We start from the raw sequence: 57671 nt of genomic DNA on the forward strand, positions 1-57671 counted from the left end.
CAAAGCTTTAGTAGCGATAGGATACCGTGGCAAAGAAATAGCGCGGATTGTTGGTGCTGGCAAAGTGTCCGCCGGAGGCCAGGATGGCATCACCGCTCCATAATTTAATCAGCTCGTCGCTTAGGTTTTTGCCGTGAACTTCAACGCGCCATGTGTCTAGCTGACTTTTAATACCAACACGGGCGTTGTAAAGCCAATGGGCTTCCTGGCTGTCTAGCGGATCAAGGTCAGAGTCGAATAGCTCGTCGTCCTTAAAGGTTGCGTCAACACCGGCGAAGAAATCGACACCCCAGTTGAACGGTTCGAATACATAGTCGAGACGGATACTGCCGTTCCACTTGGGCGCACGATGTAAGTCTCGGCCGCTGAGGTCACACACCGCATTGCTGTTGGTGGCGCTACCAAGCAAAGCACCGGGATCTTGTGAAACCGGTTTTGTTGGGCAGCCGCCATTGGTGTGCTTGATATATTTCGCGTCGTTGTAGCCGATGTTGCCGTTTAAAATCAGGCCGGGTAAAAGCATGATGGTACCATCTGCCTCGACACCTCTGGATTCAACTTCCTCGGCATTAGACGTTATATAACCTAAACCAATAAAGGTACTTATTTGGTAATCCTGGTAATTGGTTTGGAACAAGCCGACATTCAGTCTTGCGGCCCCACCTAGGAATTCGGTTTTGACACCAAGTTCGTAAGTATCAGAAGATTCCGCGTCGAATAGCACTTTGTCTGGGTAGGTTGCGCCGTTATTGAAGCTACCCGCCCGAAAACCCTGTGCATAGGTAGCGTAAAAGGTCGCCTCTTCAAATGGTTCCCAGCTTAGTGACACCTTTGGGGAGAAGTCCGTGTCAATCACTTTGGCTGTTACTTCAAAATCCACACCGGTTATCAGCGGAAAGATTGGTGCCGGCCCCGTGGAGTAGGCACCGTAGAAGCCGTCTTTGACATCGCGAGAGTATCGACCACCGACTATCAGGGCTAGCTCATCAAACATTTGCCATTTGGCTTGGCCAAATATCGCGGCAGACGTTGTATCGATATCATTAAGTTGAAGTAGTGCGTCGATTTGATCTCCAGAGCTTCCTGTAGGAACAAGTGGAGATATTAGTCCTAAAATATCACCGACAATGGGGAGGGAGTCGCCTAGTAGGTTATCCCGAAGGTATGTGAATACTGTGTTAGCACCCAAATAAAGTGGCAAGGTAAGTTCTGTGTTTTGCTGAGCCTTGAAGTAATAAAGTCCCGCAATATACTCGAAGTCGCCGGGTGCTGAAGTGAAGCGCAGTTCCTGGCTGATTTGACTGTTTTTCATATGCACCGGAAGTGCCGCGATATCGGCTGCGGTATTGTCGACGTCGCCACCCTGATTGTCTTCCAGTTGTGCAATTGCCGTTATTGAGGTTAGGGTGCTGTCTCCAATATCAACGTTAATGGTCAGCGGGATCATATAACCGTTGCCGTCATACTGATTGTCATTGGGTGCGCTGGTGCGGCGATCAAGATTTGTCTCTAGCTTAGGGTCAAGCGTACCAACCACCAAACCTAAGTCAGAGGGATATTCGTGATACTCATTGCCAAGCCAGGTTTCTATGCGGTAGTCGAATATCGTTGCGCCTAGGGTAATATCGAAGTTAGATTCTGGGTTGTAGCGCAGAATGAGCCGTGTTTGCTCAAGGTCGCGATCGCCGAGGGTTTCATTGTCAGTAACGCTGTAGGTACTGCCATCCTCAGTGCGGCGCTTTGCCGCAAAGCGGAAAGAAAAATCATCCGATATTGGGCCGGAAATCATTACTTCACCTTCCTGAATATTTCGCTCACCGCCTGTTGCGGTGATTGAGCCTATCCATTCATCTTCTGACGGTTGGCCGTTGGTAATGTTAATAACACCACCTGATGCGTTGCGACCGAAAAGTGTTCCCTGCGGACCTTTGAGCACTTCAATGCGCTCCAGGTCCATAAAGCCTGGTTTGAGATAATCGCCACGTGGCAAATACACGCCGTCAAGAATAAAGGCGATAGCTTGTTCGCCCACCGGGTTTAATTCCGGCGAGCCTATGCCTCGTACATAAAGAGAGCTAGAGCTGTCGTTTAAAGAAATATTTGGCATGAAGCGCGCCATATCGTTGAAACTTTTAATGCCGGCGTCGCGCATGTCGTCACCGCTCATTACTGCTAAGGATATTGGCACATCGCGGACATTTTCAGAGCGCTTTTGGGCGGTAACAAGCACCTCTTCGAGTCGCATTGACTGGGGTTTTTTCCCTTCATCAGTCTGCGCATAGCTTGCGTTAGATAGAATCATGCAACTTTGTGCTGCGATAGCAAGCATTCCGATACGTCTTTTAGATATTGCGGGATTATGTATAGTCATCTCGGTTCCAGCGATGTTGATTTTGTTATTTTAATAACTCAGAGAACCCAGTTTGACATCATGCTTTACGCTAGCCTCCCCCCGCGATGGGGGGCATGTTTGACCAAGGATTTGGCTACAATAACCATTCTTTCAGAGGGTGTGGCTCTTTATTATTGTCGGCAATATTGTATCTATAGCCCGCGCACGGTATTCATCTAGTTGTGGTTAGTCAGAGGTCGTATGACATACTTGATTCAAAGGCATTTTTTAAAGTCGGCCTCATTTTCCTTGGCGTTACTTCTATACTTTGTCGCTGCTGGGTACGCCTACGGCGATGAGTGGACTCTTGCACGCGAAAAGAATGATATTCGAGTGTATACCAAACCTGTGGCTGGCTCGGAGCTTAATGCGGTAAGGGGTGTAACGACAGTAAAAAGTAGTTTAGGTAAGCTTGTTACGTTATTACGCGATCCATCATTGAGGCCGCGTTGGGACAGTTTTTGCGGAGACTCATATCTCTTTAAGCAGGTTTCGGCAGAGGAAGAGTTGGTCTATCTTCACAGTAAGATGCCTTGGCCCGTTTCCGATCGTGACATGGTAAATAGGGTGACTTGGCAGCAGGATCCGGAATCTCTGGTTGTCACGATGCACAGTGTTGCCACTCGAGATTTGTTAGGGCCTGTGAGGGGCCGTGTGCGGGTTACCCAGGCGGTCAATGACTGGCGGTTGACGCCTCTTGCGGGGGGCTTGGTAGAAATTTCAACCACAGTGCATCTCGATCCCGCGGGTCCACTACCATCTTGGCTGATTAATTCGCTCTCTATTGAGTCGCCGTATGATGTTTTAAAGCAACTTAAGGCCTTGGTGAGCGACGAAAAAATAAAAAATCAAAAGTCGGAATTTATTCAAGAGCGTGATGGAGAGCGCTCATGAGTCTAGACAAAGTCGGGTGTAGCATTGTGGCTTTAGTCGCCACCATGTTGATGTTAATTGGTCTTGCCTACTTATTGGTTCCGGTCGAAGTTTTATCGATAACGGGGCAGTTTAACCTAGACGGCGATGCGTTGATTGATGTTCGCGCGACCTACGGTGGGTTTCAGGTGGGGTTGGGGCTGTTTTTGTTTGTGCAGATTTTTAGACGAGAGAATATTGCGTTTTCGCTGCTGCTATTGGCGATAATATTTATATCGGTTGGCAGTGTTCGCTTTGTAACTTCTTTTGTTGAGGTGCACGTGTCATATCCTCATCTGATTGCAGGGGGCGTCGAGATCGCTAGCGCGGCAGCTTGTTTGTTTTTATCAATAAGCATCGCAAACGAACGTCGTTAGCCTTGGATATAAATCATAAGACTCCCCATTTAAGGGGGCGTATCTCTCTATCTTCCCCATTATTTTATTCAATTGAATTTTATTTCGTCGACCTTGCAGTACGCTCTTGCAATGTCGAGGTGTTCGGAGATAGTTATGTCCTGGAGTGAGTTAATCCCCTATTTAGTTATTGCCCCCATCACCGCAGGTGTGGGTTGGTTGACGAATTTGCTCGGCATAAAAATGATGTTTTACCCTGTTAACTTTGTTGGGATCGGTCAATATTTTGGCTGGCAGGGGATTATTCCCCGGCTGCGTATTCGCCTCACGCGAAATTTGGTGAACATTTCGATCGCAAAAATATGTTCTCCCAGGGAGGTTGTCGCAGCCCTTGACGATGGTGACGCCATCGAAAAGATACAAACGTTAATCTCGCCGTATATTAATGATTGGATTGACGAAATACTAATAGACCAAAACATCCAGGCGTGGCAGTACACACCGGAAATGGTAAAGAAGATGATTTTTAACCGGGTACAGGAAAAGCTGCCCGGAGTAGCAAAAGGCATATTGGCAGAGTTTGCCGGTCGAGCCGATCAGCTAGTTGATTTTGCGCAGATTGCTGAAAATCAAGTACGAGATAATCCTGAACTACTCAATGAGCTGTTTCTTCGCTGTGCCGGTAGTGAGTTGCGCTTTGTGATTCGTTCCGGCTTGCTCTTTGGTTTTCCATTAGGGTGTGTGCAGGCACTGATATGGTATTTCTACCCGTATGTATGGGTACTGCCAGTTTTCGGCGTATTTGTTGGTGCCGGCACCAATTGGATCGCGCTCAAAATGATCGCGCATCCCGCCGACCCCATCATGATTGGCCCATTTAAGCTGCAAGGTTTGTACTTGCGTAGGCAGCCTGTCGTCAGCAGGGAATTCGCCGAGATTTTTACCAGTAGCTTCATGAGCCCCAAGGCATTTATGGACTATTTATGGGAAGGGCCAAAGAGCATGGAGGTTCACCGAATTGTGCATCGCCATGTTAGAAAAGCCTTAGATAAGAATATGCTGGGGAAAGTCGCCGCGCAAATGGCGGTAACCGTAGATGGATTTGAAAAGCTGAAACAGAAATCAGTTGAGTACACCGCTGATCGCATTATCCTAACCATAGACAATCCCGATGCAAATCGTAAATTGGCACAACCAATAGTCGACCTTATTGCTAATCGTATGGCTGCTTTGAAGCCAAAGGATTTCCAGCAATTGTTATTGCCTGCTTTTGAACAGGACCAGCTGTTAATCGTATTATTGGGCGGTATTCTCGGCGGTTTAGTAGGGTTTGCGCAGCTTTTGTGGTTATTTGGCGCGCCAATATAAGTGTCACTTTACCGCAGGCTGTATGACCAAGCATTTGTTCGATGTGACCATTCATCTAAATGCTAGCAGGTGACATTATTTAGATAAGAAAATAATTCACAAATTTATTGGAGTTCAGGCCGATGAAACATACTGATCCGAAAAATACCTCAAGTCTATCGCAGACGCCCTTTGAGATCCCGATTCGCAGAGATCTACGCTGGGATTTTTCAGATGTTCCGGCAGATTTCGTCAAGGGTGGGAATCCGCTGATTAGCTATTTGTGGGCGGCCCTATCGGCAGGTGCGACGCCGATAGAAAGTTTTTTTATTAAAGCGCTACTACCCACGCTTGAAACGATAGAAGCCGATGAAAAGTTGTTGAAAGATGTTCGGGACATGATTGCCCAGGAAGCTTTGCATTCTTCTGTGCATAATAAGTTGAATAAACGTTTGGAATCTCAAGGTTATAATATTAAGGCCGTTCAAGAAAATTTTGCTGAAGTTCTCGGCAAGATGACCAAAGGTTTAGACGCTGTGGGTATGCTTGGTGTCGTGGCGGCGGGGGAGCATTCACTCTATTCATTTGCCAAAATTTGGTTCCAGTGTCCTGAAATGCGCCATGATATGCATGAGCAGGCTGCCCGAGTTTTCCATTGGCACTTTTTGGAAGAGGCCGAGCATGGTGCGGTAAGCCACGATCAGTACCGCTACTTCGCACATAACAACTATTGGCACCGTCTGAAAACGGCCTATCAGGCTAGGTATGTCTTTTCTATGATTACCGATGCGATGGATATCATGGCTGAAGGTTTCGGCTACAAGCCTACCCTGAAGGATCGTCTCGGTTTGTTTTACTATAAGTGGTTTAAGCCGGGCTTGTTTCGTCTGATGGCATTCAGAATGATGGAATACCTGTCACCTTGGTATGCACTTACTTTCGAGCATGATGACATCGAGCTTATGCGGAAGTGGAGCGAGGATGTCTATGCTGATCAGCCCGCTGCGTGAGTCTTAGGCGGCTATTTAGTTTGCGGCGCTTATTGCAAACTAAACGGCAATCTATCACGGGCGTTATTGATAGTGACCGAAAGTCGGTCGAAACCGCTGGTGTATGTTGAAAGGGAATATTGAGCTTGGCTAATACCATGAATATTGATGTTCGCGGACTCAAACTAATGAGAAGTAGCGAGCTGGAAAGCTGCTTTGAATCTGCGCCCGCTGCGGAAATGGTTTCCGGCGTTTATCGTGGTGGCGCGTTAGTTCTCGCGGGAACTAGAGTCGGGCAAGCTGTGAACGCACTGCTACAGCTGATTTGGCGAGGAAAGAATATCCACCTTGAGTCGTCTTGTATCTACAACCGAGTCACGCCCTTTGACTTTTCAATGCTACGTGGCGCCTTATCACACGGACTTGGCGTAGATGGGAGGCCGAGCGCCATAATCACCTATCCAATTTTGGGCGCTGGCGATGAAGTTCGGCAAGTTGGAGAAAAAACGTTTTTGGGTCGTGGAACGCGAAATGGCCACTACATTGTCTTTTTTTACCTTGGCTACGAGGCGTAGCTCGGCAGTGACTAATTTATCTAGTAGCTATTAAAAGGAGGCGCAGAGAAGCATAGGTATTGCACATGTTAGAAAGTAGAATTTCGACCCTGTGGCGAATTCGTCAATGTCCGACGAAATAGACTCGATTATGTGATTTCGTATTGCGATCGCTATAGCCGCATCCGAATATAAAGCGCGCTTGCTGGCTATACTCCGCATGTTTTTATAAGGTCTGCTTGCATAAGCAAAGGCGGTTGGAGACGCTAACGAATTAATTGCATGGCGGGTAGTCACAAAAAGTTGGCGCGAAATAACAAGTTCAAAATCCTTCCTATCCGTATCGTTCGCCATACCAGATTATTCTTTCCTATGGTGTGCCTAATGACCTCAAAAATAAAAAAAGCTTTCAGCCTTGACCGGCTTTTCGTTACTAGCTCTGCCTTGAATCTAGTACTGCTTTCAAGCGCAGTATCGGCCGCTCCCATGCTGGAAGAGGTGGTTGTTACGGCTCAAAAACGTACACAAAGTATGCAGGACGTGCCTGTCGCCGTCACTGCAGTCGGCGCGCAAGAGCTGCAAGATGCCGGTATCAACGACATGACAGATCTGTCGATGCAGGTGCCTTCATTAGTTGTGTCGACTAATACCAGCCCTTTTAACACCAGCTACCGTATTCGCGGTATAGGTAATGAGGGCAATATCCCCACCTTTGAACCCGCAACCGGCTTGTTTGTTGACGGCGCATTTAAGTCCCGTTCCGGTCTCGGGCTGGGTGAGCTTGTGGATGTCGAGTCGATTGAAATTCTTAAAGGGCCGCAGAGCACGCTGTACGGCAAGAACGTGACCGCTGGGGTAATCAGTGTGAATACCAAGCGGCCGGGGCCAGACCTTGAGGGCTCGCTGGAATTAACCGCCGGCACTGATAACCTTCGTCAGTTTAAAGGCGGGATCAATATTCCAATTACCGATTCGCTGTATACCCGTTGGGGCGTGTCTGGCACCCAGCGCGATCCTGTTCAGAAAAATATCAGCGGAGAAGATGGTCGGGAGCTAGATCAGATCGCCATTCGTGGCCAGCTTCAGTGGGATTACAGTGCCGTTGGCAGCATTCGCTTAATCGGCAGTTTTGCCGATCGCGATATGAATACCACCATGGGTGATATTCACTATAGTCAGACCCACTTAAATATCTTAAACAATATGCGCAGCAAGCTGGGCCGAGGCGACATGGCGCCGAACGACGCCTACGACAATACCGTTAATCAGGTTGAGCCGACCCATTTCCTGCAAGACTCCAGTGATTTCACTCTGTCGCTTGAGCACGAGTTCGACAATATTACATTAAATTTGTTGGGCACTTACGAAGAGTACCAAGCGAATTTGGATTACAACACGGTCTCGCAAACGCCCTACAATATTTTGCGATTCCTCGATTCGCAGCAAGGCGAATCAAATTCATTTGAGATACGAATCAGCAATAACGATGCGGATAAGTTTAGCTGGATTGCCGGTGCGTTCTATTTTAATAGTGACTATACCCGTGGCGATTCCGATGAGGGTGAGTTCGAGCTGCTGGACGATGCCGATGAGTATGGTACCGCAGTGGGTGCGGAGCTGGCGCGTAATTTAACCGGTAACCCGGACGCGGCGGTTCCGATTTTTGATGCGCTGGGTAATTTGCTCACCACCTTACTGCCTGGTATTCCGCTGGTAGGATCGCCTGGCGATAAAGGCTATTTCACCGGTACGCAGAACACCGAGTCTTTAGGTGTCTTCTTGCACAGCACTTATTCGGTAGCTTCAAATCTGGAGTTGATAACGGGGATTCGCTACTCCTATGAGGAGAAGAGCGCCACCTTCGATAATGAGCGGGAAATGACGCTGGATACCTGCTTGCCGCCACACGAAATTGATTTGGATCCATTGTTGGGCCTGCCCAGCCTCAACACTAATTTTATTTGTTTGTTAACACCGCTCAATAATAACTATGCCGGCGATGACTCGTGGAGCGACCTAACCGGTACGCTATCGCTAAGCTGGTTTCCGGTAGAAGACACGCTGCTGTATGCAACCGTATCGACGGGCTTTAAAGCGGGTGGATTCAACCTTGAGTTTGGCGAGTTCGACGGCGACTCCGAGCGTAAATACGATCAGGAAAAGGTTTCTCATTTCGAAATTGGCGGTAAGTCCGAGCTGTTCGATCGCCGTATGCGTTTGAATGCCGCGCTGTTCTCCACTAGTTATGAGAACTATCAGAACGCGACGTTTGTTGGCCTGCAGTTTATTGTTAACAACGCAGAAGAGGTTGTCGTCGATGGCCTTGAGTTAGAAACAACCTTCCTAGCCACCGAAAATCTTACTCTCACCGCCGCCGCAACGTATCTTGATGCGCGTTACGAGAGCTACAGTGCTGGGCCATGCCACTACTCCGCTGAGCCCGACAATGGCCAGTTTTGCAGTGCTGATGGCGAGGCAATTCCATTTGCGCCGGAGTTTTCAGGCAGCCTGATTGCGCAGTGGACTCAGCCGCTTTTCGAGGGTGATTTCTACGCTCGTATGTCCTACCAGTACACCGGCGATAACCTGCCCAGCTCCGATCGCGACCCACGCCATATGCAAGACCCCTACTTCTTGCTTGACGGCCGACTCGGTTGGCGCAATGACAGCTTCGACATCGTTCTGTGGGGTAAAAACCTGACGGATGAAACCTACCTTGTGCAGGCTGGACCCGGAAATACCACTGCCACGGTGGATGCTTATACCAATGCGTCAGAAGGCAGCTATCAGACCTTCATCGGCGAGCCGCGCACGGCTGGGGTTACTTTGCGCTTGTTCTATTAAGCAAATTTTACGGCGGGCGCCTGCCAAAATCGGGCGCTCCTTACTACGATAACATCAATAATCTAGGTGACAATAATGAACGGATTTCGACTAAGCGCTATCGCCGCAACCATACTGGTATCGTCGCTCTCCCATGCGGAAAAGCTCGTGCTCGAAGAGGTGGTGGTGACCGCCCAGAAAAGAACTGAAAGTATGCAGGATGTGCCGGTGTCGGTCAGCGCCATTTCCGGCGATGATCTTTCTAATACCGGTTTTAGAGACGTGGGTGATATCGCCGCACAGGTGCCTTCCTTGATGGTGACAACCAATGCTTCGCCGCTAAATACGAGTTTCCGTATTCGTCGTATTGGTAACGAAGGCAATATTCCAACCTTTGAACCCGACACTGCGCTGATTATCGACGGTGCGTTCCGGTCTCGCTCAGGACTGGGGCTGGGGGACTTGGTTGATGTGAAATCGGTTGAAGTTCTCAAGGGGCCGCAAAGTACGCTCTATGGCAAGAATGCCGGTGCGGGTGTTGTCAGCATTACGACTCAGGGGCCGACTCAGGATCTAGAAGGGTCGGTAGAGGGCAGCCTGGGTTCCGATAATTTTCAGGCGGTGAAAGCGGCGATTAATGTGCCGGTCTCAGACCGGTTGAGCACGCGTTTTAGTGTGTCCGCGACACGTCGCGATTCATTAGTAGAAAATCGTCTTGGCGAAGATTTCGACAACCTCGACGGCAAGGCGTTGCGCGGTCAATTGCAATTCGACGCGACCGAAAATTTAACCGCCCGTTTGATCATTGGTCATGTGAAACGAGACATGAACCCGATGATGGGTGATACCTATTCAAGCCCTTCCCAGGTCGCTATTGTCCAGCAGGCCGGCGCGCAAATCCGCAACAATAATCCGGAAGACCGTATTGTTGAGCAATCGGATCGCTCGGTATTCGACCAGACTGCCGACGACGGCGTATTGACGCTGGAGTACGCGGGTGCAGGTTTCAACCTCACGTCGATCAGTTCCTTTGAAGATTATGAAGTGGACGTTCGCTTGAATGGTGTTGAGCAATTGCCACTGAATCTGGTGAAGTTTAACGATTTACAAAAGGGAGACTCTTTCTCCCAAGAGTTTCGCCTCGCCTCAGAAGATGGCGCCACTGTTTCGTGGTTAGCGGGAATGTTTTACCTCGATAATACGCTAGAGCGCGGTGATAGGAGCCGGCCCGAGTTCCTGCTCGAATCTGACATAGAAGAGTATGGCGACGCGGTGGCCGAGGTGGTGTTGGGTGTGCCGACCCCAATGGATCTTCCTGTGTTTGGGGTTGAGGGCGATCGCGGTGATTTTTATGCCGTTCAAGATACTAGCAGTCTCGGCTTGTTCGGTCAGGCAACAATTCCGCTTAGCGAAACCCTCGAGTTTACTACCGGTCTGCGCTACTCCTATGAAGAAAAAGATGCGCGCATTGCGCAGAGTAATGTGACGTCCGCGGCGGGATGTGTACCCCCGCTGAATCGCAATCTAGTCTGCTCGCTCACCCCAGATGGTAATAATTTTGCTGACGATGATAGCTGGTCCGCTGTCACCGGCAATATGAATATCAGCTACTTTATGAACGACGAGACCATGCTTTATGGTTTGATCTCCAAGGGCTTTAAAGCAGGCGGTTACAGTTTGCAGAACGGCGGTGCGACTGCAGATATCCGCCGCTTCGACGAGGAAGATATCACCAATCTTGAATTTGGTTGGAAGACTGAAGTGCTGGATCGCCGCGGCCGAATCAACGGTGCGATTTTCCATACTGAGTATGAAGATTTCCAAAATGCGAGTTATGTTGGTTTGGTATTTGCGGTAAACAATGCCGAGAAAGTCGTGGTTGATGGCATTGAGATTGATTCAACATGGTTGCTCAGCGAGTCTTTGACCATGAACCTGAATCTCGCCTATATCGACGCCAAATATGATAAATACACCGGCGGTCAGTGCTTCTATGGTCGCACTCCCGACAACGCGCTGGGCCAGTGTGATCTGAGTGGTGAAAATCTGCCTTTCGCGCCGAAGTTAACGGGAAATGTTGCGCTAACCTGGGAGCAACCCCTCGCATCGGGCGACCTCTATGCGCGCTTGGACTACCGCTACATGGACAAAGCCAACTACAGCTCTGAGCTGGATCCGCGTCACGAGAAAAGTGCGTACGGCGTCGGCAATGCCCGTCTTGGTTGGCGCAATGCAAGTTACGATGTGTCAGCGTGGGTGAAGAATATCAACGATGAAACTTACTATGCGCAAATTACGCCGGCCAATATCGCGACGTCGGTCGACGGCGCGGTGGGCTCTGCCGAGGGCTCATTTCAGACCTTCGTGGGCGAGCCGAGAACCTTTGGTGCGACCGTGCGTTACTTCTTTTAATTCCCAGTTTGGGCGCCGCTTGGCGCCCTTTTTTCTCTGGGCTAAGCGCTTTTGAGTATCAGTATCACGCCACCGCCTAATCTATTTTCCGGTTAACGGAATAAGGTTCGAAATAATATATTGCAGGATCAGATAATGAAGAAATTTCTCAATCCCGTCGATGCGTCCTTCCTCCACATTGAAGATCACGACTCACCCGCGCACGTCGCCGGTTTGCAAATATTTTCATTACCCGCCAATGCTAATGCCGACTTTGTGACAAGGCTTGTTGCGCGCCTCCGCGAGACTACCGATGTTTCAGAGCCGTGGAATCTACGTTTGGGGCGAGGCTCCCTCGCCAAGTTCATTCCGAGCTGGGTCGTTGATAGCGACGTCGATCTCGATTACCACGTGCGCCACTTGGCTTTACCGCATCCGGGAGGTGAGCGCGAGCTGGGAATGTTAATCTCCAGGTTGCACAGTCATCGCCTGGATCGTCGGCGTCCACTTTGGGAGTGCAATGTGATCGAGGGCTTGGAGAACAATCGCTTCGCTATTTTTATTAAAATGCACCACGCTTTGGTGGATGGCATTAGCGCAGTGTCGTTAATGTTGAACCCGCTGTCAGTCGATGCCGATGCCGACACCCCTGCGCCGTGGTCATCTGCGGCAATGGCAAGTCTTAAATCCGCGACTGGGGCAAGCACGCGAGCTAGTAATTCAATGGTTGCGCGTATCAGCTCTTATGCCAAGACCGCTAAGGCGTTTGCGCAGCTGCGAGCTGACGCCAATGGCGCTGAGGGAACGCCGCTGATGCCAATGCGTGCGCCCAACTCTGTTCTCAATAAACGTATTGTCGGGCAACGTCGGTTTGCCACCCAACAGATCGAGCTTGGGCGGCTGAAAACATTGGCCAAAACCAGTGAGACTAGTTTGAATGATGTGGTATTGGCAATATGCAGCGGTGCGCTCAGACAATTTTTGAAGGAGTCCAATGCGCTGCCAGAGAAATCGTTAACCGCGCTTGTGCCGGTTTCGCTGCGCAAACCGGGCGATGAAATGGGCGGTAATAATGTCGGCGGTATCGTAACGCGCCTAGGCACCGATATTTCAGACCCTAAGCGTCGTTTAGCGCTTATTCATAATGATGCCTCTGCGGGTGTCGCACATCTTAAAAACCTGCCCAGCGATGTTGCAGCCCGCTATTCCAGCTTGTTTATGTTGCCCGTTCTGCTGCAGCTAACGACAGGCCTGAGCGGACATGTGTCGCCTTACTTCAATGTTGTTATTTCCAATGTGCCCGGCCCGAGAGAAAGTCTTTATATGATGGGGGCGAAGTTGGAAGGAATTTTTCCCGTTTCCGCACCTACCCAGGGGCAGTGTCTTAATATCACCTGTTTGAGTTATGCAGGTACGTTGAATTTTGGTTTTACTGCCTGTCGTGATGCGGTGCCGGGTACTCAGAAGCTGTCTCTTTATATTATTGATGCGCTGCTAGAGCTGGAGAATGAGTTTTCTGAAAGTATGGCATGACGAGTGAATTTAGCTCGCCGCTTGAACGAGTTGGTCTCGCATACTATTGGGCGCTTTGCCAAACCAGCGCTTACATGCATGACATAGAGAGCTTTGTTCTTGATAGCCAAGCATCGCTGCAACGCGGGACATGGGCATGCTTTTTTCCGAAATATAAACTAAGAACAATTCGCGTCGAACTTCGTCGAGTAGCACATTGAACTTTATGTTTTCGTCTTCTAACTTTCTCTGCATTGTGCGCAGGCTGACCGCGTACTTGTCGGCAATCACCTTCAGTTTACAGCGGCCTGTGGGCAGTAGTGATCGAATAGAGGCGCGCAGTTGCGCCTCCAAATTACCGTCGATATCCGAGGTCATTCGCTCAATGTAGTCCGCCAGTATTTTCTTTGTTTTTGGATCGCTTAGTGTGAGCTCTTTATTTAAATCACTAATACGGATGTCCAGGCTAGTGAACTCTTGACCGAAGTACACTGGGCAGCCAAAAAAGCGTCGATAGAAATTAATCGGCAACAAAGGGCTGTGGCTGAAATGGATAGAGTAGGGCCGCGCATTGCTGCCGATCAGTAGTTGCAGGTGGCGAACACCGACACCAATACCCCATTCCATAAGTTGTCTTGCTGCTCCCGCCTGGGTTTCCTGTAACTCATACACTAGTGAATACGCATCTTGATTCAGAGGCTGAGAAACAAACTGCAATGAGGGCAAGAAGCTGTGCATATATTTTACTATTGCGTGTATCGCTTCTTGTCCATCTTTACAGTGCTTGGCGATCAGTGCGACGGGCCCCATGCTTTCCGGGCCAATTTCATAACCCAGCTTTAGGCCAAAATCTCTCGAGTTGAGCTGTTCTGCACAGGCTTCCAGTAGCTTGATAAAAGTGAGCGAAGGTAGCGTTGCGTCGTCGCTGTAAAGCTGGCGGTGGGAGATATGGAATTGCTGCAACATTGATCGGGAGTCGCCGCCTAATTTGTCCACCAGCTCTGGAAGGCCATGCAGTGTCCACGCGCGCATATTGCTCATGGTTAGATCTCACTCTGTCGTTAATTTTATTATTTTCATTGGCATTGTATAGCAAGCATGCGGCAGGAGAGTGCAATTTTTGGTTTAGCCCGCTATGCCTGTTTGGCATCTTATAACAAATACATGGCGGGAAAAAGCAAGTTGATATCCCTGTGAATCCTTAGTGTAGAGCCTACAGCTTACGACGTGTTGAAAATACGGCTGTGGCAATTTGCCTATCAGCGTTTTCAGGAATGTCGGAAACATAACTAATCCAAAAACTGCAAATCAGGAGTAAATAAAATGGCTAACTATCCCGTAGTAGTATATGGCGCCAGTGGTTATACCGGCATGTTGATAATGGACTGGTTGATAGATCAGAACATTGGTTTCACAGCGGTTGGCCGCAGTGCCGCGCGTATCAAAGAGATGATGGCTCAGCGTGTTGTTCGTCTTGAGTCGGCGAAGTATGAAATTATTGAAGCTGAGCACGATGTCGATAGCTTGGTTAATGCGTTTAAAGGCGCGAAGGTCGTCTGTAATACGGTCGGCCCATTTATTAAGTTCGGGCTTGTGGCAGTTGAGGCCGCGTTGAAAGCGGGTTGCCATCACCTCGATACTACTGGCGAGCAGGAATATATCCGCAATGTGCGCGATCAGTTTGGTGAGCAGTACCGTCAGGCTGGTCTGCTGGTGTCACCGTCTTTGTCGTATATGTACACCTTCGTTGAAATCGCCGCTGAGCTGGCATTGGAAACCCATGGCATCGATACCCTTGAAACCGTGACTTTGGCGCGCGGGCCCAGGGGAGTAGGCGCAGGCGTCACAGTCGGTTCAACCGCGTCTATTTTTGAAATGTACCGCAGCGAAGCCTGCTATCTATGGGAAAACGAACTTGTTCCTCACGCACCAGATGCGTCATTTAATTTTACCTCGCCAGACTTTATGGAGCCGGTCTTTGGGCTGCCATGGGGCGGCACATCCCTGCCAATCTATTTTGAAAAAGATTCAAGGGTGCGTGCCTGTGTTTCGGGTGTTGGCTTCTACGACAACCCGGTCATGAAAACGGTCCACGCCTTGGGGCAAAAATGGGAAGCTGAATACAAGGATCTTCCTGCTGAGCAACAGGACGAAGTGATAAAGCAAATTGTGGATTCTACGACGCCAGCGATGCCTCCTCGTGAGCGCACAACCATTCAGCGCAGCGTTGATTTTGCAATTGGTCGTGGCCAACTGGCAGCCGTTCGCGCAACCGTGCGTGGTGTGACGCCTTATATTTCCACCGGCGCTCTTCAGGTCGCAGGCGTGATGAAGTTGTTAGACAACGATATAAACTGCGTCGGCTTCGCTTCCGGTAGTAAGGCTTTCGGCCACCGCTACTTGTTGGGATTCCTTGAGCAGCGTGGTCTCGCTACCGCGACTGTTGAAACACTATAAGCAGGGAGGTATTTAACGATGGCAATTATTGATTTCTTCGATCGAGGCTGGCGGATTAATCCTACGGGCACTGCTTATAGTCAGGGTGATCGCGACTGGAGCTTTAACGAGGTTGGCGAGTTGTCTTGTCAAATCGCTAATGCCCTGTTGGCTGCGGGCTTTCCCGCAGGCACCAAAGGCGCGGTATGGGCGGGTAACGATGTGGAGTCCTGGGCGTGTACCTTGGGCTTGTGGCGGGCCAATATGACCTGGCTGCCGGTGAATGCCCGCAGCTCGGTGGAGGGCAACGCTCAGATTCTCGATAACTTCGACTGCGATATTATTTTTTTCCAGGAGCAGTTTTTAGAAGAAATCAATTCGGTGCGCGACCAGCTTGGCAAGGTCAAACTGTGGATTTGTATCGATGGCAATGTCGAGGGTACAAGCTACTTGCGGGCCTGGTGTCAGTCGCAGCCGGTGACGCGTCCCGATGTTCAGGTGGATATGGACGATGTGGTGATGTTGTCACCTACTGGCGGTACCACCGGGGCGCCCAAAGGCGTGATGAACACCCACCGCAGTACCCAGACGTTTGTCGCACATTTTATGATCAGCTGTAGTTATCACGCCGATGAAATGCCGGTAAACCTAGCTGCTGCACCTATGACCCACACCGCCGGTCTGCTGTCTCTGCCCTGCACCGCTCGCGGCGGTGAAGTAGTCGTGCTCGCTAAGCCCGACGGTGGTCCACTACTGGAAGCGATTGTTAAAAAACGGGTGACGGAATTCTTTTTGCCGCCAACGGTGATCTATCGTCTGCTGGATGTGCCGGGTATTGAAAATCTGGATTTCTCATCGCTGCGTTATTTCATGTACGGCGCCGCGCCGATGTCGGTGGAGAAACTGAAAAAAGCCATCGAGGTATTTGGCCCGGTGATGACAGGTGGTTATGGCCAGACGGAAGCGCCGGCATCAATTGCCTTTCTACCGCCCGATGAGCATTTTATTAATCAGCGCTTGGCAAATGATGAGCGCCTGTCATCGGTCGGGCGACCTAATCCGCTGGTTCGAGTGGAAATCATGGATGAAAACAACGCCATCCTTGCTGCGGGTGAGAGCGGTGAGATCTGTGTGCGCGGCGACCTGTTGATGAAGGGCTATTACAAAGCGCCTGAGAAGACGGCGGAAACGATTGTTAATGGTTGGCTACACACCGGCGACATTGGCCATATCGATAGCAATGGTTATCTGCATATTACCGACCGCAAGAAAGACATGATTATCACCGGTGGTTTTAACGTCTACCCCAGTGATGTAGAACAAGTGTTGTGGAGCCACCCGGCCGTGCAGGACTGTGCGGTAATTGGGGTGCCGGATGCCGATTGGGGAGAAGCGGTAAAAGCCGTTGTCGAGTTGAGCAAAGGCGGTCAGGTTAGCAGCGAAGAGTTGATCGCATTGTGCAAAGAAAAGCTCGGCAGTGTTAAAGCACCTAAGACAGTCGATTTTGTCGAGTCTCTGCCACGCAGCCCTGTTGGTAAAGTGTTGAAGAAAGATTTGCGTGAGCTGTATTGGACTGATGCGGAACGTCGTATTTAAGATTACGAACAAAAAAAATAAATAAGAGGACATTTGATGTCGATATATTCTGGAAAAGTCGCAGTAATAACCGGCGCCGGTTCAGGGATTGGTCGCGCGCTGGCGCAGCAATTGGCCACAGAGGGGGCGCGGTTGGCGCTGTCGGATATTAGTGAACAGGGCTTGGCGGAAACCTGCGCGACTCTGCCAGCAAACTGCGATCATCGCTCTTATGTGGTAGACGCGTCCTCCAAGGACGCTGTTTACTCGCATGCGGCGGATGTTGAACGGGACTTCGGTGCCGCGCATTTCGTATTTAATAATGCCGGAGCTACCGTGGTGGGCACCATCGAACACCTCGATATCGATGAAATTGAATGGCAGTTGGGTATCAACTTGTGGGGCGTGATTTACGGTTGCAAGGCCTTTTTACCAATAATGCGCCGTCAAAATGAGGGATGCTTAGTCAATATCAGTAGCGTGTTTGGTTTGGTTGGCTTTCCCGCTCAGGGTGCTTACAACATCTCAAAATTTGGTGTGCGCGGTTTAACTGAGTGCCTGTGGCAGGAGCTGGAGGGAAGTGGAATTCGCGCAGTTTGTGTTCACCCCGGCGGTATCAAAACCAATATTGAAAAGGCGGGTCGGCGATCGCGCAACGCAAGTGAAAAAGAGGCAGTTTTTTCCGCGGCTGCCGACGCCATGTTGCGAACGCCACCAGAGACCTGTGCGGCTGACATCCTAAATGGTATTCGCCGAGGTAAGCGCCGGATTCTCACTGGCTACTTGTCGAGAACCTTGTTCTGCTTGTCGCGGATTTTGCCAAACCACTATCCTCGCGTGATCGCTCTGCTATCACCCTGATGCTTCAATTCGTATCGAGAGGAATACATTATGAGTGATATCTACATAGCGGGTATCGCGATGACGGTGTTTGGTCGTCATCCAAACCGCAGTCTTGAAGATTTAGCTGGCGAAGCGCTTAACGGCGCGCTTAAAGACGCCGGTTGCAGCGTGAAAGATCTGGGTGTGGCGTATTACGCTGGAATGACTAACGGCCCATTGCAGGGGCAGATTTCTATCCCTGGGCAGGTGGTATTCAGCAAGATTGGCGTCGAATCAATTCCGGTATACAACATTGAGAACGCGTGCGCATCGGGAAGCTCCGCTGTCAATTTAGCGGTGCAGAGCCTGCGCGCTGGCAGCTGTGATGTCGCTCTTGCCCTAGGCGTAGAAAAAATGAATATCCCTGACAAGGTCAAGGCGATGTCCATTTTCGAGGCCGGATGGGACGTCTCTCGCGCTGATGAAAATTTTGAGAATTTGCGCCGTATGGGCGAGGGCGTCGAGATACCGCCCGGCAGCGAATCCGACAAACCTTACAGCCGCTTTATGTCAATCTACGCCGGCTTGTGTCGCTACCATATGAAAACCTGGGGCACCACTCAGCGCCAAATTGCAGCGGTATGTGCAAAGAATCACCAGCACTCAGTGCACAATCCCTACTCGCAGTTTCGCAAGCCCTTTACGATTGAAGAAGTATTGGCGGCGCCACCGATTACCTATCCCATTACGTTGCCGATGTGCGCACCGCTGAGCGATGGTTCAGCTGCTGCGGTACTTTGTACCGAAGACGGTTTAAAGCGTATCGGTGCAGATCGCTCTCGCTGCATTAAAGTAGCGGCCAGTGTGATTCGCAGTTTCAGTCATCGCAGTCTTGAGGAGTACGATAAAAACGTCGGCCACCTCGCTGCCAAGCAGGCCTACGAACAAGCAGGTGTTGGCCCCGAGGACATGGATGTGGCAGAAGTGCACGACGCCTCGGCGATGGGCGAAATCATTCAATCTGAGAATCTCGGTTTTGTACCCTTTGGCGGCGGTGGTCCAGCGGCGGAAGCCGGCGAATTTACCTTGGGTGGTCGCATTCCCATCAACACCTCAGGGGGGCTGGAGTCCAAAGGTCACCCACTGGGTGCAACCGGCATCGGTCAGCTATACGAATTGGTGACTCAGTTACGTGGTGAGGCGGGCGATCGTCAAGTGCAGGGTGCACGATTTGCCATTCAAGAAAACGGCGGCGGCTTACAAGGTATAGAAGAGGCGGCCGTCGCCATTCATATTTTACAAAAATAAGGAGTGTAAAGCATGACTGATAGTCAGATTCGTCTACTTTTTAAAGTGAGCGCCATTTTCAACTGGGCAGCGGCAGTAATTTTATTTTGGGCCTCAGGCATTGCGGCGGGCTTAGGTATTGAGCCAGTTCCAAATGGCAATGCCTATGAATTGATTGGTGTTCTCGCTATTGCGATGTTCGGCCTCGGCTACTGGTGGGTTTCGCAAAACCCTAAAGCCAATTTAAGTATTGTGAAGCTAGGGCTGATATCCAAGCTGCTGGTTGTTTTCGTGGTCTACTCTTGTTTATTTGCTGGTACAGCGAACCTGAATCTGGCGATCCTGGTTTCTGGCGATCTTATTTTTGCGGGATTGTTCGGTAAGGCTCTTGCCGATCTAAAGCGATCTTAATACTGAATTTTAATGCCGCGATTTTCGTGGGTTTCAGAATGTGTATACAAGGCAGAATTACTGCTTGTTGTCTTGTATACACCATAAGTGAGAAACGTATTGTGAAGAATAAATTCAACAAAATAATACAACTAGTGAGTTCCGCGTTCGTTGCGCTAACAGTGACGATGAGCTATTCCATTCCTGCTTTCGCTGAAATAAGCCCTGGCTACAACCACGAAATTCCCAGTCAATTAATGACCCAGGATAAAGTCAAAACGAGCATCGGTACACTACGCTTTTTTGATGGTTTACCCAGCGCCGATACGGTCGATAAGCTTTACGATAATCTCGATCTGTTGCGTGGCATTGAGACCTTTCTTAGCGGCATTCCCGCCGCGTCGGTCGAAAGTTTAAGGCGCGGTATTACGGGTATGGGTGCAGACACCTCAAACAAGACTATTATCTTTGATGAGTTAATGGATTCTAATCCGCTATTTCTTACTGCGAATACAGACACCGTCTATTGCACATCTTTTTTGGATTTACAAAAAGACGGCCCCACTGTTATTGAAATTCCAGCAAAGTCTGGTCCCGGCACCTTAAACGATGCCTACTTTCGGTTTGTTGTCGATATGGGTCTACCTGGACCTGATAGAGGGCGAGGCGGTAAGTATCTGATCCTACCACCGGATTATGAGGGTGAACTAAATCCAACAGCTGCTGGTGTTGAAGCGGAAATAAATGGCCAAAAATATTTTATTGTCAAATCTACCAGCTATGTAAATCTTCTTATTCTCCGCGGATTTTTGGTAGACGGTAAACCAGATGCCGCTACCGCTATGTTTAAAAATGGCCTTAAAGTGTATCCGCTCTCACTGGCTGAAAATCCACCAAAAATGGAATTTATAAGCGGCTCTAAGAAAAGTTGGAATACGATTCACGCCAATAACTTCGAATTCTATGAAGAGCTACACACGGTCATTGAACGTGAACCGGTGTCGATGCTGGATCCGGAGTTGCGCGGACTATTCTCGGCAGTAGGAATTCAAAAGGGCCAGGCCTTCAATCCTGATACAAGAATGAAAAAAATTCTGACCGAAGCCGCTGTCATTGGCAGCGCAACAGCCCGCGCTATCGTATTTCGTCCACGCATGGAGGAGTTTGCATACTACCCTGGCAGTGCATGGGGAACGGGATTTGTCGGTGGTGATTATCGCTGGCTAAAAGACGGCGGAGAAGGCGGCCGCTACTTAGATGCTCGCACCATGTTTTTCTATCAAGCTACCGTTAATACCCCGGCAATGGTTTGGAAGATGGTAGGGGTAGGTTCACAGTATGCCTTGGCCGCCTTAGATAAAGAGGGAAATTATCTTGATGGTAGTAAAAATTATCGCTTAAACATTCCAGGTAATGTGCCGGTAAAGGACTTCTGGTCAATGGTGGTTTACGATCCGCAAACACGCTCAGAGCTTCAAACAACGCAGCCGTTTCCAAGCAAAAATAGCAAGCGAGATATGTTGCTTAGCAATGCGGATGGTTCGGTAGATCTATATTTTGGTCCGAAGCCGCCGAAGGGTAAGGAGGCCAACTGGATCGCAACGGTTCCCGGTAAGGGCTGGTATACGATCCTTCGCCTATACGGACCGTTGGAGTCGTGGTTCGACAAATCCTGGCGTCCGGGTGAAATTGAGTTGCTGAAGTAAATGTGGCGTGAGTATCATTATTTTGTGTGAGAGCGCCTAATTTAAACTGTATTTCAAACGCAGCTTAAATTAGGCGCGGCAAGCTAGCGCTTGATGCTCAATACTGGCTTGATCACTTTGCCACTCAGGGTGTCAGCCACCGCCTGGTTAATGTCTTCAAAGGCATAGCGCGTGACGAGTTTTTCCAGCGGCAGTTGACCGGCGCGATAAAATTCAATCATGCGGGGGATAAAGTCGCGGGGTACTGCATCGCCTTCTATGGCACCGCGTATTTGTTTTCCGGTAGCCATTAACAAGCCCATATCAATACTGAGTTGTGCGCCAGGTTTACCCACGCCCACACAGACCAAACAACCCCGCGGTTTTAGGGTTTGAAACGCCGCGTCGGCAACGGCGGGTACGCCGGTGGTGTCGAGGGCGTAATCGATACCGCCGAGTTGTTGCAGTGCCTTTAACAGAGATCCCTGGTCGCCTCGTATGCAGTGCGTTGCACCTAGTTCGCGGGCCATCTCGAGTCTGCTATCCATAATATCCACAGCAATAATAGGACTGCAGCCCGCTATTTTTGCCGCGGCGATGGCAGACAGGCCCACAGTGCCGCAGCCGAGAATGCATATGCTGCTGCCGCTTTCCGCGGCCATGCTAAGCAGTACTGATCCCATGCCGGTCTGCACACCACAGGCCAGTGGTGCCATTAAAATTGGGTCTAAATCGTTGGCGAGTGGCACCATGTTTTGGGTGGCGGCAATGGCGTGACTGGCAAATGACGATTGTGCAAAGAAGTGGCCGGTGATGGCGTTGCCGTGTTGGCTTATGGGTGAGCTGCCATCGGTGCGGCTGCCAAGTACCTGATACACCAAACCTTGATCGCAGTATCCCGGTGCTGCGCGGAGGCAGTTCTTGCACTGGCCGCAACTGCCAAAGCTCATTAACACGCGATCACCGACAGCAAATTCACTGACGCCTTCACCTAGTTGCAATATGCGACCCACACCTTCGTGACCGAGTACGGCCGGCAGTGGTACAGGCATATACTGGTCGCGAGCGGCGATGTCAGTATGACAAACGCCTGCCGCTTCTACTTCTACCATTACTTCATTGGCCCTGGGTGAATCTAGCTCGCAGTCTTCAATACAAAATGCCCCACCTTGTTCTTTTATTACTGCGGCTGAAATTTGCATTCTGTTAGTACCTCAACGTAGTTTTTTTAATAAAAAAAGCCCCGCCAAGAGACGGGGCAGGGAGCGGGCAACTTTCTCTTTTTGGGTTTAGCCTACCGCGAGCATGGTAATGCGATACCTGCCCGGGGCTTGCCCAAACCAGCGCTTAAAGGCTTTTTGAAAAGCGCTTTGATCACTAAAGCCCAGCTCCGCAGAAATATCTAAAAGTCCCATATCGTGATCGGCAATAAGCTTGCGTGAGCGTTCTTTTCTCGCATCGTCGACCAGACATTTAAAATTGGTAGCGGTGTGATTTAAACGTCGCTGCAGAGTGCGAGGCGCAAGGCTAAGATCGGCGGCAACATCCTCTAAGCGCGGCACGCCCTCGGGAAGCTGGCGAACAATGCAGTCCATCACATCGCGAATAACGCGGTCCTCTAATTGCAGATTGGCCAGTTCAGCGCGGGCAGCTTGCACCAGCGATCGGTGAATCGCAGTATGCGGGAAACGAGTTGGTCTATCCAGAAAATGACTATCGAATTCCACGCAGTTGCTGTGGCTGTTGTAGTGCACAGGGGCTTCGATAATGCGTGCGATTTCTTCTGAGTCGGCGGGACCTTGGTGTGAAAAATGGATTTCACGTTTGCTGCACCAACGATCCAACAAGGCTTTGTTAGCGCGGTACCAGCTAGTAAAAAAGAATTCGATGACTTGTCTTGAGGGCGCTTGCCGTGGCGGCAACTGCCAGCTCAGACGCGCCAAATCATCGTTAAGAAGATTGAAATCGACGTCGCCGTGGTCAATCAGCAAACGTGAGAAATCTACCACCGCATTGACCGCTTCCCGTGTACTGGGGGCGCTCATACCTAAATAGTTGACCATCCCCCAGGCCTGTTTGGAGCTGTGTGAACCAGCGTGGGCGCCAAAGTAGTAATCGTTGAGTAACTGGCTACCGGCATCCAATAGCATCTCAAACAGACGCAGTGGAAAACGGCCATTGTCGGTAATGTGCTCTTCTGGGGTGTGGCGAATTACGGCATGTAGCTGCTGTTTACTAATACCTTGGCTGGAAAGATACTCTAAGGTGCTTTGTAGATACTCGTTGCAGACGGTGGGTGTACGCACAACATTTCTCCTCTGGCGCATCACATTGCTTAGTCGCTGCGATGCATTGTTATTCTTGGGGCGGCATGGTGCCGCCTATGGGGAGTACATTAGCAGCAATAAACTGTCCGCAACGACTCATTAATATCATTACCGGCCACAAGTGGTTATCATTATCGGCCACGCGATAGAAAGGTCAGAACGTGCAGCTTTTCGAACTGGAACATATGGGGCGACGGCGTCTGGCGGCGCTACGGGATATTTTGCAGTCCCGTTATCCCCAGATTGATATCCGCCAAGTGGCAATGGATTGCGGCATCAAAACCGATTGGTCGCAGGCGACGACTGAAAATCGCAGCTTACAGGCTGCGCTGCGAGCGTTAACACTGCTGCGCAACGGGCCGGTGCCCGACATCGCATTGCAGCTTGGCGACCAGGCTCAAATTACCGATTCAGGTTTGCTGGGCTACGCTGTTTTAACAGCACCGACCGTCTTGCAGGCAGCGCGAATTACCAGTCACGCCTTGAATCAGTCGAACTATTTATTGCGCAATAAAATAGTGATGTCGGGCGAGCACGCTCGCACCGTATTTACTGTGGCGGGATCGGTGCGGGGGCAGAGCGAGCTGATTCTGGAAATGAGTATGATCGCCGTGTGGCGCTGCATACAGGCTATTCTCCCCGGTGGCCGCGCGGTGACGCCAAGCTACGTCACCTTCAATTTTCCGCCACCAAAGTACAAAGAGCGCTTTACCGAATTATTTGCCTGCCCAATTGAATTCAATAGCTCCCACTCGGTACTGGCGATGCCTAAGTCGCTGGCACACGTTAATATCCCGTCGGGCAACGCGGAGTTAATACGCACATTCTCTAGTGAGTTAAAGCAGCTATTGGGGGACGGCTACCGTGGCAATAATATAACTGCTCGGGTGAGGCGCGCACTGCTCGAAAACCCTCAGTCCTGCGCCTACTCCCTTGAGGGCACCGCCAAGCAATTAAATATTGCGCCGCGCAGTTTGCGCCGTTATCTATCACAAAACGGCCACAGTTTTCGGCAGGTGTGCTTAGAGGTGCGCATGCAATTGGCCCAACAATATTTGCACAGCAGCAATATGCCCTTAAAGGCCATTTCGTATCAGTTGGGTTACAAGCACGCCAGTAACTTTAATCGTGCTTTTTGTGACTACTTTGGCGCGCCGCCAGAAACCCTACGTCGCCATCGTCAGGAAGCCAACGCTAAATCAGCCAATTTGCCCAGATGATAATCTTGTTGACCAGCAAGTAACTCCATCACGGTCAGCCGTTTAAAATAGGCGCCGACATTAAGCTCGTCGGTCATGCCAATGCCGCCATGTAATTGCACGGCCTGCTGACCCACATAGCGTGCGCTTTCACCAAGCTGTACCTTCAATTGCGCCACCGCTTTTTCTTGAGAATTGCCACCCAACTGCTGGCAGGCTGCCCACAGTAGTGAGCGTAACTTTTCTGTGGCAATGACCATGTCGGCAAAGCGATGTTGTAAGGCTTGGAACATCGCCAAGGGCATAGCAAATTGTTTGCGGGTCTGTAAAAATTCTTGGGTAATTTTTAGAAGCTGATCCATCGCGCCAATCGCTTCGGCCGCCATGACTACAATAGATTCCGACACGGCCATTTTTAGTAGCGCTTCAGCTTGGGCGCCAGAAGCTATTATTGCGCTTGCTGGAAGCTCACTATTGTTAAATTCGAGATCGGCAGCGCTATTGCCGTCGCTGAGTAAATAGCGACGCTGGCTAATGCCTGCCTGCGCAGCATCTAATAGTAATAATGTAAGCTCGCCGTCACTGTTGCGGGCGCTAACAATATAGAGGTGGCTCTCGGCGGCGGCTAATACGGCCTGTTTTTTGCCGTTTAATATATAGCTCGCGCCACTCGGCTCAAGTTTGCACTGTGTGAGCAGGGGGTTCCCCCGTGCGCTGGCTTCTTCCCATGCCAGGCTTACTAAGGTCTCGCCAGCAATCAGTCCGGCAAGGTGATTCTTTGCCGTTGCATTATTACTTGCCGCTAGTAGGCGCCCCGCAATGGTGACTGGCAATATAGGCTCTAAAACCAGTCCGCGCCCTAACTCTTCAGCAACGGCCATTAAGTAAGGGAAGTCTAAATCTAGGCCGCCGTCGGCTTCTGAAAAAGCTAAACCCAGTACGCCGAGCTCGGCTAATTGCCGCCAGTAATCGGGGCTAAACACGGCCGATTTTGCTACCCGCTGACGTCGCGATTCGTAGTCGTAGTGATCTTGCACAAAGCGACGCAGACTGTCTCTAAACGCATTTTGATCTTCGCTGTATTGATAAATCATGTTTTTTCCTAATTCGGTTCCTGGCGTTTTGACGCTAGTTTTAAATGTGACTTTGTCAGGCGCCCATAACCGCTTTTGCAAGCAAGCTGCGTTGTACTTCGTTTGAGCCGGCATAAATTGAGGCGGCTCGTGTGTTTAGGTAGTAGGGCATCGCCAGCATGTCCGCCTCGCTGCCCATGGCCGCGATGTTGCTTCCCACATGGAGCGCCGCCTGTTGCAGAGCCAGGGCATCTACGCCAGAAATTTCGAGCTGTAATTCAGAAAAGCGCTGCATCACTTCAGAGCCGAGTATTTTCAACAGCGAGGCCATTGGCCCTGGATTTTCACCGTGTTTTAGATTGGCGTTGATGCGCTTTTCGGTGTGTTCAACAGCACTGATATCAACTTCCAATTTGGCGAGTTTGCGAGCCACGCTGACATCGTCTATTAGTCGCAGGCCATGCTCATTGCTCTTCTGGCAGCGCGTGCGCAGGCGTTCAAACGCGGGTGTTAACCACGCGCCAAAGGTGCTGCCGCCGCGTTCAAATTCCAACACGTATTTTGCAACGCTCCAGCCCTTGTTCTCTTCGCCAATACGGTTGGCCTTGGGTACTCGTGCGTCGGTGAAAAATACTTCGCACTGCTCGGGTTCGCCGTCTAAACCGATGATGGGTCGTACTTCAATGCCGGGTGTGTTCATATCTAACAGCAGGAAACTAATGCCTTGCTGGGGTTTGCCTTCGCTGCTGGTGCGCACCAGCGCAAACATTTTATTGGCGTGGTGGCCGTAGGTTGTCCAGGTTTTGGAGCCGTTTAAAATATAGTCGTCGCCGTCACTGTCGGCGCGGCATTTTAACGCAGCTAAATCGGAACCCGCGCCGGGTTCGGAATAACCTTGGCACCAAAAATCATCGCCGGATAACATACCCGGTAAGTATTTGGCTTTTTGTTCGTCGCTGCCAAAGCCGATAACGGCGGGGCCCACCATTTGAATGTTTTGTGGTAATACCGGCGGTAATTCCAGGCGATTACATTCTTCAACAAAGATATAGCGCTGATGGATACTCCAGCCTGTGCCGCCGTATTCAACTGGCCAAGCTGGCGCAACCCAACCTTTGTTATACAGTATTTTTTGCCAGGCCATCGCCTGTTTAAAGGGCGCGAAAACGCTGGTGGTTTTGCGGCCCGCCTCGCGAATTTCTGCGGTGGCGGCGCTCTCGAGAAAGTCGCGAACTTCAATGCGAAAGGCGTCGAGTTCACTAAACTGATTAGACATCATCAATTTCCTGCTAGCTTGGAGTTGCGAATTAATTGAAGCCCGCCGCCATGGGCGGCAGATCGGGGTTGGTTGATGCGAAGAAAGCGCAGCACTTCAAGTTCAAAATATTGGCGCAATTCGCTTTCCAGGGCTTCCGGATTCCGGGTTTTTGTATTGACGTAATTCAGCAGCGCTTTGCCCACTGCGCGCAACTTTTGGTCTTGATAAAAGCGGCAGCCCAATTCAATGCCGTCGGACTGAACTTCAAGTACCGAGACTTCAACGCGGAAGTCTTGACTGACGCGTGCTGCGGATAAAAAATCTAATTGCATCGAGGACGCGTGCCACTTGCCCTTGCGAGCTTCGGTACTCGGCAGGGCTGAATTGACTTCAGACAAATAGCGAAGGCCAGCCTGTTCAAAGCAGATCGACAGCAGGGTGTTGTTTAGTCGCCGTCCTTCAGTGTCATTGAAATCAGATTGCGCAAACGTAAATGTCTTCATAGCTTCTTCCTCGAAACAGCAGCGCATTTGAGTTGATTTCTCAGCAAGGCTTTCACTGTTTGGCTACTACGAGTGCACTCTAAGCAAATGCCTCTTAAGCAGACAGGTCGCGGCGCGACAATACTTGTCCAATGGCGTCAGCGGACAGAATACGGCCGCAGGGCCCGCCTTGGCGCCCAGTGACAAGGCTTGGCGCAGCTCACCAATCCCCAGTGTCATTCGCATTGCAAAATGACACGCTGAAAATAATGAGCTGAGCAGAGGCCGACGATGCTGATTCACCAAATGATTGAATACAATGCCCAGAACTACCCGACCCAGAATGCCTTGCGCTTTGGGGGGAAGGCCATCACTTATGGGCAGTTCAATGCTCGCGCAACGGCGTTTGCGGCGGGTCTGCAAGGGCTTGGTTTAAAGCCGGGAAGTCGCCTGGCGCTGCTGGCAAAAAATAGTCTTGAGTATCCACTGCTGCTATTGGCTTGCTTAAAAGCGGGCATCACCTTGGTCCCGCTAAATTATCGACTAGCGCCTATGGAGTTGAGTTACATACTCAGCGACAGCAAGAGTGAAATGCTGGTGGTGGGGGATGAAGAGCTGCTAAATGCGGCGGCGCAATCAGATGCGGTTGCGGGTATAGCGCATCGTTTTCACTGCGGCGAGGCCAACCGTGATTGGCGCGCTTTGGCGGAATTGGAAATTGATCCGGCGCTGTTGTCGCCCCATCATGGCAACGAGCAAGATACCGTTCTGCAGTTATATACCAGTGGCACAACCGGTTACCCCAAGGGTGTCATGATTGGTCATAGGCAGCTTAGCGACGGCTATATCATGACCAGTCAAATCACCCCGCGGCGTCAAGTCGGAGACAGTGGCATTATCCCTCTGCCGATGTTTCATGTAGCGGGAATGGCGGCGACTTTGTATTGGTTGTGCAATGGAATGACGGTGGAGTTAGTGGCAGACTTTATTCCCCAGCAGGTGGTGGATGCCATCGTGAACACAGACCGCTGTGATATTGTGTTAGTACCCGCCATGATTCAGGCGATACTCGCATTCGTTCCCAATATTCAAGATTATGATTTCTCGTCCCTTAAACGCATTACCTATGGCGCATCGCCAATTTCATTAGAAACTTTGCAAACCGCATTGAAGATTTTTAATTGTGATTTTGTGCAAGGCTTTGGCATGACCGAGCTGAGCTGCATGGTGCTGTGTTTACAGCCCAGCGATCATCAGCGCGCTTTGGCGGGTGAGCCAAATTTGCTGCGCAGCTGTGGCCGACCCCTGCCTGGCGCAGAGTTAAAAATTGTTGATGAGCAGGGCAATTCCTTGGCGGCTGGTGAAACCGGCGAACTGCTGGTGCGTTCATCGACGACTATGCAAGGTTATTGGCAGCTGCCAGAGAAAACCGCAGAGACAATCGTCGACGGTTGGTTGCACACCGGCGATGCCGGCTATTTGGATGAGGATGGTTTCTTTTATATTCGCGACCGCGTGAAAGACATGATTGTTTCCGGTGGCGAAAATATTTACCCGGCGGAAGTTGAAAACGCCTTGTTCAGTCATCCGGCTATCCAGGATGTTGCGGTCATCGGCGTGCCGGATATTAAATTTGGCGAAGCCGCCTTAGCGGTCTGCGTGCTAAAAGCGGGCGAAGCGGTAGAGGGTGATGCGCTAATCGAGTTCTGCAAAACCCGCTTGGCGGGGTATAAAACGCCGCGCCAATACACCTTTGTGCAAGAGCTGCCGCGCAACCCATCGGGAAAAGTTTTAAAACGAATTTTGCGTGAACCCTATTGGGAAAATACTGAGCGTCAGGTCGGTTAAGAATGTTTGTTTTTCGTGGGCCTGCGTATGACGGGCATCGCGTCAAAATGGGTATTGATGGAGTTTATTCACGCCGCCCTAATTCTCGCCCTAGCGCAGCAAAGTCTAGGTAGTCTATGCTGGAACTGAAGCCAATTCCCAAAGACGCGTTATTATTGAGTGCTTGAAGGCACTTTGGCGCATTGTGTGTCAGACTTGGCATGTGCGGATAATGCCTGGCCTCCGCGAACACTTTGGCAGAATGAGCAGCTGTTAGGCTGTAAAATAAAATATTCTAATAAAACGCCATGACAGATTTTCGTTTCCTACTAATAGCAGTATTACTGTGCCTGCCGGTCAGTGCGGCCGTCGCCTTGACGGCTGGTGATACGGCGCCGGAGTTTAGTCGCGCAGATATGCGCAGTGGTCAAAGCCACAGCTTGGCTGACTACAGCGGCAAGGTGGTCTATGTCGACTTTTGGGCGTCTTGGTGTGGGCCGTGTCGTCAGTCGCTGCCAAGTCTTGACGCGCTTTATAAAGAGCTGGGCGAGCGTGGCTTCGCAGTCTTGGCAATTAACGTAGATGCCTATAGCAAAGATGCAGATGCCTTTCTTAAGTCTTACCCGGTGACCTATCCCGTGTTGCGCGACCCTGACAATAGCTTACCCGCCGCCTTCGGCGTGAAAGGCATGCCGACGGCGTTTTTGTTAGACAAGCAGGGGCGGGTGCATCTCGTGCATGAGGGTTTTCGGGCCGGCGATGCCGAGCGTTTGCGCAAGGAAGTGTTGGCGCTCTTGGAAGAGGAATCGTAAACATGCGTGTGCTTTTTTTACTTCTTTGTTTGTCGGCTTTGGCGGGCTGTGCGGTAGAGCCGGTGGAAGCGTGGGAGCGGGATTATCTGGCCAGACCTGAAATGGCATGGGACCCGGATGCGCTGGGCAGTGCCTATCGCAACAACGTGCATTTCAGTAAAGAAGCCAGCAACGGCGGCGCCTCTGTTGGTGGCGGCGGTTGCGGTTGTAATTAAAGGGCGATGCGATGAGTCTGAATGTTAAAAATAAGCGCGCCCTTACCGCATTGACCAGCGCCGCATTGGCTATTCCGGGCATGAGCGCATCGGTGCAGGCGGCCTCGGTATTGACTGAAACCGTGGTGCAGTACAAGGCGTCTGCCTATCGCGAAGCCGATTTAGATAGCAGCAAATTGTCTGGCGGATCACTTGAGCGTTATGAAATAGACACCCAGCAAGTGCGGGCGCAATTGCCGCTGGGCGAGAATACCGACGCCAGTATCGAATTCATGTACGAAACCATGAGCGGCGCGTCGCCGTGGTTTATTCTGCCGGGCCAAGACGGGCCGGTGCAGGTCATGAGTGGGGCCACCATTCACGAAGAGCGCAAAGACCTGCAGGCGAAGATTAATCATCTATTAAATGATAAAACCGTGATTTCGTTTATCGGTGGTGTGTCGGACGAGAAAGACTATTTCGCGGTGAACGCGGGACTGGAAGCACTCTATGAAATTCCCGACACTCAGCTCACGCTAACCGCAGGTATCGGTTACAGCGACGACGAATTGGAGCCGACCGACGGCAGTATATTGCCAGACCGTATTGTTCGCGCGACCCGCGACAGCACCACCGCCTTTGTGGGGCTATCGCAGATATTAAGTAAAACCACCGTGGTACAAGCCAGCCTTAGTTACAGTTTGCAGCGGGGATTTTTGTCCGATCCCTACAAAAAAGTATGGATAGACGATCAGGCGAATACTATTAATGACAGTCGCCCCGACGACCGCAATCAGTTTGTGGCGCAGCTGAGGTTGCGGCATTTCTTGCCGGAATTAAAAGCGGCGGTGCATTTGGATTACCGCTATTTTGAAGACGATTGGGAAGTAGCCTCAAGTACCATGGAGGCGGCTTGGTATCAAAACCTGCCCGGCGGCTGGGTGTTCACTCCGTCGCTGCGCTACTACAGCCAAACCCAGGCCTTCTTCTATGCGCCGTATTTCTTTTCGGCGCGGGGCGACGGTTTTGGCTCGGCGGATTATCGCCTGTCGCCCTATGGCGCCATCAGCGTAAAACTGCGTTTAGAGAAGCGCTGGCAAAGTTTGGATCTGCACGCCGAATGGGAAAGTTACGAAGCCAGCGCAGATTATTCTTTAGATTCCGTCGATCTGGAAAACCCTGGCTTGGTAGAATTTGATATTCTCTCTGTGGGACTTAACTGGCGACTTTAATGTAGGCGTGTGTATGCTCCCTTACTGACTGATGGAGAGACACGGCGTGCAGCTTTACCACTACCCCTTTACGGCGATGGCCAGCCCCTGCGAACTGCGCTTATACGCCGCGTCGCAAGCACTGGCCGATGCCGCTGCCGATGCCGCCAAGGCGGAAGTCATTCGCATTGAACAAACCTACTCACGTTACCGCGAAGACAGCGTCGTCGGCCGAATCAACGCAGCAGCCGGTGGAGCCCCGGTTGCTGTTGACGAAGAAACCTGCGCGCTAATTAACTACGCCACCACCGCTTATGCCGAAAGTGACGGACTGTTTGATATTAGCTCAGGCGTGCTTCGTGAAGTGTGGAATTTTAAACTCGGACAATTACCCAGCCCCGCCGCCGTGGCATTTTGTTTAAAGCGAGTGGGCTGGAGCAAGGTGCAGTGGGATGCCCCCAATATCTCCCTTCAACAGGGAATGGAATTAGACTTTGGCGGTTTCGGCAAAGAATACGCCGCCGACCGCGCCGCTACGATTTGCACAGAACAAGGCATCGCCCACGGCTTAGTGGAATTGGGTGGCGACATCCGCGTCATCGGCCCACACCCCGACGGCAGCGCCTGGCAGATCGGCATCCGCAACCCCCGCGATCCTGACGTGGCGATGGCGGTAATACCGCTAAAAACCGGCGGCCTCGCCAGCAGTGGCGACTACGAACGCTTTATGGTGATAGACGGCAAACGCTACAGCCATATTTTAAATCCCCGCACTGGCCGCCCAGTAGATCAGCCCATGGCCGGCGTCACCGTTGTCGCGCCCCTGTGTTTGCTCGCCGGCACAGCGGCAACCGTTGCCATGCTGCAGGGCGAAAAGGGCGCACCAGCGTGGCTGAACGAGATGGGTTTACCCCATTTGTGGATTGATCAAGCGGGGGTGTTGGGGGGAGATTTGGTGCCACCTTAGCAGTCATTCACTGCTTTCAGGCATGAACAGTAGAGCCATTCCCATTATCTACCTAACGAGTTAAGTTACTTAACTCGTTGAAATTCGTCAAAAACAGGATATGATCAAGGCAAGGGAATGCATGGCAGAAATAAAGGGACGCTCTTCGTTTGACCGACGTTCGCTAATGGCGAGGTCGCTACATCATAGAATTCCCTATACATTTCCAATCAACGTAAAAGCCTGTTCCGTGATAAGGGGCCAAAGTGATTAATGGCCTGAGTCGTGATAGCAAACTGTTATGGTCTTTTGTGCCAAGGATTAATTAGCAGTAATGAATGTTGAAAATGCAATCGAAACACATTATAGAAAGCTTGCTGATAGCCTTAGTAATGAATATGAAGATCTATATGAGTCAATTAGTAACAATAAGCTAAGGGCTTTGTTTTCTACGCTCCATATGAGAGTGGTCAATCTTTTTGATTCAATGAATCAAAGGCTGCCAACAGGCGATTCCTCAAGTCATTTTTGGGCAGAACCAAGTCGAGAACTACTTCAATCTATTGAAATTATCGAGGCTTTAGAGCGATCTTTAAAAAAATCGGAATATGCTTTTTATGTAGATAAATACCACAGAGAAAAAATTACTTTCTGCAAATCCTTTCTAAGCAAGAGTGGTGGTAGCGCAATACCACCCAACACGGAAAAAATGGAGCTGTACTATACAATTCCCATATTCTCTCCTCAGCGCTCAATTGTAATTGAGAATCAAAAGAACATTTCTGATTTGAAGTTGATTGGAGAGGGATCGTACGCTCAGGTTTTTAAGTATTTTGATAAGTTTTATCTCAGATCATTTGCATTAAAGCGTGCAAAAAAAGAACTAACATCAAAAGAACTTGAAAGATTTAAGCGTGAATATGAACAAATGAGTGGTTTAAGATCGCCTTACGTTCTCGAGGTGTTTAGTTACAACGAAGCAAATAAAGAATATGTAATGGAGTTTATGAATTCTCCATTAGATAAGTATATTTCAAAAAATAATGGAAAGTTATCCTTTCAGGAAAGAGTTAGGTTAGGTCTCCAGATTATTAGAGCCTTCACATACATACATTCTAAAAATATTTTGCATCGAGATATAAGTCCAAAGAATATACTTATCAAAGAATATGATGATGTAGTGGTTGTTAAAATAGCGGACTTCGGTCTGGTGAAAGTTGTCGATAGCCATTTAACATCTGTGAACACTGATTTTAAAGGCTACTTTAATGATCCTAATTTGGTAGTCGAAGGATTTGATAAGTACGATGTCCTACATGAGACTTATGCTCTAACCCGTATTCTATATTTCGTTATAACCGGAAAAACTAGCACTGATAGAGTATCCTCAAATATGAAATTTTTTATTGAAAATGGGCTTAGTAGTGATAAACGACTTAGGTTTAAGGATATTGATGAATTGCGTCAAGCTTTTCAAAACATCAAACCGAGCTGATTGGGGCCTAGAATCTATCAACCATAACAATGTGGTGCAATGGAGTCAGTTACGCTCCGCATTTTTTATGGTATCGCTACGCTCTTTTACCATAAAAAAGCTCCACTACACTGGCCCACTGACCACGGCGTTAGGTAGCAAGCCAGCTCTGGAGAGATCGATGACAAGAGCAATGGTCGTGATTTGCGCTGCAATTCTTCTGCAAGCGTGCTTCAGCACTAAATATGAGTTGAAGAAATACTATAAAGATCCGAATTCTCCCGCAGCAAGGATAATGGGAGGCACTTACGCGGGAGTCGTAGAAACATTTAATTCAATGGATGCTTGTCTTCAAATGAAAGAGCAGGTTGCGAGAGATGACCGGAATATTGGGTACACCAACTCGAGATTTGTTTGTGATGAAAAGTAAAGCACCTAGCAATGCAATTAACCCGACCGTTCAAAGCTGTGCTTTGGGTGCCCTCCGCTCCGGCGGGCGGATTACCGCGGCGTTAGTTGCCGGAGCTGATTATGAGTAACTGCGAAATTGTAAGTTTGATATCGGTTTTTAAAGATATAGTGCTCTCGCTGGCAGGTATCACCACCATATTTATTGCAATATATGGATTGAATAAGTGGAGGGATGAGCATCAAGGCAAGGCTCGCTTTGATGCTGCGAAATTGTTACTTTCATCTGTCTATAGCGTACGAAATAATTTTGAAATAGTGCGTTCGGGCTGGCTGGATGCCTCCGAATTTCCAGCCGACTATGCAGCCAAACATCCAACGGAACAAACTTTACAAGATAAGGCTGATGCTAGGTGGTATGTTTACAAAAACCGACTAGAACCGTTAACAATGGCAATGAATGAACTCGATACCGCATTGATCGAAGGTGAAGTACTTTGGGGAGCAGATGTGAAGGAGCAGGGGCGTAAAATCAACGGAAGTTTTAATAGGCTTGTTCGCTCAATTAAGGGGCTCATTGAAGAGGAGTATCGCGGCGTAGATGACCCCCGAGATGAGATTATAAAGAGGCAACGACAGGATGTAGCGGCTTCAAGAGACTCTGAAGATGAACTGTCTCGACAAATTAAATTATCAATAACATATTTTGAAAGTTTGCTAAGGCCGTATACCGGTGATTAAAGCAACTAACAAGGCAACGCACGTGACCAGAAAGGCGCGGTGGGGCGTCATACTCACAATTGACAGACAAGCTTGCCAAGCAAAAAATGAAATTTAGGCCCACTGATCGCCGACACCGTGACGATTGTGCGAATTATTATGCCTGGTGTTTCGCGATGGCAAAAAAACGTTGAAGCCTCGCGGGGCTTTTAGGTCGCATCTTCATTTAGATGCCGGCATTTAAGGCCGCAATTCCTCGTATATTTCTCGCCATGACTTCCCTCCACAGCTGTTCGTGATTGTTGAGCACGAGATGCTTCGACGTTGCCTGCAGCTCGGCTGGAAGGTCTAAAAACAGGCCCGCAATATTGTCTGCGCTTGATGATGTTTCAAACAGCGCAAAGCCCAGCGTCATCCACAATAGAGACTGGGCGTGGCGTATTGCCTCACCCCGTTCTATGTTCATGTCGATAATGGGCTGCGCAAGGTCCGCAATGGTCCGCACCATGGCCTCGGCTGGCAGCGCGCTATTGAACTGCGGCAATAGACCCGGAAGCGTTAAGACTTGGCGCCGGAGTTGGTTTAACAGGGCTTCAAGGCGCTGCTCGCTGGAAAAACGGGCGGGTAAAGATGCGGCATCCAGTGAGATGAGGTTTTCCCCCAAAGCCGTAATCAGTTGCTGCTTGCTTTCGAAATAGCGGTATAACGAGGTGGGGCTGAGGTCCAACTGCTTCGCTAGTTGCCGCAAGCTCAGTGCCGATAGCTCTTCTTGCTGTAATAGCGCCACGGCAGCGGCCAGGATCTCTTCCCGGCTCGTTACACTTGGTCGTCCCACCCTGCGCACATTTTTATTCATTTGTATTCCTCTTTGATTATTATATTAACACCGTTAACTAATTCGTGTTAGCATCAAATGATTGGCTAGCAAATAACATAACAATGGGCCCTGTCATGAGTGAAGAACCAACCCTGTCTCCAGACTTTGAAAACCAGGATATACGTCCTACGCCGGTACTGGATAATCCGGAAGAAACCCGTAGCAAGCTTGAGCAATGGCTATCCGCTCAGCTCGGTAGCGACGTCAGTATTCCAAGCTTGACTGTGCCCGAGGGCACGGGCATGTCCAATATCACCATGGTGTTTGATGCAAGGCACGGTGGTGCGACTCACTCCTATGTCGCGCGTATTGAGCCCCGAGGCGATTATCTTGTCTTCCCTGAGTACGACCTGGATATCCAATGCCAAGTCATTGATATGCTCAGTGCCGATACTGATCTGCCTGTTCCTGAGATTGTCGCCAAGGAATTAAGCGGTGCGGTTTTAGGTAAACCCTTTTACATCATGAAAAAAACCGAGGGTCTGATTCCCCCGGATATTCCCCCTTATCACATGGATGGCTGGCTTACCGAGCAGTCGCCAGAAACACGCCGTCAGGTGTGGAATGCAGGTTTGAACCGCCTCGCTCAGGTCAGCCAGGTTGATATTAGTAAGCCCTCGATATGTGGCGTGCTCAAGGACTGCGCCCTTCCTGGAAATCTGGATGAGCAGTTGAGCTACTGGGAGAACTATTACCAGTGGGCTTTTAACCGTGACGGTAAGTTTCAGCCACACGATGCGGCGGAGCGCATTCTTAAATGGCTGCGAGAGCATCAACCCAAGGAACAGGCTATTCGCCTGTGCTGGGGTGATTCCCGGATGGCCAATGTGATCTTTACCTCGGACAAGACCGACGTGGCGGCGCTGTTGGACTGGGAAATGGTGGCGCTGGGTGACCCGCTGCAAGACCTCGCCTGGTGGATTTATATGGATGAGCTGTTTTGCCACGGCTTGGATTTTCCTCCGCTGGAAGGTTTTCCTAGCCGAGCGGAATCGGTGCAGACGTGGGCGCAACAGACCGGTTACAGCGTAGAGCACCTTCACTATTACCTGGTCTTTGCCGGTCTGCGATTTGCACTCCTGCTGGGGCGTATGGCAATTGGGCAAAATGGTCAGGATGCCATCAATAGCCACTTCAACCAGTGCTTTGAGGTGAAGTACCTCGAAAAAATTCTCTCTGAAATTTCGGCCTGAGGACAGTCACACATGATTAGTAAACTGGACGACTACCCCGTACACCAAACCGCCGAGCCGATTTCACAAACGGCTGCGAGTGATCGTTTCACCTACGACCGCTTCTGGTATAACGGCCACGCGAAAGATGGCTCGTTTTATTTTGGCATTGGGCTGTGTCGTTACCCCAATCTCGGCATCGTCGATTGCAGCTTCAGTTTGGTGGTAGACGGAAAGCAATACGCCTTTCATGGTTCGCGTCGGGCATCCAATGAACCCACCGATCTGGATGTTGGTCCGTTCAAACTCACCATACTTGAGCCCATGGGGCGCCACCGATTGGTGATTGAGGCCAACGAAACCAATATAGAGTGCGATCTTGTTTTCACCCCTAAAACGGGCGTGATTCCTGAAGGCCGGCAGACCCTGCGCAACGCCAGGCATCTGGTGATGGACGCGACCCGCATCGACCAGTTCGGATCTTGGCAAGGTAGCATTCGCGTAGAAGGGCGCGAGCTAAAGGTTCATGCTGAAAATACCTTTGGGCTTAAAGATCGCTCGTGGGGAATTCGTCCAGTGGGCGCTTCCTATACGGGCGGCGCGCCGATCGATAATTTCCAGCCGCTGCACTTTATGTGGTTGCCGATTCACTGGGAAAACCGCTGCACCTTGGCGGGATGGTTTGAAGATCAGAGCGGCTATCAATGGCATACCGATCAGGCCATTGTCCCGATTCACAGCAACTCGGAAAGCATTGAGATTAACGATCCTGCAATGGAACTTTGGCAAGGCTGCGTTGGCCATCAGCTAAAGTTTAAACCCGGAACCCGTCAGGCATTGTCGGGCACTTTTTTAATGAATAATAAAAATGGCGAGCAACTCGAGATCCGTGTTGAGCCGGTAATGCTGCACCGCATGAAAGGACTGGGTTATATGCACCCGGAGTGGGGGCACGGGGTGTGGCAGGGTGAGTTGGCCATTGCTGGAGAAAGTTGGAATTGTGAGGATGCCAATCCCCTCGCCCTTGAAAACATCCATATACAGCAAACCGTCATCGCTCGCTGCGGTGATGAGGTCGGCTATGGTGTTCTTGAGCAGTTGCACATCGGCCCGCATTCGGAACACGGCTTTAATGATTGGTTTGATGGCGTTGAATAATATTCTGACCGATTACTATTAGAGCTTAAGTCTTCATGCAGACATAGACTGAATTTTGCTCGCCGGCACAGCGGCAAGCCTTGCTGTTTTGCAGGGCGAGCAAGGTGCGCCAATGTGGTTAAATGAGTTGAGGCTGCCGCATGTGCAGATTGATCAAGCGGTAGTGATGGGGGATTTAGAGCGACAATAGAGGCTCACATTTACCGTCATTCAAGCTAGGGAGCTTATATATTGGAAAATCATCATGCCTGTCAGTGCTCTTGCGGGGAAACAACATTTTCCGTTCAAGGCGTGCCGCTTCTGCGCGCTTATTGCCACTGCACAATTTGCCAAGAGTTTAACCAAGCTCCGTTTTCCGACATCAGTATTTACAGAGCCAAAGATGTGGTTCTGCCGAGTCCGGAGTCTCTTGAGTACAAAGCGTATCGGCCACCACCAGCAGTTCAGCGTGGAAAGTGCAAAACTTGTGATACTCCCGCTGTGGAAGTGATGCAGATTTTTCCCTTGCCTAAACTGGTCATTGTTCCGACGGAAAATCTTCATAAAGATTGTATCGTTGAGCCGTCGCTGCATATGTTCTACAACAGTCGGGTGTCAGACATTGAAGATGAGTTGCCCAAGTTCAGTGGTTACTTGAAGAGCCAGATAGCATTTGGGCACAAATTAGTGGTGTCGATGCTGCGCGGTCGCACTGTCTAAAATCAGTTATATCCAGAAGTAGCCTGCGCCGAGTAATACCGAGCACTTAAATACTGCGGCAGTAATTCCCCCTTGCCGCAATTCACCTTGGCTTTCCCGAATATTCTTTCGCGTTCAGGTTTTGATCGCATCCTGCGCCAAGGCTATGCAAGATTTATTGCCAGCCATGAAAGGCGTAGTTGATAGTGCCTTGTCGTTGATTTTTTACTATTTTTTGTCTTCGATAATGCTCACATTTTCGTGCGCAATCGCGACATTGTGCGAGAACAGATCAATCATGTGCCGACCAGGAATACTCAGAGGTTGGCTACCGCTGGCATAAATAATTTGTTCCGTTCCCGATTGGGTGACGTGGAAATCCACACAAAAATCCTCGCCATAGGCATTTTCCTTTGTTTCACGTGCCTGCAGAATCAGATTGAACACGTCAGTTTCAAGCACCTCTTCGGCGTTTTTGCCCACATACTCTGAGTAACGCCCGGTAGCGGCTACGATATTCAGTCGCTTGTCCTGCGGCTCTGTTGCCAGCGCAGCCGCCTTTACCAGCACCGCATCTTGATCAAGGTAAAGTAGGGCTGTCAGCTGTTCAAGTACGCCTTGAGTGAACTGTTCAAGTGAGCGCAACTCAAAAATACGCGCGGAAGCCTCAATCACCTTTTCAAGGCCGTGGCGGTTAGCCTCTAATGCCATCATGTCGCGATAGCAGGACAGGCTGGTGTAGACCAGAGTGAACATTTTCTCGCGAGTGAGTTCGGTCTTTTGTTTGTAATCGTTAATATCGTATTCAGTAATTACTTTGTACTCGGGGGCTTGGCCAGGTTGGCCAGTGCGCAGAATAATGCGTACGAAGCGGTTGCCGAGTTCGTCACGAATATATTTGACGACATCAAGACCTGCTTGTTCGGTTTCCATGACGACGTCGAGTAAAATCATGGCGATATCGTTTTCCTCAGCCATAATTTTTTTGGCTTCCGCGCCACTATATGCATCAATGATTTGTAGGGGGCGGGACGCAAATTCGAAGCCGTCGAGGGCCAGATTGGTAACGGAGTGGACTTCTTCTTCATCATCAACGACCAGGAGCTTCCACGGTTTCTTGCGGCGGTTATCAGCAACAACATCATCTGCCAATCTCAAGATATCATCGCTAGCGATACCGTCCGTTTCATACTTGTTTTTCATGACGTAGGCCCTCTTGCAATGGGAAAGTGATGTCGTAAGCCATGAACTCTCCAGGTTTGCTATTCATAGTAATATGACCGTTTAACGTGTGTGTAACTAGGTTGTACACAACATGTAGGCCCAGGCCGCTGCCACCGAATCCACGCTTGGTTGTAAAAAATGGGTCAAATATTTTCGCCTGATTTTCTACTGATACACCGACGCCATTGTCTTCATAATGTAGGTGAATTTCGCCACCCTTAAGGGAGGCGTTGATCGTAATTTTGCCTTCTTCCTGATACTCGAAGCCGTGGATTAGCGAATTCATAATGAGGTTGGTCATGATTTGCGAAAAGGCGCCGGGATAACTGTTAACCATGATGCCGGATGGGCAATTCACTTCAACAACATGCTTGCTTGCCTTAAGCTTTGGCCGCAGGCTCAGGAGAATCTCTTTCAGGTAGCCAGCAAGTTCAAACTCACGTTGTTCAGAGCTCGTCTGGTCTACTGCTACCTGTTTAAAGCTCTGAATCAGCTCGGCGGCTCGTTCTAGATTGGTGAGTATCATGCGTGAAGATAAAGTGGCCATTTCAACATATTGTTTCAGGCCAGTTGCCGTCAAAGTATTGTTTTCATAGCTCTCTTGAAAATCCTTGGTACGTGATTTCAGGGTGGACGCTGCGGTGACGCCGACGCCAACGGGCGTGTTTATCTCATGGGCCACGCCCGCCACCAAACCACCGAGCGAGGCCATTTTTTCTGTCTGCACCAGTTGGCGCTGAGTATCCTTGAGGCGTTGCATGGTTTGCTGCTGTTCTGTGTAGGCAAGCATGGTTTGTTTAACTTGCTCTTGTAACTGCTCCTTGGCACGGCGTACTTCAGCATCTCGCGTTTCAATTTCACTGAGCATGGAATTGAAGTGTTCGATCAGTTTCCCCACTTCATCTTGACCTGCGGCCGGCGTGCGCAGACTGTAATCTTTACTCGCGGTGATATTTTGTGCGGTCGTGGCGAGACTCAGAATAGGTTGGGTGATCTGTCGTTGCAGTCGTGATGCAACCAGTAGCGAAAAGCCTAGAGCGGTCGCAATGACCACGCATATAACCTGTAAATGCACAGTGGCCGCATTCCAGAGTTCGTCCAGACTCTGATTCATGTACACCGTTCCAACTACTTCCTGATCGAGAGTGATGGGGCTGGAGATGCTCATATCAGAGAAGCTAAAGGCAACTTCACTTTCGGCCGGGCGGGTTGGGCAGCCAATATCTCGGCCGTCCTTGATGTAAAAAGCAAACGCAGTATTTTCAGCGCTGTCCTGCTTGTAGATGCAGGCGAGTTGGATATGCTCGCGGGCACTCAAGGCGTTAAGTACTTCAGTGGCGGTGCCTGGGTCGTTAAAGCTGAGTGCGGCAGTAGAGTTGCTGCCGATAACTTTGCTCAGGCTGCTGACGTCATTCACCATGGATTGACGTGTGCTGATCCAGTCGTAGGCCAAGAAAGCAAACGAAGCTAAGATCACCGTCGCTGCGCTCATGGCGATGAGGGTCAGCGATAGCTTGCGACTTATAGATGCATTACTAAAGTAGGGCATGTCGCGTTGTCGTTATGTCGCTGTCACCGTCATCGCGCGACTGTATTCTCATGACGTGGTAGGCCACCTCAAGCAGTTTAGCGCTGATGGTTAAATCTACTTTGTCGGCGGTAGCTTGATTAACATTGAAGCGTACTTTATCGCCAACGAGCAATAACTGAATGATGCCGCCTTTTTGCAGGAATTCGCTGCTTTCTCCTATGGTTAAAATGGGCTTGCCAGCCGCGACTGCCAGTACCTGGTTCACCGCAGGGGTGTCTACATTGTTAACGTAAAGTATGTGGCAGCCGTCCAATTGTTGTGTCGACCAGCCAATATTTCGTACGTTGATGATGCGGTTCTTGATGGGCCGGTTTTCAAGTGTGTTGTTGATCAGCGTGCCCAGAGCAGAGTGCCCGGCAATACAGATTACAAAGTCGTTGCCGACGCGGCTGCTTTGCGAAGGCCAATCAATGAATTTGGCAAAGTTGTAGATATATGCTGCCTTGACCTTGCGCTCTAGCTCGGTGGTGGCCTGGGCATAACTCGCAAACAGTAGCCCAAACAGCAGCAGGCAGGACATAAGTCTGCTCAATCGGGTATTGACGTTAACACCGCGGATCGAGGATTTAGTAGTGCCAATTAATCTGTGCATAGACCCCTCGCTCGATCTCAGAAGCCGTCCAGCTATTGGCTTCACGATGCGAATCTTCTATCAGATTACGGCCCACCAAGGACAGCTCAAGATCCTGGTAGGGTTGCCAAGCCAATCGCAAGTCGAGTTCAGTGTAAGCGGGCACTTTCTGGCTGTTACCTAGTGCATTCGGTAGATCATCGACATAGCGAATGACAGAATTAAACGCCAGCGATGAATTGATTTCCCAATTGCTGACTAGGAAGAACTGGTGTTCGGGATCCAGGCCCTCAGCAGGTGGGATGGTGCCATCGTCGGTGCTGTCAGCATCTTTATCGAGATTAATGTTTAGGTAGCTGTAGCCGGCTTTGAGGTTCCAGTTCGATTTGACCAGCCATTGGGCGGAAACTTCCACGCCTTGGCTCACACCCTGCTGCTTATTGGCAAAGGCGAAAAATGGCGGGGTCGGTGGTTTTTCCAGTGATCGTAAGTTGTCGTAGTCGTTGTAGAACAGCGCGCTATCTATCGACAGATTTTCTCGTACTCGCCAGCGATAACCCATTTCATAAGCCACCACTTCCTCTGCCTTCAGGTTCGGGTTGCCCAGGGGGAAGCCGCCCAAGCCTAGCTCGGCATCGAAGCGATTGGGGATGCGCACGGCGCGGCTGATAGAACCCCATAGGGTGCGATCTTCGTCAATGATCCATGCCAGGCGAGCACTGGGTTGGACTTCGGTGCCGGTGAAATCATTTTTCTCTAATTTAGTGCCAACCGTAAGTTTGAGGCTGTCTTTGTGGAAGCCGATCGTGTCTTGCAGGAAGATACCGGTGGTTTCGAGGCTGCGATCAGGTGGGATAAAACCCACGGTGGTACCGACCGTTTCATCATCAGAGCGTCGAATATTCCCACCCCATACGATGTTATGCCGCAGGCTAAGAAAGTCATTAGCAAAACTGTGGCTGAAGTCGATATCCCAGGTTTCACGCTGCTCATCCAAACTTAGCGGCGTGTCTCGTTGACTCTGATCGAGGTAAATTTGCAGACTAAAATTTCCGCCGGAGGAGAGCTTACGGTTCCAGCGCCCCAACATATTCCATCCTGAGAACGTGGTCTCGACGGGCATGGTGGTGCCGCCAACATTCAGATTATCGAGGTCTGAGCCGTCGTAATAATCGCCCTGCACCGTAAAGGCATTCACTTCCGAGGGCGCCCAGTCGCTTCGAAAGCCTATTTTAGCCATGTCGGCACTGTCTCTGGCCTGATCTCGGCTGCCGAGTGAACTGCGCAATGCCGGATCGGAATTTTCAGCTAAAGCCTGATTATCTCGGTCATAGCCCATGGCATAGGCGCGGAAATGCCCCGTTGTTCCTAGCTGCCCACCAAAGCGCATGCCTACGAAGCGGCGTTCGGTACCGCCGCCCATCTCAACGTAACTACCTTGCGTCTCAGCCGCGGGTTTGGTGATGATATTTATCACGCCGTTGACGGCATTCGCCCCCCACAGCGCGCCGCCTGGGCCACGCACAACTTCAATGCGATCTATATCTTCCAGCAGCGTGTTTTGCGCGTCCCAGTACACACCAGAAAATAACGGTGTGTAGAGACTGCGTCCGTCCATCAGAACTTCGAGTTTGTCTGACACCGTAGAATTGAAACCTCGGGCACTTACGGCCCAGGTATGTGCGTCTACCTGACTAACCTGCACGCCAGGAACTAGTCTTAGCGCATCTGGAATGTTGCGAGCGCCGGACTGTCTGATGTCTTCAGCAGTTAATACGTAAACCGCAGCGGCAGCCTCACTGAGGCGCTCGGCTTTTTTGGATACGGTGGTGACGCTGATATCCATTAAGGCGTCGAGGCTGAGACCGGTCAGGTCGTCGGGTAAGGCAGCGGCGGCAATTACCTGATTGCTGCTGGCGATTATGGTCGTGGCAACTGCCCAGAATAACTTGCTACTCGATAGTAGCGCCTTATGCTCCGACATATTGTATACCCCCGACTAGGACTTTCATTGTCCGCCTACAACAGTAGCTCTTATATAGGTAGATACCTGTAGATTAAAAGGCTGAGTTTAGATGTTAGTTATGGCGCGATTTCAAGGTCAGAACGTATTTCTGAAGCGAGGCTTCAGGAATGGCATAGGCCGTTAATCATCATAATCTGGTTACGAAAAGCGTAGGTCAATGAATACCGGGCTCGTGCGTGATGCCAAGATTAGGTGTTTTTGGTGTTGCCGTGCCATTTCTGTGCGGCGGGTGTTCAGGAGCGCATCGTGTGTCCGCTTTTTCCCCAAATACCTATCGTTGGTCGCGCAGTCCCAAAGTAGTTATACGCTTAAAGTGGTCAGCTCTAAGTGATATCGAATACTTGGAAATCCTGTAACGAGAGACGTTATTCCACCTTGCCGCAAGTCACCTTGGCTTTCCCGGACAATCGGTGGCACAGCTTACCAATATGATTAATTGTTGTGTGGTGCATACTGGGCTATAAAATAAGTTCAGTACGCCTCATTGCATACCGCCGTTGGCGGTGCGTGGGGCCTCAGGAGTACCCCATGCGCGGTTTTAGCTTAGCCAATAGTTTACTTTTCTCTGGGTTGTTATCCCTTGCCGCCTGCGGTGGTGGGAGCAGTGGCAACCCGCAGGGCGGTAGTAGCGGCACGCCGAACGGGGGCAATAGCGGTTCACAGGAAGAGTTCTTTCAAACTCGTTTGCAAACCGCGTCTGGCTTTTGTCGCACCTGTCATATTCCCGGCGGGGTGGCAGATACCGCCGACGGCGATGGTTTAATGCTGTCTAGCAATGCGGCGGATGACTTCCGGCTGCTGCGCGCTTCATGGGAGACCTTGGGCGGTGGCGTAGAGACTAGCCCGCTGTTATTTGAGCCCAGTGACCCCAGCGAACCGCATAGCGGCGGTAAGCCGTGGCCGGCGGGAAGTCAGCCCTATGAGGCGATGCGTATCTTGCTGGCGTGCTGGGATAATCCAGATAGCTGTAGCTTGAGTGGCGGTGTGAGTGGCCCAGCTCCAAATTTAGAACCTTTGCTGGGCAGCGCGCGTGGCGGCCATGTTTGGTTTGATTACTGCGGTGCAGATGATAATGGCAATCCGCGCCCTGACAGTGCGCTGCTACCCCCTGACCCACGTTCGCTGGTGCAGCCTGGCATAAGCAACGGCAAAGCGGTGGCCTTTAATGCCTTTTGGAAGGATTGCCATATTGATCCTGAGTTAGTGGGCGAAAGGCCTCATCCAGAAACCTGTGGCCAATTGCGTGAGAGTTACGCCAAGGGCGCACCGATTATGGAAGGCAACGGCCAGCTGGGTGCGGCGACGACGTTTGCGGGTCAGCAGCCGCACGGTTTGTCGGCTATTAGTGCCGATCAATACAATATGATGTGGCTGCTTTGGGGCTTGCCGGGTCGGCCCGATAATTTCGATCAGTTAGTTGCCGAGCGCCACGGCTTCGGTCCCGTTTTGAGCGGCCCAGATGCACCTCGCAACCCTTACCCTTTGCAGGGCGAAGATCCCAATTTAAGCAATGGTGGCTCTGGTACTTTGCCGCAGGGTTTAACCCAAACACGCAATAATGATGGCAGTTACAGCGGCTATATTGCGGCCAACTGCCAAGGCTGCCACAGCACGCCGGTGGAAACCGCCGACGGTCTTGATTACCACTACGGTGCAGGTGGCGGCTTGCTGGATGCCAGCACCTCTGCGCGTGATTTTGGTGCTTTGGGCGGTGCGGGAACGTTAGTTATTGATCGCGCAGGTTTTGGTGGACGGGTTCGCGGTACGAACAATGCGCAGTTTGCCAATGTGCTGGCATTACTTGGGAGTTTTGAAAATCAAGATCCAATTTCCTTTGGGCAAATTCTTAATAATGGTTCGACGGCCACTGGTGATACGCCGGCATGGTGGAACGTTGGGCATCGGCCAGTAAAGTTTGTCGATGCGATGTTCTCTGGCGACGCGGTGCGAGTGGATTTCGCACTTTTTTATCCGCTGCTTGATAAAAACCCGTTGATCGACGGCGAGGCTCCCGGCATTTTTGATATGGAGCGTGTTGATCAATGGATGAGTGAAAACGTTCAGTACGGCGACCACTGGATTATGGCGCAGAAGTCGCCAGAGTACCCCGGCGAGATTAACGAGCCGTTGGCAGAACAGGGCGCGGTGTTGTTTCACACAAAAAACCTGTGGACTGGGAACATTAATAATACTGTGCAACAACCGGCTGAAGGCAATGGCAGTTGTGCGGGGTGTCACGGCGCGTACTCGCCGCATTACGTAAATGATACAAGTTATTTGGCAAGTCCCGCTTTGGAGGGCATGGCGAGTTACATCACACCCATCGATATTATTGACACTGATCGCGTTCGTTTAGACACCTTTAACGAAGGTACAAACCAAGGCTTATCTGGCACGTTTGTGGGCTACCCTGAGACCGCCGATACCGCGCAGGATTGCCGTGTTCAGAATATGGAATCATTGCGCAATGGTCGCCCCAAAGGATATGCCGCGCCGCCGCTCTACGGTGTTTGGGCAACCGCACCCTATTTGCATAATGGTTCTGTGCCAACGGTGGCTGCCGTGTTGGATTCAACTTCACGTCCGGCAATTTGGCGCAGAGTGTCTAAACCCGCTCGGGCCGATCAGCAAGGCCAAGTGGTAATGGGTTTTGATTATAATTTTGCCCGCGCCTACGACCAGCAGAATATGGGCTGGGATTACGACGAGTTAGCGTGCGGTGGTGATAACACCTTGCCCTATTTAGATTGCACGCCGCTTGATCCGCTGGTGGATACCATTTTGCAAATACCGGTAAATTCACTGTTTTCTAATCTTTTATTGAGTTGGAATATTACTAATCCGCCAATACTGAGTAATCAGGACGTAGAGAGCCGGAAGATTTACAACACCGCGATGTTTAGCCAAGGTAATGGCGGGCATGTGTTTAGCGATGTATTAAATGACGCCGAGCGCAAAGCTATTATTGAATACTTGAAAACCCTTTAAGGTTTTGCAAACGAAGGTGCCGAATAATCGCAGTGCGTCGATTTTAAAAGAAATAAAAAGCCACTTAGTTAATCGCTAAGTGGCTTTTTTTCTATAGTTAGAAAATGTATGGCCTTACATTTCCTCGCGTTTACAGGCTTTAAAAGCTCGCCGCCAGTTCTGCACCTTCGCGTATTGCGCGTTTGGCATCTAGTTCCGAGGCGATATTTGCGCCACCGATGAGGTGGTAGCGCGGGCTGGCTTTTGCGTCTTGTTCAGACGCCGAATTGTAAAGCTCGCGAAGTGGTTCCTGTCCTGCGCAGATTACAATGTGGTCTACCTCTAATAGGCGCTGTTTGCCGTCTTGGCTGATATGCAGGCCTTGGTCGTCTATACGGTCGTAGCTGCAGCCAGCCAGCATGTTAACGCCTTTGTTTTTGAGTGTGGCGCGGTGTACCCAGCCAGAGGTTTTGCCTAGATCTTTACCCAGTGCGGTGGTTTTGCGCTGAAGCAGGAATATCTCCCGCTGTGAGGGTTCGGGATTGCCAGCTACTAGCCCGCCGCGTTCTGCGCTGTGTTGATCAATACCCCACTCGGCAGACCAGCTGGCGATGCTTTGTGGGAGTTCGGCGCTGTGATCGTGGGCGAGGTACTCCGCTACGTCAAAGCCGATACCGCCGGCGCCGATAAGGGCGACGCGCTTGCCGATGGTGACATTACCTTTTAATACATCGATGTAGGAAACCACCTTGGGGTGGTCGATACCTGGAATACTCAGCGCGCGTGGGCTCACGCCTGTCGCAATAACAATGTCATCGTAAGCGCCGTTGATGAGTTCAGGTTTCGCTACGCGGTGATTAAGCGTGAGTTTCACTCCGGAGCGCTCAATTTGTGTACCGAAGTAGCGCAGTGTTTCATCGAACTCTTCTTTGCCGGGGATCGTCTTGGCTAAATTGAATTGACCGCCGATCTTGTCTGCTTGATCAAACAAATGCACGTCGTGGCCGCAGTCTGCTGCCGCGGTGGCGCAGGATAGCCCTGCAGGGCCGGCGCCGATGACGGCAATTTTCTTGGCCTTGGCTGTGGGCTTAAAGACCAGTTCAGTTTCGTGGCAGGCGCGGGGGTTGACCAGGCAACTGGCGCGCTTTAATTGAAAGGTGTGGTCCAAGCAGGCTTGGTTGCAGGCGATACACGTATTTATTTGCTCGCTGCGATTGCTGGCAGCTTTATTCACCCATTCTGCATCGGCCAGCATCGGTCTGGCCATCGATACCATATCGGCTTGGCCGCTAGCCAAAATGTGCTCGGCAATATTCGGCATATTAATACGGTTAGACGCGATAACGGGAATGTTGACCGCCTGCTTTACGGCGGCGGTGGCTTCGCTGAATGCGGCGCGGGGCACCGAGGTGACAATGGTGGGTACACGCGCTTCATGCCAGCCAATACCGGTGTTTATTAGGGTGGCGCCGGCGGCTTCAATCTCTCGGGCGAGGTCTATTATCTCTTCTCTAGTGCAACCGTCGGGCACTAAATCAAGCATTGATAAACGGAAAATAATAATAAAATTAGCGCCAACTTTTTTGCGGGCGGCACTGACGATTTCCACGGCAAAGCGGCGTCGATTTTCGGGGCTGCCACCATAGCGGTCTTTTCGCTTGTTAGTGGCCGGCGCCAAAAATTGATTAATTAAATAGCCTTCGCTGCCCATTATTTCGACGCCGTCATAACCGGCTTTTTGGGCCAGCAGCGCGGTATGGGCAAAGTCGTTCACTGTGCTGGCCACGCCGCGGGTACTTAAGGCGCGCGCTTTAAATGGATTGATCGGCGCTTTGCTCGTTGAAGCAGTTTTAGAGAAGGGATGATAGGAATAGCGACCGGCATGAAGAATTTGCAGGCAGATTTTGCCTCCTGCGTCGTGTACCGCCTTGGTGACTTTACGATGATTGCGGATATCTAGGCGGGAGTTAAAGGTACTGGCGCCGGGGTAAAGCCAGCCACTTCGGTTGGGGCTGTAACCGCCGGTAATCATAAGGCCAACGCCGCCCTTGGCGCGTTCCGCGAAGTACGCGGCAAGTTTGGGGAATTGCCAAAAGCGATCTTCTAGACCGGTGTGCATCGAGCCCATGACGACCCGATTTTTAAGGCGGGTAAAACCCAGATCGAGGGGCGTGAAGAGGTGAGGGTAATGCTGATTTTCTGTGCTCATGGCATGGCTCGCAATATCTAGGCGAGGCCAAGATATCCCCTGAAGTTTACAGTGTCAATATTTGAGCTAAGTCACAGTTTGTCGTCGCGACACAATGATTGATATGGCCCCATCTCGCTCTGTCGCTGACGTAAATCGAGTGTAATTAACTTGCATCGGATGGATGCATTTACCACGTATCTTAATCGTTATTTTAGTGCTGTGGACTCATTAGATTCTCAGTTTTACGGTGAGCCGAGAGTGAATTTATTTTGCATCGAAAGACTCGATAACGAGTGTTGCTGGTCGTGTGCTATATCTGATATCTGCTAAGATCTAGTCCTATTTATGAGGATGGCCGCATGTCAGTGACTCAGTACGTTGATTTAGAACAATTTATGGACGGTGTTGTCCGTCGGAACCCAGGCGAAACCGAGTTTCATCAGGCTGTCTACGAAGTTGCAGTTGATATCTTCGATTATATACGTGATAAGCCTATTTACCACGAGGCACAAATTTTGCGCCGTATCACTGAGCCAGATCGTGTAGTTTCTTTTCGTGTGTGCTGGGAAGACGACGCGGGCAATGTCAGGGTGCAGCGGGGCTATCGAGTACAAAATAATAATTCCATCGGCCCCTACAAGGGCGGTCTGCGGTTCCACAAAAGTGTCAATCAAAATATTTTGAAGTTTCTCGCTTTCGAGCAAACCTTTAAGAATAGTTTAACCGGCTTGCCAATGGGCGGCGGAAAGGGAGGGGCTGATTTTAACCCTAAAGGAAAGTCTGATCGCGAGATCATGCGTTTTTGTCAGTCGTTTATGACCGAGCTATATCGGCATGTGGGTGAAGACACGGATATTCCCGCAGGTGACATTGGTGTGGGCGCCCGCGAGATCGGCTATATGTTCGGCCAGTACAAGCGCATAACTAATCGCTACGTTGGTGTGCTAACGGGTAAGGGCTTGGAATGGGGTGGCAGCTTGGTTCGCAAAGAATCTACTGGCTACGGTGTGGTGTATTTTTTAGATCATATGTTTAAACAAGATAAAGCCACCATTGACGGTAAAGTTATTGCGATCTCGGGGGCGGGCAATGTGGCGACGCATGCCGCAGAGAAGGCCATTCAACTTGGCGCCAAGGTTGTCACCATGTCTGATTCCACCGGTTTTATTCACGATCCCGATGGACTTAATCATGAAAAGATTCAGTGGATAGTTGATCAAAAAAGTCAGGGGCGTGGAAGTTTAGCAAGTTACGCGGAGGTATATTCTGGTGCTCGCTTTCATGCCGGTGAAAGGCCGTGGTCCGTATCTTGTGATGTTGCCATGCCCTGCGCAACGCAAAATGAACTGAACGAGAAAGAGGCTAAAGTTCTGCTGAAAAATGGCGTGAAGGCTGTCGTTGAAGGCGCGAATATGCCTTGCAGCAATGATGCTATTGCGGTGCTGCGGAATGCGCGAATTTTATTTGGGCCGGCCAAGGCCGCTAATGCGGGCGGTGTCGCCGTATCCGGTTTGGAAATGAGCCAAAACAGTACGCGAATTAGCTTGAAAGAAGAGGAACTGCAGGGGATGCTGCGCGAGATTATGGGAAATATCCATAAGAATTGTTTGGAGTTTGCCGTGCAGGACGATGGCTATGTTGACTATGCCAAGGGCGCTAATATAGCGGGCTTTAAGAAAGTCGCCAATGCAATGTTGGCGTTTGGAATATTGTGAAAATAAAAAGGCCGCCAGAGCAATTTCCTAACGGCATTTGTTGATGTGCGATATCTCAAAAAAGGGCCAGTGAGCAACGCGCTCGCTGACCCTTTTAAAGGTGACACTGCGAAAATATTATCGCGCTGCGGCTAAGGCACCGAGTACGCGTTTATTAGCTTCAGTCAGTGCTGCGCTTGCTTTGACCTTATACTCGCCTGGATTGGCGACAACACTGATTTCTTTAGTGCTTGAAGTGCCGCCACTGACAGCGCCCAACACCGATGAAAACACGTTGGCGGCCTTTTGCATGCCACTGGTCGAGTCTTCGCTTGTACCGTAGCCGCCAGGAATAACGACCGGCGCCTTAATGTGTACGGCACCGTTGGGGTGGCTGAAGGTACTGTTAACGCCCCGCATAAAGTCTATGCCCGAGCCAGGAGTAACGTGAACACCTTGGCCAACGCTGACTTCTGCAGAATACTCCGCGCCTTTAATATTTGAGTAGGAATTGGATTTGTAGTCAGTTTCACTGCCAAAGTAGACGAAATGTACCGTGTAATTAACATTGAGAATAGGTGTGCTCAATTGGTTGGCCACGTCATAGGCTTCGTATGGCGTGCCGCCACCAATAGCTCTGCCCATTAGGGTGCGTCCGCTTGGTGCAAACGTTGCGTCTTCACGGCTGCCGCCGGTGATCATTTTAAAAGACGAGGTGTTTTTTATAGGGCTGGCTTCTTGTTTAATTTTTTGCCATGTGGTGTTGCCGGTTAGCGCGCTTTCGTCGGCAATGGTGTAGCCATTACTTTTTAGGCCAGCGATGAAATTTTGGTAAGCAGCGTCAGTGACGGCTTGCATAACGTCATCCGGAACACCGGTTAAAGTCGCTTTCATACTGCTGCTAGCATAGCCAGTGTCACTGCTAAACATTCCGCTCTTGGCGGTGGCAGAGGTTTTGTCGAAGGTGATAAAGGTGACGCGGAAGTCGCCTATTAGCACTTTGTTTTGTCCTGCGAAAACTGCTGCATTCGTTAGAGCGATGGGCTCAACGGCTTTTGGGCTGCCGCCTACACCGGCGCAGGCAGTTATCAGCGTGAGGATCACGGCTGAGAATATTATCTTTTTCATGAGCTTACTCGTAAATTACCTAGGATGAAGGTAATCATAGAGTGGTGGTGTACGCCTCAATACCCCCTAAATCGGGGGTATTTGTAGTAGTCGTGACTATATTTCCGGATAGAGGCTGAATTCTATGGGGTTGGCCCTGATCGGTATTAGCGCATTTTCCCTTGTCGCATTCAGTTTGACATCTGATGTTAAGGGAGATGTTCCACATTTGCTCACTTTCAAATTTCTGTTTGATAGCGCACCGTATCCATCCCAGGTCAATTACTGACTTTTCTTAACGAACTCAGACTTTAGCATCATTGGGCCGATACCTTTGATGTTGCAATCAATGTTGTGATCACCCTCAACTAGACGACCAATTTTCACTTTGGTACCGATTTTGGCGGTGTTTGATGTACCCTTAATTTTAAGGTCTTTAATGAGTGTTACATAGTCGCCGTCGGCTAAAATATTACCGTTAGCATCTTTGATAATAAGTTCGTTTCCCGTCGTCACTTCTTCATTAGGATTCCACTCAAAACCGCATTCGGGACAAGATAATAGGGATTGGACTTCGTATACGTAGCTCGATTCGCATTTTGGGCACGGCGGTAGGTCGCTCATTGTTTGTCTCCTAAAACTTATAAAAAAACGGTGAAATCACTTAATCCAAGCGATTTAATTAAGGGGATTAAGGTATTTAAATCTTCTGTGACGATTGGTGTATCGTCATTATCGGCAAATACAAAGGATTTACTTTGATGGTCGAAAAGCATCACAAACCATTGCGCTAGATTACCGGGTCTGATTCTGACCTGTGCTTCTTTCCAGGCACCTGTTTTTCCCAATGCAATCGCATTATCTAGCCTCATAATAGTGCTCCTTCTTTTAAGGCGTCTTCAATTGCATCGTCCAGGGTGGCAAAAGATACGCTTAGCGCTACCGAGTTCTCTTCTCGTGCTTTGGCTAGGATTTTCAAAGGTTGAAATTGCCAGCTTGAAAACCGAATCGATATGTTATTTTTTTCGCAGTGGGAAATTAATTTCTTTATGGCGGCGAGTCCGCCGGCGTCTAGGTAAGCGCTATATTGTAGATGAATAATAAGACCATTTATCCCCGTTGTTTGTGTAGAGAGTTCTCCGACGATGCGATCCGCGGCAGCAAAAAATAAGGGGCCGCGAATTTTTAGAATCTTAATATCCTTTGGTGGTGTTGTGTGAACAAAATTGGGGTTGTTGGTAATGTCGACTACATCGGTAAGGGCTGCAATTTCTTTCATAAATAACAGTGACGCCAATACGATACCTGTGCTGATGGCGATTACCATATCGAAAAAAACAGTCAGTGATAGGCAGGTCAAAAATACCAGTACATCGCTGGTCGGTGATGTGCGCACGAGTTTTACAGATTTTGCTGCTTCGCTCATGTTCCAAGCCACTACCATAAGCAGTGCGGCCATGGCTGGCATAGGGATATATGCCAAGACTCGAGCGAGGAGTAATAGGCTGATTAATATAACGACAGAGTGAACGATGGCTGCAATAGGTGATACCGCCCCGGCCTTGAAATTAGTTGCCGAGCGCGCAATAGCTGCGGTTGCTGTTACGCCGCCAAAGAAGGGCGCGATAAGATTACCTAAACCTTGCGCGAGTAATTCGCTGTTGGCGCTGTGTCGCTTACCTGACATGCCGTCGAGTACGACTGCGCATAGCAAAGATTCGATGGCGCCAAGCATGGCAATGGCAAAGGCCACCGGTAACAGGTCTGAAATTAAGTTCAGGGAAAGCGCTAGTGCGTGTCCGTCAGCACCGGGTCTATTCCATGGCCAGTCAAAGGTGGGTAGGTAAGGAGGTATGCCGGGGGCTTGTTCGCCGCTGGGGAGTAAGTAATGAAAGCGGGAGCCAACGGTGTCCAGTTCAATACCTTGCCAACTTAATACAATGCCTAATAGGCAGGCTAGTGCTAGCGCGGGTAAGTGCGCTGGAATGCGGCTGCCAAGTCGCGGCCACGCTATCATGATGGCAAGCGTGAACAGCCCGGTTGCAAAGCTGACTAAATCGATTTGTTGGAAATGACTGGCGATGGCGATGAGTTTGTCGATGAAATGTTCGGGCATGTTATTGATTGTCATGCCGGTAAAATCGGTGATCTGTAATACGGCAATGACAATGGCGATGCCGCCGGTAAATCCCAGGGTGACCGATTCGGGTATGTACTCGATAAAACGGCCGAGTCGCGCGTAGGCCATGGCCACCAAAATACTGCCAGCCATAATTGATGCTAGCAATATACCTGCTAAGCCATATTCTGCTGCTAGCGGATGCAAGATAACCACGAAGGCGGCGGTGGGCCCAGAAATACTGAAACGACTCCCGCCGGTCAGCGCGATGATGGCGCCGGCGATCAGTGCCGTGTACAAACCATATTGTGGTGCGACACCGCTGGCTATGGCCAGTGCCATTGCTAGTGGTATCGCGATAATGCCAACCGTTATCCCGGCTATAACGTCTTTGCCTAGATCGCCACGGGAATAGCCGTCGGCAAATGCCTCACGAAGTGCGTGCCCTACTCGGAGTGACAAAAGATGTGCTCTATAAGGCAAGCCGAATTTTCCTTCAGTGTAAGTGAGTCTATTTTTGCACTCAGTTCGGCCTTATGGAGTAGGAACCTCATCGAGCACGCAACGGGTTATGGCTGTGGGCGCAGACGATATGCGCTACTCAGTATGATAATAGCATTATAATGATATTATCATTTATTGGCCGTGGAAGTCACATTCATATTAACGCGCGTAAAAGGACGATGCGCGACGTCTCTGCTGCGCTTCCGGTGGTTTCGTCAGTATTCGGGCAGGGCTGATCTCAGCGCGGTTCTTTACTCTTCCGGTGTTAAAAAGGAGGTGTGTGCAGCGTTTGCGGCTTATGAGGGTGTGTGGCAAACAGGGCTGTGGTCGCGGCGCAGGCCGCTCGCTATTATTGTGGTTATCTACAGGGTGGCGATAGGACGCTGATGGCGGTGTGGATAACGGTTGTGCACCGTCTGCTCGGTGTTCGATAAGGGCGCTAGTTTTTAGGTTTTGGGCCTTTTGGGCCTTTTGGGACCGCTGGGCTGGTGCTGTAACTGACACCGTGATCAGCTAAATAACCACGAATGAGTTGGCGCACTACCTGTGATGGGGTGAGATCTTGAGTGGCACAAAGCTCCTCAAGCGCCGTTTTTTTTGCCGGATCAATCAATACCGTCAATCGAGCAGTTTTTGATTCCAAAACACCCTCCATTATCATTAAATTATAACTTGATGTTAATAGTAAGTTATCGCGTTGCAATGATCCATAGATATACCCGACTTTGACGAAGTGCGTTTATGTCATCTGGTTTGATTCAAGACTGGGTCATGTTGCAAGCACTATTAGGTTTGCATTCGGTCAACTTTTTGATGGCGAGAGCGCCCTAATTCATTGTGACTTTAGTGTGTAAGTTGGCATGTGAATATGTTTCGAGTGTCATTACAGCAGTGCACTGCGCAGCTCGCTAATTTCTTGTTTCGCTTCGGATAGGAAGGCCAAGCCTTGTTCCGGCCCCATTTCTTGCAGATGTAATTTTTTGAAAGCGGGCAGTCGCGACAGTTGTGGCAACTTGCCGTGACTGCGTTCGTCAAGATAGGTGTGGTAGCGGGCAATCAGTATTAAATCTGCTAAATCCGCAGTTGGATTTTTATCCCGCATCCAGTTTTCTCGATTTAAGCCGACAAGAATCAGTTCTTCGTCAAAGTGCCAATTGTGCAAAATCAGGCCGCTGATCTTGCCGGTAAATTCGTTAAGTAATTCTTTTATTGCGCTTGGCTCAGAGGTCAGGCTTGGAAAGTCCTTTAAATTGGCGAGTAAAGGTAGCGCGCCTATATCTTGAATTAGCCCGGCGAGCAATGCGCGGTCGGGGTCGAAGCCGCAGTGCCTGGCCATAACATGGGCGAGGGAGGCGGTGTACACACTGCGTCGCCAAATATCACGCATGCTGGATTTAACGGCGGTGTCTTGGATTAAAAACAGTGCTTTCAGGGCGTAGCTTGCGGTTAGGTCGCGCGCCGCATTGAGGCCCAGTCGGCGAATGGCCGCGGTAAGGTTGCGTGCGGGGTTGCCGCGGCTGTAGTGCACGCTGTGACTGATTTTTAGTAAGTAGGCGCTAAGGCCAGGGTCTTGCTGAATAAGCTTGGCGAGGTCGTTAATATCTAATTCGGGTTGCGTGATTGCCACGCGCACGTCAATCGCGATGTCCGGAAGGCTTGGCAGCTCCAGTGTGCCGGCGCGCAGGGAGTCCGTCACGAGCTTTAAAAGCTGTGCCTTCGGCGTTGGTTCAGTGGATTGTGGAGCTGCGGCCATTACCAAGTCTATTTACTGAGAGCGACTGAGTACTGTCGTGTTTCAGTGCTTATTACACAATAGGGAATTGCCGTAGCGAAGCTCGGCCGATACAAGTGTACCGGCCGTCGAGGCTGCGTTAGACGCTTATTTGCTCAGCGCGTCTTGATGAGACAGGAATTCGTCGTAATTTCCTTGGAAATCATTGAGTTGCTGATCTTTAATCTCAACAATTCGGGTCGCTAACGACGACACAAATTCGCGGTCGTGGCTGGCGAAGATCAGCGTGCCTTCGTAGTGCTCTAGGGCTAAGTTGAGCGCTTCGATGGCTTCCATGTCCAAGTGGTTGGTCGGTTCGTCCATGATCAAGACGTTGGTGTCTTGCATCATTAATTTGCCGAACAATAGGCGGTTTTTCTCGCCGCCGGAACACACTTTAGCGCGCTTGTTAAAGTCGTCAGAGGAGAACAGCAGGCGGCCCAGGGTGGCGCGAACGATTTGGTCGTCGTGCTCGGGTTTGCGCCAGCGGCTCATCCAGTCGAATAGATTTAGGTCGTTGTCGAAGTCGTCGCTGCTGTCCTGCGGGCAGTAGCCGAGGGTGGCATTTTCCGCCCACTTCACTACACCTTCGTTGGCACTTAACTCCTTCATTAAGCAG

General features: G+C 50.3%; 50 protein-coding genes (1 of these 50 running past the window's edge). 30 read left to right on the forward strand and 20 right to left on the reverse strand.

The window, feature by feature from the left end:
* Positions 1-7: 7 nt before the first annotated feature.
* Entirely contained in the window at positions 8-2371 is a 2364-nt protein-coding gene (locus tag AAC007_RS11745) for a TonB-dependent receptor (RefSeq protein WP_339677012.1), read from the reverse strand.
* A 222-nt stretch (positions 2372-2593) separates the two neighbouring features.
* On the opposite strand from AAC007_RS11745, the gene AAC007_RS11750 reads away from it, so the two are divergent.
* The 8 genes from AAC007_RS11750 to AAC007_RS11785 all read left to right on the forward strand — a co-directional run bounded on the left by AAC007_RS11750 (position 2594) and on the right by AAC007_RS11785 (position 13297).
* Positions 2594-3286: an START domain-containing protein gene (locus tag AAC007_RS11750; RefSeq protein WP_339677014.1), complete on the forward strand. Its 693-nt coding sequence runs from the start codon at positions 2594-2596 to the stop codon at positions 3284-3286.
* A complete protein-coding gene (locus tag AAC007_RS11755; RefSeq protein ID WP_339677017.1) occupies positions 3283-3681 on the forward strand; it encodes a DUF4345 family protein in 399 nt (132 codons plus the stop codon). The genes AAC007_RS11750 and AAC007_RS11755 overlap by 4 nt, the downstream gene beginning before the upstream one ends.
* A 135-nt stretch (positions 3682-3816) precedes the next feature.
* The gene (locus AAC007_RS11760; RefSeq protein WP_339677020.1) at positions 3817-5028 is read left to right on the forward strand and encodes a hypothetical protein; all 1212 of its coding nucleotides are present in this window, start codon (positions 3817-3819) and stop codon (positions 5026-5028) included.
* Positions 5029-5150: 122 nt separating this feature from the next.
* Complete coding sequence (locus AAC007_RS11765) at positions 5151-6017, forward strand: metal-dependent hydrolase (protein WP_339677022.1); 867 nt, start codon at positions 5151-5153, stop codon at positions 6015-6017.
* Between the two features lie 137 nt (positions 6018-6154).
* On the forward strand, positions 6155-6571 hold the full coding sequence (locus AAC007_RS11770) for a hypothetical protein (RefSeq protein WP_339677025.1): 417 nt from the start codon (positions 6155-6157) through the stop codon (positions 6569-6571).
* A gap of 363 nt (positions 6572-6934) precedes the next feature.
* On the forward strand, positions 6935-9394 hold the full coding sequence (locus tag AAC007_RS11775) for a TonB-dependent receptor (protein WP_339677027.1): 2460 nt from the start codon (positions 6935-6937) through the stop codon (positions 9392-9394).
* Positions 9395-9469: 75 nt separating this feature from the next.
* Positions 9470-11785, forward strand: coding sequence for a TonB-dependent receptor (locus AAC007_RS11780; protein WP_295877865.1), 2316 nt, complete (start codon positions 9470-9472; stop codon positions 11783-11785).
* A 135-nt stretch (positions 11786-11920) separates the two neighbouring features.
* On the forward strand, positions 11921-13297 hold the full coding sequence (locus AAC007_RS11785) for a wax ester/triacylglycerol synthase family O-acyltransferase (protein WP_295877864.1): 1377 nt from the start codon (positions 11921-11923) through the stop codon (positions 13295-13297).
* 9 nt (positions 13298-13306) lie between these two features.
* Here the strand turns inward: AAC007_RS11785 and AAC007_RS11790 are convergent, their stop codons facing one another.
* Positions 13307-14317 carry an AraC family transcriptional regulator ligand-binding domain-containing protein gene (locus tag AAC007_RS11790; protein ID WP_339677030.1) on the reverse strand — a complete coding sequence of 337 codons (1011 nt, stop codon included), beginning with the start codon at positions 14315-14317 and terminating at the stop codon, positions 13307-13309.
* A gap of 282 nt (positions 14318-14599) precedes the next feature.
* Here AAC007_RS11790 and AAC007_RS11795 point away from each other — a divergent pair, with 282 nt between their 5' ends.
* The 6 genes from AAC007_RS11795 to AAC007_RS11820 all read left to right on the forward strand — a co-directional run bounded on the left by AAC007_RS11795 (position 14600) and on the right by AAC007_RS11820 (position 21492).
* Positions 14600-15733: a DUF5938 domain-containing protein gene (locus AAC007_RS11795; protein ID WP_295877862.1), complete on the forward strand. Its 1134-nt coding sequence runs from the start codon at positions 14600-14602 to the stop codon at positions 15731-15733.
* 18 nt (positions 15734-15751) lie between these two features.
* Entirely contained in the window at positions 15752-17308 is a 1557-nt protein-coding gene (locus tag AAC007_RS11800) for an AMP-binding protein (RefSeq protein WP_339677034.1), read from the forward strand.
* 36 nt (positions 17309-17344) lie between these two features.
* Positions 17345-18148: an SDR family oxidoreductase gene (locus AAC007_RS11805; protein WP_339677037.1), complete on the forward strand. Its 804-nt coding sequence runs from the start codon at positions 17345-17347 to the stop codon at positions 18146-18148.
* 30 nt (positions 18149-18178) lie between these two features.
* On the forward strand, positions 18179-19417 hold the full coding sequence (locus tag AAC007_RS11810) for a thiolase family protein (protein ID WP_339677040.1): 1239 nt from the start codon (positions 18179-18181) through the stop codon (positions 19415-19417).
* Positions 19418-19429: 12 nt separating this feature from the next.
* Positions 19430-19807 carry a hypothetical protein gene (locus tag AAC007_RS11815; RefSeq protein ID WP_339677042.1) on the forward strand — a complete coding sequence of 126 codons (378 nt, stop codon included), beginning with the start codon at positions 19430-19432 and terminating at the stop codon, positions 19805-19807.
* Positions 19808-19974: 167 nt separating this feature from the next.
* Positions 19975-21492 (forward strand): DUF1254 domain-containing protein, encoded by a 1518-nt coding sequence (locus AAC007_RS11820; protein ID WP_339677045.1) that lies wholly within the window; start codon positions 19975-19977, stop codon positions 21490-21492.
* Positions 21493-21575: 83 nt separating this feature from the next.
* Here AAC007_RS11820 and AAC007_RS11825 read toward each other — a convergent pair whose 3' ends face one another.
* Both AAC007_RS11825 and AAC007_RS11830 read right to left on the reverse strand, forming a co-directional pair.
* Positions 21576-22673 (reverse strand): NAD(P)-dependent alcohol dehydrogenase, encoded by a 1098-nt coding sequence (locus AAC007_RS11825; RefSeq protein WP_339677048.1) that lies wholly within the window; start codon positions 22671-22673, stop codon positions 21576-21578.
* Between the two features lie 87 nt (positions 22674-22760).
* Positions 22761-23777, reverse strand: a complete 1017-nt coding sequence (locus AAC007_RS11830; protein WP_339677051.1) for an AraC family transcriptional regulator ligand-binding domain-containing protein — start codon at positions 23775-23777, stop codon at positions 22761-22763.
* A gap of 182 nt (positions 23778-23959) precedes the next feature.
* Here AAC007_RS11830 and AAC007_RS11835 point away from each other — a divergent pair, with 182 nt between their 5' ends.
* The gene (locus AAC007_RS11835; RefSeq protein ID WP_339677054.1) at positions 23960-25018 is read left to right on the forward strand and encodes an AraC family transcriptional regulator ligand-binding domain-containing protein; all 1059 of its coding nucleotides are present in this window, start codon (positions 23960-23962) and stop codon (positions 25016-25018) included.
* Here the strand turns inward: AAC007_RS11835 and AAC007_RS11840 are convergent.
* Genes AAC007_RS11840 through AAC007_RS11850 form a run of 3 tightly spaced genes read right to left on the reverse strand, consistent with a single transcriptional unit; the run spans position 24979 to position 27831 of the window.
* Positions 24979-26091 carry an acyl-CoA dehydrogenase gene (locus tag AAC007_RS11840; RefSeq protein ID WP_339677057.1) on the reverse strand — a complete coding sequence of 371 codons (1113 nt, stop codon included), beginning with the start codon at positions 26089-26091 and terminating at the stop codon, positions 24979-24981. The genes AAC007_RS11835 and AAC007_RS11840 overlap by 40 nt on opposite strands.
* A gap of 55 nt (positions 26092-26146) precedes the next feature.
* A complete protein-coding gene (locus AAC007_RS11845; RefSeq protein ID WP_339677060.1) occupies positions 26147-27346 on the reverse strand; it encodes an acyl-CoA dehydrogenase family protein in 1200 nt (399 codons plus the stop codon).
* A 2-nt stretch (positions 27347-27348) separates the two neighbouring features.
* On the reverse strand, positions 27349-27831 hold the full coding sequence (locus AAC007_RS11850) for a thioesterase family protein (RefSeq protein ID WP_339677063.1): 483 nt from the start codon (positions 27829-27831) through the stop codon (positions 27349-27351).
* A 270-nt stretch (positions 27832-28101) separates the two neighbouring features.
* On the opposite strand from AAC007_RS11850, the gene AAC007_RS11855 reads away from it, so the two are divergent.
* The 8 genes from AAC007_RS11855 (at position 28102) to AAC007_RS11890 (ending at position 35423) form a co-directional block, all read left to right on the forward strand.
* On the forward strand, positions 28102-29658 hold the full coding sequence (locus AAC007_RS11855) for a long-chain-fatty-acid--CoA ligase (protein ID WP_339677065.1): 1557 nt from the start codon (positions 28102-28104) through the stop codon (positions 29656-29658).
* 287 nt (positions 29659-29945) lie between these two features.
* Positions 29946-30449, forward strand: coding sequence for a TlpA disulfide reductase family protein (locus AAC007_RS11860; protein WP_339677067.1), 504 nt, complete (start codon positions 29946-29948; stop codon positions 30447-30449).
* Between the two features lie 2 nt (positions 30450-30451).
* A complete protein-coding gene (locus AAC007_RS11865) occupies positions 30452-30664 on the forward strand; it encodes a DUF4266 domain-containing protein (RefSeq protein WP_339677070.1) in 213 nt (70 codons plus the stop codon).
* Positions 30665-30675: 11 nt separating this feature from the next.
* Positions 30676-31875, forward strand: a complete 1200-nt coding sequence (locus AAC007_RS11870; RefSeq protein WP_339677073.1) for a DUF3570 domain-containing protein — start codon at positions 30676-30678, stop codon at positions 31873-31875.
* 46 nt (positions 31876-31921) lie between these two features.
* Positions 31922-32821, forward strand: a complete 900-nt coding sequence (locus AAC007_RS11875) for an FAD:protein FMN transferase (protein ID WP_339677075.1) — start codon at positions 31922-31924, stop codon at positions 32819-32821.
* 313 nt (positions 32822-33134) lie between these two features.
* A complete protein-coding gene (locus AAC007_RS11880) occupies positions 33135-34295 on the forward strand; it encodes a protein kinase family protein (protein WP_339677077.1) in 1161 nt (386 codons plus the stop codon).
* A 160-nt stretch (positions 34296-34455) separates the two neighbouring features.
* Positions 34456-34704, forward strand: a complete 249-nt coding sequence (locus AAC007_RS11885; protein WP_339677080.1) for a hypothetical protein — start codon at positions 34456-34458, stop codon at positions 34702-34704.
* Positions 34705-34805: 101 nt separating this feature from the next.
* Positions 34806-35423: a hypothetical protein gene (locus AAC007_RS11890; protein ID WP_339677083.1), complete on the forward strand. Its 618-nt coding sequence runs from the start codon at positions 34806-34808 to the stop codon at positions 35421-35423.
* A gap of 205 nt (positions 35424-35628) precedes the next feature.
* Here AAC007_RS11890 and AAC007_RS11895 read toward each other — a convergent pair whose 3' ends face one another.
* Complete coding sequence (locus AAC007_RS11895) at positions 35629-36258, reverse strand: helix-turn-helix domain-containing protein (protein WP_339677086.1); 630 nt, start codon at positions 36256-36258, stop codon at positions 35629-35631.
* Between the two features lie 95 nt (positions 36259-36353).
* On the opposite strand from AAC007_RS11895, the gene AAC007_RS11900 reads away from it, so the two are divergent.
* The 4 genes from AAC007_RS11900 to AAC007_RS11915 are packed head-to-tail and all read left to right on the forward strand — an operon-like array spanning position 36354 to position 39308.
* Positions 36354-37472 carry a phosphotransferase family protein gene (locus AAC007_RS11900; RefSeq protein ID WP_339677088.1) on the forward strand — a complete coding sequence of 373 codons (1119 nt, stop codon included), beginning with the start codon at positions 36354-36356 and terminating at the stop codon, positions 37470-37472.
* Between the two features lie 12 nt (positions 37473-37484).
* Positions 37485-38609, forward strand: coding sequence for a hypothetical protein (locus AAC007_RS11905; protein ID WP_339677091.1), 1125 nt, complete (start codon positions 37485-37487; stop codon positions 38607-38609).
* A 55-nt stretch (positions 38610-38664) separates the two neighbouring features.
* On the forward strand, positions 38665-38799 hold the full coding sequence (locus AAC007_RS11910) for a hypothetical protein (RefSeq protein WP_339677094.1): 135 nt from the start codon (positions 38665-38667) through the stop codon (positions 38797-38799).
* Positions 38800-38840: 41 nt separating this feature from the next.
* Positions 38841-39308 carry a GFA family protein gene (locus AAC007_RS11915; protein ID WP_339677097.1) on the forward strand — a complete coding sequence of 156 codons (468 nt, stop codon included), beginning with the start codon at positions 38841-38843 and terminating at the stop codon, positions 39306-39308.
* A 207-nt stretch (positions 39309-39515) separates the two neighbouring features.
* On the opposite strand, the gene AAC007_RS11920 is transcribed toward AAC007_RS11915, so the two are convergent.
* Genes AAC007_RS11920 through AAC007_RS11935 form a run of 4 tightly spaced genes read right to left on the reverse strand, consistent with a single transcriptional unit; the run spans position 39516 to position 44657 of the window.
* Entirely contained in the window at positions 39516-40490 is a 975-nt protein-coding gene (locus AAC007_RS11920; protein WP_339677099.1) for a DUF3369 domain-containing protein, read from the reverse strand.
* Positions 40474-42060 carry an ATP-binding protein gene (locus tag AAC007_RS11925; protein ID WP_339677101.1) on the reverse strand — a complete coding sequence of 529 codons (1587 nt, stop codon included), beginning with the start codon at positions 42058-42060 and terminating at the stop codon, positions 40474-40476. Before AAC007_RS11925 ends, AAC007_RS11920 begins: the two co-directional genes overlap by 17 nt.
* Positions 42047-42694: a YfiR family protein gene (locus AAC007_RS11930; protein ID WP_339677104.1), complete on the reverse strand. Its 648-nt coding sequence runs from the start codon at positions 42692-42694 to the stop codon at positions 42047-42049. Before AAC007_RS11930 ends, AAC007_RS11925 begins: the two co-directional genes overlap by 14 nt.
* On the reverse strand, positions 42669-44657 hold the full coding sequence (locus AAC007_RS11935) for a TonB-dependent receptor (RefSeq protein ID WP_339677107.1): 1989 nt from the start codon (positions 44655-44657) through the stop codon (positions 42669-42671). Before AAC007_RS11935 ends, AAC007_RS11930 begins: the two co-directional genes overlap by 26 nt.
* 570 nt (positions 44658-45227) lie before the next feature.
* On the opposite strand from AAC007_RS11935, the gene AAC007_RS11940 reads away from it, so the two are divergent.
* The gene (locus tag AAC007_RS11940; protein ID WP_339677109.1) at positions 45228-47687 is read left to right on the forward strand and encodes a hypothetical protein; all 2460 of its coding nucleotides are present in this window, start codon (positions 45228-45230) and stop codon (positions 47685-47687) included.
* A 139-nt stretch (positions 47688-47826) separates the two neighbouring features.
* Here the strand turns inward: AAC007_RS11940 and AAC007_RS11945 are convergent, their stop codons facing one another.
* On the reverse strand, positions 47827-49875 hold the full coding sequence (locus AAC007_RS11945; protein ID WP_339677112.1) for an NADPH-dependent 2,4-dienoyl-CoA reductase: 2049 nt from the start codon (positions 49873-49875) through the stop codon (positions 47827-47829).
* A 341-nt stretch (positions 49876-50216) separates the two neighbouring features.
* Here AAC007_RS11945 and gdhA point away from each other — a divergent pair, with 341 nt between their 5' ends.
* Complete coding sequence (gdhA, locus tag AAC007_RS11950; RefSeq protein ID WP_339677114.1) at positions 50217-51572, forward strand: NADP-specific glutamate dehydrogenase; 1356 nt, start codon at positions 50217-50219, stop codon at positions 51570-51572.
* A 117-nt stretch (positions 51573-51689) separates the two neighbouring features.
* Here gdhA and AAC007_RS11955 read toward each other — a convergent pair whose 3' ends face one another.
* From AAC007_RS11955 to dauA, 4 genes are all read right to left on the reverse strand, one after another.
* Positions 51690-52679 carry a hypothetical protein gene (locus tag AAC007_RS11955; RefSeq protein WP_339677117.1) on the reverse strand — a complete coding sequence of 330 codons (990 nt, stop codon included), beginning with the start codon at positions 52677-52679 and terminating at the stop codon, positions 51690-51692.
* Positions 52680-52940: 261 nt separating this feature from the next.
* Complete coding sequence (locus AAC007_RS11960) at positions 52941-53282, reverse strand: zinc ribbon domain-containing protein YjdM (RefSeq protein ID WP_339677119.1); 342 nt, start codon at positions 53280-53282, stop codon at positions 52941-52943.
* Between the two features lie 17 nt (positions 53283-53299).
* The gene (locus AAC007_RS11965; protein ID WP_339677122.1) at positions 53300-53530 is read right to left on the reverse strand and encodes a hypothetical protein; all 231 of its coding nucleotides are present in this window, start codon (positions 53528-53530) and stop codon (positions 53300-53302) included.
* Positions 53527-55260 (reverse strand): C4-dicarboxylic acid transporter DauA, encoded by a 1734-nt coding sequence (gene dauA / locus AAC007_RS11970; protein ID WP_339677125.1) that lies wholly within the window; start codon positions 55258-55260, stop codon positions 53527-53529. Before dauA ends, AAC007_RS11965 begins: the two co-directional genes overlap by 4 nt.
* Before the next feature lie 329 nt (positions 55261-55589).
* Here dauA and AAC007_RS11975 point away from each other — a divergent pair, with 329 nt between their 5' ends.
* Positions 55590-55715 carry a hypothetical protein gene (locus AAC007_RS11975; RefSeq protein ID WP_339677128.1) on the forward strand — a complete coding sequence of 42 codons (126 nt, stop codon included), beginning with the start codon at positions 55590-55592 and terminating at the stop codon, positions 55713-55715.
* A gap of 5 nt (positions 55716-55720) precedes the next feature.
* Here AAC007_RS11975 and AAC007_RS11980 read toward each other — a convergent pair whose 3' ends face one another.
* The 3 genes from AAC007_RS11980 to AAC007_RS11990 all read right to left on the reverse strand — a co-directional run.
* Positions 55721-55924: a hypothetical protein gene (locus tag AAC007_RS11980; RefSeq protein ID WP_339677131.1), complete on the reverse strand. Its 204-nt coding sequence runs from the start codon at positions 55922-55924 to the stop codon at positions 55721-55723.
* Positions 55925-56164: 240 nt separating this feature from the next.
* Positions 56165-57034 carry an HDOD domain-containing protein gene (locus AAC007_RS11985; protein WP_339677133.1) on the reverse strand — a complete coding sequence of 290 codons (870 nt, stop codon included), beginning with the start codon at positions 57032-57034 and terminating at the stop codon, positions 56165-56167.
* Positions 57035-57160: 126 nt separating this feature from the next.
* On the reverse strand, positions 57161-57671 hold the 3' end of the coding sequence (locus AAC007_RS11990; protein ID WP_339677136.1) for an ABC-F family ATPase. The gene runs 1085 nt beyond the window's last position; 511 of the gene's 1596 nt are visible here — the last part of the coding sequence; its start codon lies beyond the right edge, outside the window — the gene reads right to left on this strand; its stop codon occupies positions 57161-57163.

It is taken from the genome of uncultured Zhongshania sp. (genome assembly GCF_963975605.1).
GTDB classification, from domain to species: domain Bacteria; phylum Pseudomonadota; class Gammaproteobacteria; order Pseudomonadales; family Spongiibacteraceae; genus Spongiibacter; species Spongiibacter aquimaris.

What these genes read in the sequence shown, in the direction of transcription:
- AAC007_RS11820 (WP_339677045.1), top strand. Translation starts at nt 19,975, where the DNA reads ATGAGCTATTCCATTCCTGCTTTCGCTGAAATAAGCCCTGGCTACAAC.
- AAC007_RS11965 (WP_339677122.1), bottom strand. Translation starts at nt 53,530, where the DNA reads ATGAGGCTAGATAATGCGATTGCATTGGGAAAAACAGGTGCCTGGAAA.
- AAC007_RS11765 (WP_339677022.1), top strand. Translation starts at nt 5,151, where the DNA reads ATGAAACATACTGATCCGAAAAATACCTCAAGTCTATCGCAGACGCCC.
- AAC007_RS11890 (WP_339677083.1), top strand. Translation starts at nt 34,806, where the DNA reads ATGAGTAACTGCGAAATTGTAAGTTTGATATCGGTTTTTAAAGATATA.
- AAC007_RS11845 (WP_339677060.1), bottom strand. Translation starts at nt 27,346, where the DNA reads ATGTCTAATCAGTTTAGTGAACTCGACGCCTTTCGCATTGAAGTTCGC.
- AAC007_RS11865 (WP_339677070.1), top strand. Translation starts at nt 30,452, where the DNA reads ATGCGTGTGCTTTTTTTACTTCTTTGTTTGTCGGCTTTGGCGGGCTGT.
- AAC007_RS11770 (WP_339677025.1), top strand. Translation starts at nt 6,155, where the DNA reads ATGAATATTGATGTTCGCGGACTCAAACTAATGAGAAGTAGCGAGCTG.
- AAC007_RS11940 (WP_339677109.1), top strand. Translation starts at nt 45,228, where the DNA reads ATGCGCGGTTTTAGCTTAGCCAATAGTTTACTTTTCTCTGGGTTGTTA.
- AAC007_RS11905 (WP_339677091.1), top strand. Translation starts at nt 37,485, where the DNA reads ATGATTAGTAAACTGGACGACTACCCCGTACACCAAACCGCCGAGCCG.
- AAC007_RS11870 (WP_339677073.1), top strand. Translation starts at nt 30,676, where the DNA reads ATGAGTCTGAATGTTAAAAATAAGCGCGCCCTTACCGCATTGACCAGC.
- AAC007_RS11955 (WP_339677117.1), bottom strand. Translation starts at nt 52,679, where the DNA reads ATGAAAAAGATAATATTCTCAGCCGTGATCCTCACGCTGATAACTGCC.
- AAC007_RS11755 (WP_339677017.1), top strand. Translation starts at nt 3,283, where the DNA reads ATGAGTCTAGACAAAGTCGGGTGTAGCATTGTGGCTTTAGTCGCCACC.
- AAC007_RS11815 (WP_339677042.1), top strand. Translation starts at nt 19,430, where the DNA reads ATGACTGATAGTCAGATTCGTCTACTTTTTAAAGTGAGCGCCATTTTC.
- AAC007_RS11825 (WP_339677048.1), bottom strand. Translation starts at nt 22,673, where the DNA reads ATGCAAATTTCAGCCGCAGTAATAAAAGAACAAGGTGGGGCATTTTGT.
- AAC007_RS11860 (WP_339677067.1), top strand. Translation starts at nt 29,946, where the DNA reads ATGACAGATTTTCGTTTCCTACTAATAGCAGTATTACTGTGCCTGCCG.
- AAC007_RS11745 (WP_339677012.1), bottom strand. Translation starts at nt 2,371, where the DNA reads ATGACTATACATAATCCCGCAATATCTAAAAGACGTATCGGAATGCTT.
- AAC007_RS11935 (WP_339677107.1), bottom strand. Translation starts at nt 44,657, where the DNA reads ATGTCGGAGCATAAGGCGCTACTATCGAGTAGCAAGTTATTCTGGGCA.
- AAC007_RS11785 (WP_295877864.1), top strand. Translation starts at nt 11,921, where the DNA reads ATGAAGAAATTTCTCAATCCCGTCGATGCGTCCTTCCTCCACATTGAA.
- AAC007_RS11750 (WP_339677014.1), top strand. Translation starts at nt 2,594, where the DNA reads ATGACATACTTGATTCAAAGGCATTTTTTAAAGTCGGCCTCATTTTCC.
- AAC007_RS11895 (WP_339677086.1), bottom strand. Translation starts at nt 36,258, where the DNA reads ATGAATAAAAATGTGCGCAGGGTGGGACGACCAAGTGTAACGAGCCGG.
- AAC007_RS11760 (WP_339677020.1), top strand. Translation starts at nt 3,817, where the DNA reads ATGTCCTGGAGTGAGTTAATCCCCTATTTAGTTATTGCCCCCATCACC.
- AAC007_RS11775 (WP_339677027.1), top strand. Translation starts at nt 6,935, where the DNA reads ATGACCTCAAAAATAAAAAAAGCTTTCAGCCTTGACCGGCTTTTCGTT.
- AAC007_RS11960 (WP_339677119.1), bottom strand. Translation starts at nt 53,282, where the DNA reads ATGAGCGACCTACCGCCGTGCCCAAAATGCGAATCGAGCTACGTATAC.
- AAC007_RS11810 (WP_339677040.1), top strand. Translation starts at nt 18,179, where the DNA reads ATGAGTGATATCTACATAGCGGGTATCGCGATGACGGTGTTTGGTCGT.
- AAC007_RS11880 (WP_339677077.1), top strand. Translation starts at nt 33,135, where the DNA reads ATGAATGTTGAAAATGCAATCGAAACACATTATAGAAAGCTTGCTGAT.
- AAC007_RS11930 (WP_339677104.1), bottom strand. Translation starts at nt 42,694, where the DNA reads ATGCACAGATTAATTGGCACTACTAAATCCTCGATCCGCGGTGTTAAC.
- AAC007_RS11780 (WP_295877865.1), top strand. Translation starts at nt 9,470, where the DNA reads ATGAACGGATTTCGACTAAGCGCTATCGCCGCAACCATACTGGTATCG.
- AAC007_RS11795 (WP_295877862.1), top strand. Translation starts at nt 14,600, where the DNA reads ATGGCTAACTATCCCGTAGTAGTATATGGCGCCAGTGGTTATACCGGC.
- AAC007_RS11790 (WP_339677030.1), bottom strand. Translation starts at nt 14,317, where the DNA reads ATGAGCAATATGCGCGCGTGGACACTGCATGGCCTTCCAGAGCTGGTG.
- AAC007_RS11855 (WP_339677065.1), top strand. Translation starts at nt 28,102, where the DNA reads ATGCTGATTCACCAAATGATTGAATACAATGCCCAGAACTACCCGACC.
- AAC007_RS11850 (WP_339677063.1), bottom strand. Translation starts at nt 27,831, where the DNA reads ATGAAGACATTTACGTTTGCGCAATCTGATTTCAATGACACTGAAGGA.
- AAC007_RS11985 (WP_339677133.1), bottom strand. Translation starts at nt 57,034, where the DNA reads ATGGCCGCAGCTCCACAATCCACTGAACCAACGCCGAAGGCACAGCTT.
- AAC007_RS11900 (WP_339677088.1), top strand. Translation starts at nt 36,354, where the DNA reads ATGAGTGAAGAACCAACCCTGTCTCCAGACTTTGAAAACCAGGATATA.
- AAC007_RS11805 (WP_339677037.1), top strand. Translation starts at nt 17,345, where the DNA reads ATGTCGATATATTCTGGAAAAGTCGCAGTAATAACCGGCGCCGGTTCA.
- AAC007_RS11885 (WP_339677080.1), top strand. Translation starts at nt 34,456, where the DNA reads ATGACAAGAGCAATGGTCGTGATTTGCGCTGCAATTCTTCTGCAAGCG.
- AAC007_RS11800 (WP_339677034.1), top strand. Translation starts at nt 15,752, where the DNA reads ATGGCAATTATTGATTTCTTCGATCGAGGCTGGCGGATTAATCCTACG.
- AAC007_RS11840 (WP_339677057.1), bottom strand. Translation starts at nt 26,091, where the DNA reads ATGATTTATCAATACAGCGAAGATCAAAATGCGTTTAGAGACAGTCTG.
- AAC007_RS11920 (WP_339677099.1), bottom strand. Translation starts at nt 40,490, where the DNA reads ATGAAAAACAAGTATGAAACGGACGGTATCGCTAGCGATGATATCTTG.
- gdhA (WP_339677114.1), top strand. Translation starts at nt 50,217, where the DNA reads ATGTCAGTGACTCAGTACGTTGATTTAGAACAATTTATGGACGGTGTT.
- AAC007_RS11945 (WP_339677112.1), bottom strand. Translation starts at nt 49,875, where the DNA reads ATGAGCACAGAAAATCAGCATTACCCTCACCTCTTCACGCCCCTCGAT.
- AAC007_RS11925 (WP_339677101.1), bottom strand. Translation starts at nt 42,060, where the DNA reads ATGCCCTACTTTAGTAATGCATCTATAAGTCGCAAGCTATCGCTGACC.